Consider the following 57,671-nt stretch of genomic DNA (forward strand, 5'->3'; position numbering starts at 1 on the left):
TTATCGTGGCTCCGGGCCTGGTAGATCTGCTGGACGAACTGCGCAGCAAACTCGGTGGCGCCCTGGCCCTTATCAGTGGTCGGGCCATCGCCAATCTGGACTATCTGTTCGGCCGCCCCGACTGGGCAGCGGCGGGCCAGCATGGACTGGAGCGCCGCGGCAGCTATGGCGCGCTGACCGTCGAGGCCGTGGACCCCGTGGAACTGGCCAATCTGCGCGACGCCGCTTATGTGCTGGCGGCGTCGTTGCCCGGCGTACGCGTGGAAGACAAGGGATTCTCCATTGCCCTGCACTGCCGCGAACGGCCAGAGCACGAGCAGGCACTGGCCCATCTCGCGCCTGCCATCGCAGGCCGCTTTAAAGGATTCGAGCTGCAACCGGGCAGCTATGTCTTCGAGTTCAAGCCACGAGGCATGGACAAGGGCAAAGCCGTCGCTGCCCTGATGAGCGTGGAACCCTTCACTGACCGCGTGCCGGTTTACCTGGGCGACGACCTCACCGACGAACACGCATTTGCGGCCGTCAACGCCCTGGGCGGCAGCAGCGTCCGGGTAGGTACAAGGGAGCCCACGGTCGCGGGCTTCACATTATCTAGCCCGGCCGATGTTCATGCTTGGCTGTATCAAGTGAATGCCATGCTTACATAAAAGGAGATGAAGTCGATGCGCCATCGGGAGACACTCGCGCCGTGAGCCGCCTCGTCGTCATTTCCAATCGCGTGGCGCTGCCGCGGCAAACGCAGACCGGCGGCCTCGCCTCGGCCATGAATGCCGCCCTTCAGGAACGCGGCGGCCTGTGGTTCGGATGGAGCGGCAACATCGCCGCCGAAAGCGGCAAGGAAGTGCACGAGATTTCCGAGCGCAACATCAGCTACGCCACCATTGACCTGTCCAAAGCCGACCACGACGACTATTACAGCGGCTTCGCCAATCGAGCCCTGTGGCCGTTGTTTCATTACCGTGGCGACCTGGTGGATTACCGGCGCGATCACCTGGAAGGCTATCTGCGCGTCAATCGCACGTTTGCGCGCACCGTCGCCAAGCTGATCGACAAAGACGACATCATCTGGGTGCACGATTACCACCTGATTCCGCTGGCGGCGATGCTCCGCGAACTGGGCGTGGAAAACAAGATCGGCTTCTTCCTGCACACGCCCCTGCCTGCCGCCGGACTGCTCATCACGCTGCCGCGTCATCGCGAGTTGCTGGAGCCGCTGGCGTCCTACGACCTGGTCGGCCTGCACACCCAGCGCGATCTGCGTGCGCTGGAAGACTATTTCCTGCATGAACTGGGCGCCGCGATGCGCACCGGCGGCCGCATCCGCGCCGCCAACGGACGCATTTTCCGTGCCGGCGTTTTCCCCATCAGCATTGATACAGCCGAAGCGGTGGAACTGGCGCATCGCGCCGAAGACAGCGGTGCGGTGTCTCGTCTGCGCGCCAGCCTGGATGATCGCGCCCTCATCATTGGCGTGGATCGTCTGGACTACTCCAAGGGCCTGCCGGAACGCTTTGAAGGGTTCGCCCGGCTGCTTCGCGACCATAAAGACATGCGCGGCCACGTGTCGCTGCTGCAAATTGCCCCGCCCTCGCGCTCAGACGTGCCCGAATACCGGCAACTGCGCCGCGAACTCGAACGCAGCGCCGGCCACATCAACGGCCAATACGCCGAACCGGACTGGGCGCCCATCCGCTACGTCAACAAGTCGTTCGCGCACAAAGTGCTGGCGGGCTATTTCCGCGTGGCCAAAGTGGGCCTGGTCACTCCCTTGCGTGACGGCATGAATCTGGTCGCCAAGGAATACGTGGCCTGCCAGGACCCGCAAGACCCCGGCGTACTGGTGCTGTCCCGCTTTGCGGGCGCCGCGCAGGAACTGGATGCCGCCCTGCTGGTGAACCCGTCCGATCTGGACGAGGTGTCCGATGCACTGGCTCGCGCATTGAAAATGCCACTGAAAGAACGGCGCATGCGCTGGCAGTCGATGATGGACGTGCTGGAACGCAACGACATCACGGTGTGGCGCAACGCATTCCTGCAAGCGCTGTCCGAACCGCCCAAAGTCAAACCGGACATCTACGTGCAGACGCCCGTCATCTCTCCTTAGGAAACGCTGATTTTGCCCCTCGGTCGAAACGAAGCTCCCACCGACAGAGTGTAGAAGATGTCCGACCAGCTGACGTTAGCCACCCAGGCAGACCGTGGTTTCGAAGCGCATCGCAAGCCGACGCGGTGGGACGTGTTCCTGGCCGAGATGGACAAGGTGGTCCCGTGGTCGGCGCTGTGCGCGGCGATCGAACCGTTCTATCCCAAGGCGCGTGCTGAAGGTGGCCGTCGCCCGGTGGTCTGGAGCGCATGCTGCGCATCCACTTTTTGCAGCAGTGGTATGCGTTGAGCGATCCGGCCGTGGAAGAAGCCCTGTATGACTCGGTATCGATGCCGCGATTCGTGGGTGATGTTTACGTTGTTTGCGCTGAGCAATCTGTGGATGGTGCGCAAGCATCTGCTGGCGCAGACATCGCAGCGGCATCCCGCAGCAAAATGGGGTGCGAAATCGCCTCGTGACGAAGCAAATATCCGTCGGTGATCGTCAAGCGAGAGCGGGCACGGTCACTGTCGTCAAAAAAACGGGATGATCAGATCATCCCTAAGACACCCTTTTTTCGGGTAACCGTGTGGTGTGCCCGCTTTTCCCTCAAGGTCGGCGGTGGGCCACCGTGCTCCTCCGGTAGCGCGATGGGGACCCGCCGTAGCATGCTGCCGTCCACCGAAACTGTGCACCGGTGACCATGCCGCCGATGGTTCCCTTCGTTAAGATGAACCTGCGGCCGCGCCGATGCGGTCAAACCCAGGAGCCACGGAAGATGCCCCGATGATGCGCGCCACTGCCGTGCTCGCCAACCTGTCCACCACCTTGCTGCTGGCCTGCGCTTCGCCGGCCCAAGAAACACCTCCCTCCCCCGCTGCCGGCGCTCACGCAGTCCCCGCAAGCCCTTCTACCGATAAGGACCATCCCATGACCGTTGCCGCTGCGTCATCGCTGCTGCCGGGGGCGAGCGATGCCGGCGCCCGCGTGCTGGCGTTCCTCTCCGACATTTCATCCACGGCCGCCTTTACCCCGACCGGCATTGGCCAGGCGATGGGTGTCACGCTGGGGCCAGACCCCAACAACGACCCCGGATGGGCCGTCTACCATAGCCATGACCTGGGGCACGGCTGGACCTACTGGGTCCAGTTCGCGGCAGGTGAGGCGACCTTGAAGCCCGGATTTCGCTTTTGGTTCGACCATCCCGACCGCTCGGCCGATGCCGCGCCGGTGTGCGCGTTGCCCCTAGACCGGCTTCGCAGCACGCTGACCGCCCACGGCTGGGTCGAGCGAACGGTGCCCTCGGAAATAGGCAGCGTCTTGGCCGTTCAGTTCACCAAGGCCGACATGGTGCTGACGTTGACGCCGCGCGATGGTGCGCAAGTGGACGGCATCGCCTGCGTGCTGTCCCTGCAAACCGCCGACGCCCGCTGACTGCAAAGGATTGCCCATGGCCAAGCCAGATCCTCACCCCCATCCCTATCCCGCTCTTGATGAAGCGGTCCATCAATTTGCCGAGCAAAATGGCGTCACGCCGGCTCAGGTGTCGGCGCTACGCGCCGCCTTGGCCGCCGACCCCAATGTGAGTCAGCGACTGGATGACCAAGTTCGCATTGGTGCTCTGCACGGCTTTGCGCCGGCCGCAGCGGGTGCGCCCGACCATCCGGTGGGCGACTACGAACGGGGTGCGGGCACCGTGACTTTGCCCGCGTCCGCCTTCCCCGCTTCGGGGGCTCACGCGGACCTGGCCGCGGTGCTGCGCGTGCAGGCCATGGTGGTGGAGTTTGGCGGCAAGCACTACACGGATGCCGCCGGCACGAGCCAACCGGTTACCCCGGACATGCTGAGCAATCTACAAGGCACCCTCAACGGCTCGCCGGTGTTGGCCGACGACATCAAGCGCGCGGCCACGACGGCAGACCCCTTACAGCCTCACCACCGCATCCTGGAATCGTTCGCGTTCACCGCACCGGGTGCCGGAGTGGGGGGCAGCTTCAGCGCGCCCAACCACGCCATGAATCTGGTCAGCGAGTCGTTGATGACGACCACGCCGCCGGGTGGCTCGGGCCAATACGACCCGTATGATTTGACCTTCGTCATCGGCCATGAAGTCCAGCACGGGTTTAATGCCCAAGCAGCGGCACAAGCGCGCTCGGCCTTTGTGGCCGATGTGCGCACCTTGGCCGCGACGCCAGGCCCGGTGCACGATTACACCGCGTTGGTGGAGCGGCGCATCCAAGCCGGGCGTGAGGATGAGGCCAGCGCCCACATCTCGGGATGGAACGCGCTGCGCAGCCGGGTCGAGCACGAGCGTGGCGCCGTGAGCCTGGCGGCCATCGACCGTGCGGACCACTCGCGCGCCGCCGATTTCCTTGAGGTGCAGAACGGCGCGTTGGTGCCGCGCGCCAACGTGCAGCTCAACGCCGACCTCTCGATGGCCCACTCACACGCGAACATCGCGGGAATGGGGCACAACTACTTTGACCGGCCGGTGCATCCGGCGCCTGGCGATAACCGCCAGGCCATGCATTTGGGGCATGGGGGCGTCGAGGATTACCCGAACTATTACGCTGGGTGGGCTGTGGCGGTCATCGGCGCGGAAGAGCGCGCCACGGCACACGGCAAGGGTCCGGCTCCGCAAATTCAAATCAACATGACGCACGCCGGCCTCAGCGAGGCAATGATGGAACAGGCGGGCCTTAACCTCGCGCCGTCCAAGCAGTCCATCCCGTATTTGGACAACAGCACGCAACCCGCCACGCTCCATCGCTTTGACCATACGAGCGACGGCCCGCACCAGTATCAATCGGTTCCCGTGGCCCCCGTTCGCCTGGACGACCCGACCCACGCGGACCACGCCTTGTTTCGGCAAGCCCGGGGACATGTGGCGGCACTGGACCAAAGCTTGGGCCGAACACCGGACCAACACACCGACCAAATCGCCTCGTCGCTTGTGGTGCAAGCGCGGGCCGATGGCCTGCAACGCATCGACCAAGTGGCGCTGTCCACAGATGGGGAGCGGCTATGGGCGGTGCAAACCCCTCCCGGCCGCACCGACCACCTATTTGACCTGCGCACCAGCGTGCCGACGGCCGAGGCGGTGACATCGATGGAGCAAAGCGGCGCCAAGTGGCCGCAGGCCATGCAGCAGTTCGAACAGACGCAGGCACAGCAGCAAGCCCAAAGCCAACAAGTCACCCAAAACCAGACGCAAGGCCCGGTTATGGGCCATGGCGGGCATTGAATCATGAAGCACTTATAAACTCCGGGCGGCGATACTGACGATGATCCGTCGAGTTCGAGTTTGGACCGCCAGACCCGGCCATCCGTCCATTCGGGGTGCCACGATGAATCAGCGCACGGCTCAGCTTCTGTCCGAGGTTCCTCAGAACATCATTCCACGCATGGCAACTAAGGGTGAGTTATGACGTCGGAGAATGCCAAAAGCGCAACACTCGACGTCCTCATCGAGGAATCTCATGTCCTCCATGCTGAGCTTTGGGAGGCGCTGGACGAATGTCACCCTACCGGGACCCCTCGCGGCAAGATTGCAACCATCTTTCTCGAACTCGCCCAACAGCATGCTTTGGCGTTTCGCTGTCTCATGGCTGGTGGGCTTACCCATTCCGCCATCCCTCTCCTCCGTCTCCAGTTTGAGGCGACAGTCAAAGGGTTCTGGGTGAACTACGCCGCCACCGACGACTGGATTGGAAAGGCCTCGACGGTCGTGCTGAAAAACAACCGGCCTGTTGAGCCACCCGGCAGGACCATCAATGAGATGCTCACGGCACTCCAGCAGACAGCTCATCCCCTTGTCGGTGTCCAGTTGCGGGAATTCGAGACAAGCAACCTCAAGCCGTTGAACTCCTTCATCCACAGTGGCATCTCTGCGCTGTCGACGCTTCACCGGGGACTGCCAGAGTCGTTTCTTTGCCAGATTGTCCGCATCTCGAATGGCCTTGCCGGTCTATGCGCCACCCTTCTGGCCGAGATGAGCAACAGTGCGGAAGCGAATCATGCGCTGTTTGAGGTGCAGGCTGCCCATATGGCCTGCATGCCAAACATCCGTGCTGCCGGGATATTGATACCCTGACCGAGGGCGCTATCGAGGCAAGCCGGGACGGCTGAGGGCAAACGGGGTGTGCCGGCGCTGCGAATGTCACGCCGCCTCGGCGACATCCTTGACCTCCGGCTCGAAATCGTCACCCATCATCATGCGGTAATGGTCGCCCTGCTGTAGGTTGTCGAAAATTCGCCTAAAGACCTTCAGGTACAGCGCGTCCTGGTCTTCGTTCGGGACCATGTAGAGATCCTCATGGACCGCATGCGACCCGTCGTTCGCCCACGAAAGCAATGAGTGCGCAGCAATCTTCTCGTCGCCAACGAGGTTGCCACAGGCCTTGTCGATATCGAGGCCTCCAAGCAGCTTGAAGTAGCTGTCGAAAATCCTGCGCATGGTGTTGGGAAGCGTGAGTGAATGGCCTGCTGGCTTTCGGACGTCCTGCCAAAGGAGCTGGTAGCTGCTCTTGACGGGATTGTTGTTTTGAAAGGCAACAAGGTTACTGACGCCACCCTTCTTCCTGCACACCCAGAACGCGGATTTAGAAAGGCCGCCGGTTCCTTTTGCAAACGTGACTTCCTTATGGAAGTAGACGTTGTGCGTGAGCACAAGAACCTGCTTGATGGGCCCCTTGCCACCGCGTGCCATCTCGGCCATCTCTCGCACCAGGGAAGACACGACAAAGAGGATGTCGCTGTCGAGGCTTGAGACGGGGTCATCGAGAACGATGACGCGGTCTTCTTCGATGGCGGTGGTGGAATTGGAGGCGCGGGCCAAGTGGTAGAAGTAGAGGAAGGTAATAAATGTCTTCTCGCCCTCACTCAGGTTGTGATGCGCGGGCTGTCCATTTGCCCTGACCAGCACATATGTATGGGCTTCCTCTGCTTGTTTTAGATGAAAGTTGGTGAAGTGGAAGGCTCTTAGCGTCTGGTTTATTTTCTCAACGGTCGGCTGCGTGCTGGTGGTCCTCTCCTCCAGCCCGTTTAGCTCCTTTTTCCATTTTGCCTGCACATCCTTTGCGTTCTGGATTTTTTCCTTCAAGCCTGTGATGGCTTTGCCGGTGGTGTTGCAGGCCTGGTCCCACGCCCCCAGGGCATCCTTAAGCTCTACATCAATGAGATAGCGCCAAAAGTCGGCTGTAAGTGCCGTCTTTTCAGAGGCCGCGTTGGCAACCATCCTGTTGTGTTCCGTAATTTTCAGGTTTGCTTCAGAGACCAGTGTATTGACGGCTTCAAGTGCAGCCACAAGGCCGGTGAGCTTTATCTCCGAACTTGGTGACTGGAGCTTCCGTTGTATCCTAAGGAGAGCCGCCGGGAGACGTTCATCGAACACGTCAATGAGGCGACCAAGCTCCACCCTGTCGTGATAGTCCGTAGACATCTCACGCAACCGTTCCATCGATGCACTGATGTTCGTGGTTGTCTCGGCATAACTGTCGGCCGCCGTTCTGAGTGCTGCCGTCTTGGCAGCAAATGCTTCATCGAAGAAGTCAGCCAGGTCACGTTCCAGGTCTGGCGGAATCTCCTGCTGGCAAAACGGACACTGCGGTTTGCTTTCCGCAAGGAACTTCACACCTTGGGCAACCCAGTCGGAATTCTGCAGGTGGGAAATGAGTCCGGCGATGTCGACATCCTCCTTTCCCACGATAGCCTTTCCGAAAATCGGTGCATTTTCCAGCATGGTGAGGCGCGTGAGGTCAGTAATCGGCAACAGTGGTACCGTCGACGGGTCAGCTGTAAACACCGTGCGGGCCCTTGCCTGCAAATCCTCGAATGTGCAGGTCTTCCCGTTGTTGGTGTTCCGCCGTTCCAAAAGCCGGGCCCGGAAGACGTCGCTGTCACCCATGACTCCGGTGAGCGCAACCTTGAACTCTTCCTTGTGTTTTCTGGTTTGGGCGAGGCATGCATCCTTCAATGCTTTGACGGCTGTTGCCATCTCCCCCAGTTTTCCTCCGTTGCCGTCACTGCCTTGCAGGTTGTGCGTAAAGCCCTGCTCTTCCTTCAGTGAGGCAGCGATATCCTCCGACCGCGCCTTGATGCGCCCCTGGATGGCCTTGTCTTCTTCCCCGAGGGTGAAGACACCTTTGGCCTTGCCGTCTTCTCCGAAAACCGATTGGACAAAGTCGCGGTTATAGACGTCTGTCCGGAGAGCCCGGTTGTCCTGCCACGACACCACACATCCTCCAAAGGATTCGGCCTCCTGCCCGGACAGGAATTTCGACAGCGTCGTCTTGCCTGCCCCATTCGGGCCATAGATGAAGTTGCAAACGTTCAGCGGCCCCATCAGCACGCCGGCAACCGGATACGTGGCCACGTTCGCTAAGGTGAGTGCGGTAATCATTGGTGGTTCCCCCTTTCCCTGTTTTCCACTATCGGCCTGACTTCATCCGGCCTCAACCGGATTGCTGCCCGGTCGCTATGCGTTTCCGGCAACCGCCCCGACCACGGCCCGCAGATTCGGATGTCCGGACTTTTCCAGCAACGCCCGCACTTGGCTCCTGACCGTGCTGATTTTGACCACGCGTTGGGTTGGGACGGCCGGTAACCGGCGTCCGGCTGAGGGGGCGACGTCCCCGTGGGCGGAGCTGTGCGCGGTGATCGAACCGTTCTATCCCAAGGCGCGTGCTGAAGGTGGCCGTCGCCCGGTGGGTCTGGAGCGCATGTTGCGCATCCACTTCCTGCAGCAATGGTATGCGTTGAGCGACCCGGCCGTGGAAGAAGCCCTGTATGACTCGGTATCGATGCGCCGATTCGTGAATATCGCCTTGGGCCGCGAGCCGGTGCCGGACGAAACGACTGTGGGTAAATTCCGGCATCTGCTGGAAAAGCACGGTCTGGCCGAGCAGCTGTTAAAGGCGGTGAACCAGCACCTGCACGATCACGGGCTGAAGCTGTCGCAGGGCACGATTGTGGATGCGACGATCCTGGGCGCGGCCTCGTCGACGAAGAACTAAGGATGGTCTGATCATCCCTTAGAATTGGGTGGACATTACGTCCAGATCAGCGAAGCGAACCGGCCGCTTTTTCCGGCATCGCGCCGGTAAGAGTAAAAGCGCGGATCGGTCAATGTATCGAATCCGCCGCCATGGATGCTGCGCACACCAGCCTGCTCCAGGCGTTGCCGGGCAAGCGCGTAGAGGTCACACAGCCAATGCCCCGGCCGCGTGGGGTGGAAAGCCACAGCTGCCGACGCGTCCCGGGCCACAAAGGCAACCCGGACCTCATCGCCCACTTCAAATGACGCCGGCCCGATGCACGGCCCGAGCCAGGCCATGACGTCGCCGCCCATCGCCTGCACAGTGTTTTCCAGCACGCCGGCCAGCAATCCGCGCCAGCCCGCATGCGCGGCCCCGATGCGCGAGGCGTCCGGGGAGCAGAAGAGCACCGGCAGGCAATCGGCCGTGAGGATGGCCAGCGCCGTGCCAGAACCTTCCGCCACCGCAGCATCGGCCTCGGGCTCCGGACCATCGGAACTGGCGCTCGCCACTGTCGTGCCATGCACCTGCCTCAGCCAGTACGGGGCCCCTGGCAATCCGAGCGCCGCAACAAGCCCCTCGCGATTGGCCGCCACCGCGACCGGATCATCCCCGCAGCGCGAACCGAGGTTCAGCCGGTCAAACGGCTCGACCGACACCCCCGGACCCTGCCGCGTGGTAACCACGGCGCGCACCTGCGGTGGCGCCGGCCATTCGGGAATGATCCAGGGATCGCTCATGCTCAGTCGTCCGGATGCGCCTGGGTGTCCACACGAAGCGCCGAAATCAGCGCCTCCTGATCGGCTGGACGGGGCGACGTGAAGTCCAGCGCCTCGCCCGTGATCGGGTGCTCGAAGGCCAGACGTTCGGCGTGCAGGGCCTGACGACGGAACCCGCGCAGCGTGTCGATCAGCGACTGATCCGCACCACGGGGCAGGCGCAGGCCGTTGCCGTAAAGCGGATCACCGATCAGCGCGTGCCCGATATGGGCCAGATGCACGCGAATCTGATGCGTGCGGCCCGTCTCCAGATTGCACTGAAGCACCATGTGGGCGCGGAAGCGCTCGCGGATGCGGTAGTGGGTGATGGCTTCCTTGCCGCCATCTTCCACCTCACGGACGCCCTGCTTAAGGCGATCATGCTGGTGGCGGCCAATGGCCTGGTCCACCGTGCCGCCGGCCACCATCGTGCCCGTGACCACCGCCTCGTACTGGCGATGGACATCGTGCCGGGACAGCATGGCCACCAGCGCGGTATGGGCAGCAATGGACTTGGCCACCACCATCAGGCCGGCCGTGTCCTTGTCCAGACGATGGACGATGCCCCCCCGGGGCAATTCGGCCAGCTTCGGGCTATGGTGCAGCAAGGCGTTCAGCAGGGTGCCGGCCGAGTTGCCCGCACCCGGATGGACGACCAGGCCGGGCGGCTTGTCCAGCACCAGAAGGTCATCGTCCTCGAAGCGGATATCGAGGTCCATGGCCTCCGGGGCCGCCTCCACTTCCGTCTCAAGTTCCGCTTCCAGAACAACTTTTTCCCCACCGTGCAGCAGTTGGCGGGGGGGCGCCTTCTTACCATCCAGGAGGACCAGACCCGCCTTGATCCAGCCCGAAAGGCGGGAGCGGGAGTATTGCGGGAACATCTCGGCCAAAGCCTGGTCGAAACGACGTCCCGCGGCCACCAATGGCACCGTGGCCTCATGCCGGAGCACAGTCACGAGCGTGCCCCCGGAGACCGGCCGGTTTCGGCTATCATGCAAATTCGCTTAAGCATCCGAACTCTCTCAATGCGCGCTACCAAGCTGATAATTCTGCTCGCTCTCGCCCTCGCGACAAGCGCCTGCTCGATGTTCCGTCATAAGGGCGAAACCATCGACACCATGCCGGTGGACAAGCTTTATGCCAATGCCCACGACTCGCTGGAGAACTCTGATTTCGCAGCGGCGGAGAAGGCGTACCAACGCCTCATCGCCCGTTTCCCGTCTGGTGACATCAACGAACAGGCGCAGATCGAGCTGGCTTACGCGCAGTACAAAGACAACAAGCCGGAAGACGCGTACTCGACGATTAACCGCTTCATCAAGACGTTTCCGACCCACAAGCATGCAGATTATGCCTATTACCTGCGCGGTCTGATCAATTTTGATCGAACCGGCGGTCTGATCGAGCGCTACCTGGGGCGTGAAAGCGCCACCACGCGCCGCGATCAGGGCTACAACCTGCAGTCTTTCGACGACTTCAGCCAGCTGACGCGCCGCTATCCCAACAGCGCCTACGCCACGGACGCCCGCCAGCGCATGATCTTCCTGCGCAACCAGCTGGCCCAGTTCGAGGTCAACGTCGCCGAGTACTACGTCCGGGTGAAGGCTTATATCGCCGCTGCCAACCGTTCGCAGTACGTGATCGAGCATTACCAGCAGTCGCCGGAAACCGCCGATGCCCTGGCGCTGCTCACCCGCAGCTACATTGGCCTGGACCGCCCGGCCCTGGCCGACCAGACCCGCAAGGTGCTGGCCCTGAACTACCCGAACCACCCTTACCTGACCGATGACAAGTGGCCCCACGCCCCTTCCATCTGGCGCAAGGCGATCCCGTTCTCGGGTCACCACTAAGGGAAAAAGAAAAACCGGCGAAAGCCGGTTTTTCTTTGTGGACACCTCCGCAGAGGGGGCTCAGCGCCAGCCCGATGTGATGGGGTAGCGACGCTCGCGCCCAAACGCCTTCGTGGTCACCCGCGGCCCGGGCGCCGCCTGGCGGCGCTTGAACTCGTTGATGAACACCATCCGGATCACCCGGCGCACGGTCGCATCGTCGAAACCGGCCGCGATGATGTCCTCGGCCGACTGCTCGCCCTCGATGAAGCGGGCCAGGATCGCGTCCAGTTCGTCGTACGGCGGCAGGGAATCCTGATCGGTCTGCTCATGGCGAAGCTCGGCCGACGGCGGACGCTCGATCACTGCCAGCGGGATCGCGCCATCGACGTTCGCGCGCCAGCGCGAGATGTCGTAGACCACCGTCTTGTACAGGTCCTTCAGCGGCGCGTAGGCGCCGCACATGTCGCCGTACAGCGTGGCGTAACCCACCGCCATCTCGCTCTTGTTGCCGGTGGACAGCAGCAGCCGGCCCGTCTTGTTCGACATGGCCATCAGCAGCACGCCACGCGAGCGCGACTGGAGGTTTTCCTCCGTGATGTCCGGCGCCCGGCCCTCGAACACCGGTGCCAGCGTTCCCACGAAGGCTTCGTAAATGCCCTCGATCGGAAGGATGTGGTATTCCACGCCCAGATGCTCAGCCTGCGCCTTTGCCTCGCGCAACGAGAGGTCCGAGGTGTAACGGGTGGGCATCATCACCGCCGTGACCCGGTCAGCACCCAGCGCATCCACTGCAATGGCCAGGGTCAGTGCCGAGTCGATACCGCCGGAAAGGCCCAGCAGCACGCCTGAAAAGTGGTTCTTGCCGACGTAGTCGCGCACGCCCCGCACCAGCCCCGCATACATGGTGGCTTCCGGACCCCGGTCGTCCTGCTCCGGCCAGTCGATGGGACGCAGGGAACGAGATGCCGCATCGAACTCCACCAGAAGCAGCATTTCCTCGAACGAAGGCGCCCGTGCCACGACATGGCCGTCGCGCTGCACCAGCAGCGAACCACCGTCGAACAGCAGATCGTCCTGACCACCGACAAGATTCACATAGGCAATGGGGATGTCGTTTTCCGTGGCACGACGGCGCAGCAGCTCTTCGCGCGTGGCCGCCTGGCGGCTGTCATACGGAGAGGCATTGATGACCAGCAGCATCTCGGCGCCAGCCGCCGCGGCATGCGCAGCGGGCTCGGCTTCCCAGATGTCTTCGCAGATCAGCATGCCCACCCGCACACCTTCCATCATGAAGGTGCGGCTGGCTTCACCGGCGCGGAAGTAGCGCTTTTCGTCGAACACCGTGTAATTGGGCAGCGCCTGCTTGTGATACGTCCATTCACGCTTGCCCTCGCGAAGAAGGCTGGCGGCATTGAACACTTCACCGCGCGTGTCCGGATGCCCCACGACCGCTGCGATGCCTTCCAGCCGCGAAGCCAGCCCGACCATTTCCTGCTCGCAGGCTTCAAGGAAACTGGGCCGTTGCAGCAGGTCTTCCGGCGGGTAGCCACTGATTGTCAGCTCGGGGAATGCAATGAGCGAGGCCTGGTGCTGGTCCCGTGCCTTTGCGGCAAGTTCCCGGACCCGGGCGGCGTTGGCGCTGGCCGCGCCCACGGGAAAATCGAACTGGGCCAGAGCGAAGCGAAAAGAAGTCATGGGGACAATCGTTATCGTGCGGGCGAAGTGCCGATGATAACGCCGTCGCGGCCCGCCCACCCGGCGAGCCGCGACAGACGCCCTCGTTCAGAAGTCGTACGACACACTGAAACGCCCGTAACGCGGGGCCTGGCGCTGGGTAATCACGCCATAGGCGGCCTCGGAAATGCCCGGGCCCGACTCCGATACCGCCGACCGCTGCAACGCCCGCTGCTCGTTCAGCAGATTGAAGATGCTGGCGCTGAAGGCGAGCTTCTGCGAGGCAAAGGCAGGCCGGTAGGTCAGGCCCAGATCAATCTGACGAATCCACGGCAGCCGGCCCTGCTTGCCCGGCGGCGACGGTTGCCCGTCGCAGAAGTGGTAGTACGGCGCGTATCCCACCGGGTCCTCGTGATGGGGACCGTAGTAACCGAGGCAGTGACGCGGCGCGCCGGAAATCGCACTGATGTTGGCCGAAGCCAGCCACTCCGGCGCAATCTGGTAATACCCGAACAGCTTGAGCTGATGCGTGTGGTCGTTGTTCTGCGGACCATTCGTGTTCACCATGATCGCGCTGTTGTCCCAGTCCTCACTGGTCGAGGTAGCCGTCTGGCTGAGGTCCGAACGCAACTGGCCTTCCGTGTTGCCGTAGCTGCGCGAGAACGTATATCCCGCCTTCGCATACCAGCGACCGTCGAAGGGATGCTCCAGCAACAGTTCGAGGGCGTAGTAAGAGCGCTTCAGGCCATCGAATCCCAGCTCCTTGTTGCTGACCGGAATGGCAACGTAGCGGCCGGACGTGTCGATGAGGTTGAACGTGTTCGCCTGCCCGGGATTGAACAGATAGCAGCTGTTCGCCTGATGCTTGTTCACGTCGTAGCCCAGCGACTGGCCTTTGCTGATGATCGCGTCGATGTCGCAGAAGTCGTCGATGGCATTGCGCAGCTTGCGGTACGTGACCTTGGCGCCATACACCCAGTGGTCGCCGGCAAGCTTCGTGAATCCCAGGATATATTCGTCCTGGTTTTCCGCCTTCATGTTTTTCGCAGCTACCGTCTTCGGATCAGGCAACACGCCAAACGCATTGTTTGACGATACCGGCACACCCGGCGCAATCGCCGTCAGCCCCGTGGGCGTACCATCACCGGCGATGCCGGTATAGGTGAAGTACTGGCTGGTGCTGAGATAACCGCCCGCCGCATTCAACGCCGGATTAAGCGGCAAACCCAGGTAATAACGGCCAGCGTTGCCGTACACCTTGAAGCTCGCATCGCCATACACGTCCCAACTGAACCCGAGACGAGGCGCCCATTGCGGCTTTGTCTGCCGGATGAAGGCTTCGCTGTGGGCGTTGTAGTTGGTGAACTGGTCGTTGCGCAGACCCACCGTGACCAGCCAGCGATCCGTCACCTGCCACTTGTCTTCGATGTACTGCGCCCGCTGATCCGAGCGGACAGTCGCACGACTCGATGCCACGCCGCGCACCACGTAGTAACCGTTCTCGCCCCCGGGATAGCCACCCGGCGCCGCCACACCCAAACCGGTGGAGATCGGCAGATCCGGCTGCCCCTGCGCATAGGTCCACGTGTAGCCCGGGCCTGAGCTTGCACTACCCTGATTGCGGGCACGCGCAGTCTGGTTGTCGATACCGGCGGTAAGCGTGTGATCGCCCAGCACGTAGCTCAGGTCGATGCGCGTATTGGTCGTTGCATTGCCCCGCCCGGGATCGGTCAGTGACGCGACGGTCTGGCTGCTGCCGCGCGACGAGCCGCCCGTCACTGCCGGGTTCTGATAAACCAGCCCGGCGATGTAGGTTGCCGAAGGATCGTAGCCTGGCGGGCTCAGGTAACTGGCCGTATCCATCTTTCCGTATTGCGCGGTGAGCGTGAGGTTCTCGGTGATGTAACCGGTGTATTTGGCCGTATAAACGTCGCCGCCATATTTCTCGTCGCTGGCTCCGGCGATGTAGTCGCCCCGTTGACGATCCTGATAATCGTAGTCGTAGATCGTGCCGTTCTTCTTGCTCTTGTCCGACGCGCCGGTCACTTCCAGGATGTTGTTCTCGTCGATGTTCCAATCCAGCTTGGCGTACCAGCGCGGATTGGTGTACCGGTAGGCCGTGTCGGGCGCCTGTGTTTTGGTCACGTCGCTTACGGTGTTGCCTGTCTGTCGCTCCACTTCAGCGGCCGCAAACAGGAACAGCTTGTCCTTGATGAGCGGGCCACCGGCATACGCGCTGACCGTCGTGGAGGTGTTGTTGTCCGCGCGGTTGGGCGCATACAGCGCACCGGCTTTGGGCTGCGGCGGCAGGCCGTTGGTGTAGTAGGTGTCGATGCTTTGCGCCCGCGCGCGATTCGGTTCCCACAGCACCTGGGCACCCGCGTGCCATTGATTCGTACCGCGCTTGCCCACCACACTGATGACGCCGCCATCGGAGCGGCCGTACTGCGCGCTGTAGCCACCTGTATAGACTTCCTGCTGCTCGATGGCGCCATAGGGCAGCGAAAGGCCACCAAAGCCACGCAGCGGATCGGTCGTGTTGAATCCGTTGATGTAGTACGCGTTCTCGCTGGCCGCCGAACCGCCGAAGGTCACCAGCGAATTGCCCGTCGCGCTCTTGTAGCCACCGGTGTTGTCGACCACCCCCGGTGCCAGCAATGCGATGGCTTCTGATGAACGGGCCAGCGGCAGGCGTGCCAGCTGATCTGCCGTGACCACGGTGCGCGAGTCCACCGAGGTCACGTCGATGGACGGCGCGACGCGGCCGGACACGGTCACACCACCGAGCTCCTGCACCTCGTTGTCACCGAACGACACGTCCACGCCGGAACCCACGCGAAGGGCAACGTTGTCGCGGCTCTGGATCACTGTGCCCGCATGCGACACCGACACGCTGTAAGTACCCAGCGGCAACTGCGACACGGTGTACCGGCCGCGTGCGTCCACGGATGTCTCGCGCACGATGCCCGACCCGTTGTCCACGCGAACCACATCACCCTCACTCGCCTTGACCTGCCCATAAATTGACCCGCTGGTTGACTGGGCCACGACCCCGTCGACCAGCGCAACCAGCATCGCCGTGCCCAGCGCGGTTTTCTTCCATAGCGGCATTGCCATCGTTTCGTTCCACCCCTTCCCCATGAATGGCCAGCCTCCACCGCGCCACGATCCAGAAGGACGGTGGCGGGAAGGTTCGCTGAGACTGGCCGGATCGACGGCCAAAGCCGCCCGTAACGCCTGCGAGAGCGCTGGTTGATACTGATGAACGGCGAGGAAGCGAGCGCGGACTGGCCGCGGGCCGTCAAGCCCGGGAGCGGAACGCGCTCTGGCTACAACATCGCGGCACGCCAGGCGCGCGGCGATGAATGAGGCGATATGCCTGATATGGAAAATGCACGGACAGCCCCTTGAGTCTGCTGCTGCGCACCATTTGTAGCACACCGCAAGTTCGTGTCAACCGTTTGGACGTCTAACCATCCTTTATGTGAACTACGTTCTGTCAGCGCACGGGGACGTCGTAGATGACACCCGGGTCGACGGCGGAAGGCAGCGAGTAATGCCACCATTCCTGCGGGTAGTTGACGAAGCCCGCACCTTCCATCGCCTTCTTCAGAAGCAGACGGTTCGTCTTCTGTGTGGGGCTGATGGTCGCCGCGTCGGTGTGGGCCATCGGATCGAAGAAATCGAAATCAGTTCCCATATCCAACGGAACACAGGACTTGCCCGCGTGACACTGCATCAATGTGAGATCGACTGTCGCACCTTTGCTGTGTCCCGATACGGGAGCGATGTACTCCCCGAGTAGCGCGCTCTTGTCGATGTTCGGATAGTGCACGGCCTTTGTGCCTGTATCGCTCAGGTCGTGCGCCCAGCGCACAAAAACCGCGACAGCACGCGCCGGGCGATAGCAGTCCCACAGTTTCAGGCGCATGCCGCTCTGACGCAGCGTGTGCTCCACACGCGCCAATGCCGTTGCCGCACCCTTGCGCAGATAACAGCGGGGAGCATCGTAGCCATCCACCACGGTGCCGGTGAAATTGTCGCTTCCGGCATAGCGCATGTCTTCAGCCAGATCAGGCACCAGCGTGCGAACGTCGATCATGCCCGCAGCGGCCGGCGTGGTGGCGGGTGACACGGTGGCGGGCGGCTCGGCCAGAACGGGTAAGGCAACGACCATCCCGGCGAGGATCAGGCTGAGGCGACAACGCATGATTTCAGACTCCGCTTAATGAATCCCCACAGACCATAGCAGCATGTGACCGTGGTCCCCGCAGCCAGGCCGGTCGTGCGATATCCTCGACCTCACGTCACCTCGCGATGAACGAGACTACCGCATGACCTTTCTGCGACTCGCCCTGCTGAGTGCCGCTCTTGCCCTGTGTACGGCGGCCTCGCATGCCGTGGTACAGACTCAGGCCAGCGCCACGCTTCCCGGCGTGGCCGACGCCCAGCTTGACCCGACCTTCTGGGTAGCCCGGCTGGACACGCCCGACGCGATCATCCTTGCTCCCGATGCCATCGCCGCACTCAACCGGAAGATCGCAAGGCTCGATCCATCCATGTACGACATCCGCCACCTGCCTGCGACGCTGCCGCGCAATCAGGTGCTGGCCTGGGTAAACAAGGCGTCGCCGATGCCAACCCGGCCGCTGTACACCGACAACGGACTGCGCATCGATCAGTCCGCTTTGAACACCGTCATGAACCATGCCGGCATCGACACCATTCCCGAGAGCACAACGCCCCGCTACGGCATGGCGGTCACGCGTACTTCGCTGCGCAGTTATCCGACTGGTATGCGAGCCTTCAGCCAGCCGGGCGATACCGATATCGACCGCTTCCAGGAAAGCGCGCTTTATCCGGGCGACCCTGTCGCCATCGTGCACACCACACGTGACGGCCGCTGGTTCTTTGTGGTCAGCGAACGCTACGCCGCGTGGGTGGCCGCCAGCGATATCGCGCAGGGAAGCGCGAAGCAGGTATTCGCCCAGGTCGACGCCACACCCTTTCGCGTCATCACGGGTGCCAAGCCGCGCACGGTGTACACACCCGAATCTGTCGCCGTGTCGGAACGGCAACTCGACATGGGCACGCGCGTGCCGCTCGCTACACAAACAGGTGTCGTAAACGGGCAGAATGCTTCCACCTCGTACGTGCTGCGACTTCCTGTTCGCACGACAGACGGCCATCTCGCGTTCCAGCCGGCCCTCCTGCAACGCAATGGCGAGTCATCCGCGGGATACCTGCCGCTCACCCAGGCCAACATCATCCGCCAGGCCTTTCGTTTCCTCGGTGAGCGTTACGGCTGGGGCAACGCATACAACGGCCGGGATTGCAGCGGCTTCGTTGCAGACGTGTATCGCAGCATGGGCGTCGTCCTGCCGCGCAACACCGGCGACCAGAGCACGAGCCCGGGACTCGACCATCAGGCGTTCACCGATGCAGATGGCCACGACGCGCGCGCGTCCGCTGTCGAATCACTTCAACCCGGCGACCTGATCTACATCCCCGGCCACGTCATGATGATGATCGGCCGCATCGACGGCCAGCCGTACGTCATCCACGATGTCACTGGCATCAATGTGCGCAACAAGCAGGGCGCGCTGATCCGCACGGTCATCAACGAAGTGGCTGTCACGCCTCTGCTACCACTGATGTATGACGAGAAACACAGCTTTGTGGACCGCATGACCAGCATCGTGCGCATTCGCCCCTGAGCATCAACCGGCCACCACGACGAGGACACCCCATGTTCACCCTGCGACGCGGTTCGTGTGTTCTTCTTGGCGCGATGGTTCTGGCGGGCGCAGCGGCGGCGCCCGCACGGACCAGCCATCCACTGCCCTGGAATGGTGCACAGCAGATGGTCGTTGTGGTGATCGACGCATGGGACGCGAATCGCGGCACATTGCACACCTTCAATCGCGTGGCGTCCGGCTGGAAAGATCAGGGAACGACCACGCCTGTCACCATCGGTCGAACGGGCGCGGCATGGGGCATGGGCATCAGCCCACCCCAGCAAACAGGGCCTCAGAAAATCGAAGGCGATGGCCGCAGTCCCGCAGGCGTCTTTCGCATTGGCACGGCGTTCGGATATGCCGAGGACTATCCCACCGCGCTGCCATGGCGCGGGCTCACCGCATCAGACTACTGCGTGGACGTCAGCGGCTCGCCGTACTACAACCAACTGGTCGATACGAAAAACGTTGGCGCGAAAGCTGTCGAGGGGTCTACGGAGGCGATGCGCCGCGATCTGCATTTCCATGGCGACCAGGCGTATCGCGTCGGCTTCGTCATCGAACACAACGCCAAAGGTGCGACGGGCAAAGGCAGCTGCATCTTCGCGCATGTATGGAAGTCGCCCACTTCCCCCACCGCAGGATGCACTGCCATGCCTGACACGATGATGGAACATCTGCTGGCGTGGCTCGATCCGAAGAAGAAGCCGGTTTTCGTCCTGCTGCCCAAGGACGAGTACGCACGCCTTCGGTCCACCTGGCAGTTACCTGCGCTCTGAACCACGACAAACGCTCATAAGAAAAGGCCGCGACTTTCGTCGCGGCCTTTTCTGTATCACTGACGCCGAAGCGTTATTACTTCATCAGACCCGCAAGCGTCCGGCCGAGATCGGCAGGCGACTTCACGGTGGTGACGCCGGCCTTCTCAAGCGCTGCGAACTTCGCAGCCGCCGTGCCCTTGCCGCCGGAGATGATGGCGCCAGCATGGCCCATGCGCTTGCCCGGAGGAGCCGAAGCACCTGCGATGAACGACACGACCGGCTTCTTCACGTATTCAGCGATGAACTCGGCGGCGTCTTCTTCTGCGCTGCCACCGATTTCACCGACCATGATAATGCCTTCGGTCTGCGGATCGTCCTGGAACAGCTTCAGGCAGTCGATGAAGTTCAGGCCGTTGATCGGATCGCCACCGATACCGATGCAGGTGGACTGGCCGAGACCTTCATTCGTGGTCTGGAACACTGCTTCATAGGTCAGGGTGCCCGAACGCGACACGATACCGACCTTGCCCGGCTTGTGAATGTGACCGGGCATGATGCCGATCTTGCATTCGCCCGGGGTGATGATGCCGGGGCAGTTCGGGCCGATCAGCACGGTGTCCGGATGCGACTTCAGCACGTTCTTCACGCGCAGCATGTCGAGGACCGGGATGCCTTCGGTGATGGTGACGATGACCTTGATGCCCGCGTCGATGGCTTCGAGGATCGAGTCGGCCGCAAACGGAGGCGGCACGAAGATCACGGAAGCATCGGCCTGGGTCTGGTCGACGGCGTCACGCACGCTGTTGAACACGGGAAGACCGATGTGCTCGGAACCGCCCTTGCCCGGGGTCACGCCACCGACAATCTTGGTGCCGTAATCAATCGCCTGCTCGGCGTGGAAGGTACCCTGCTGGCCGGTGAAGCCCTGCACGAGCACCTTGGTGTTCTTGTTAACGAGAACGCTCATGAATGCTCTCCTCAGCCCTTGGCCGCAGCCACGGCTTTGTGCGCCGCGTCGTTGAGATCGTCGGCCGGCGTGATCGCCAGACCGGAGTTGGCCAGCAGTTCGCGGCCCTTCTCGACATTCGTGCCCTGGAGGCGCACGACGACGGGGATCTTGAGGCCCACTTCCTTCACTGCGGCGATGATGCCTTCCGCGATGAGGTCGCAGCGCACGATGCCGCCGAAGATGTTGACCAGGATGGCCTTGACCTTGTCGGACGACAGGATGAGCTTGAACGCTTCCGTGACGCGTTCCTTGGTGGCGCCGCCACCCACGTCGAGGAAGTTGGCCGGCTCGCCGCCTGCCAGCTGGATCACGTCCATCGTTGCCATGGCCAGACCTGCGCCGTTGACCATGCAACCGATCGTGCCGTCCATCGTCACGTAGTTGAGGTTGTGCGTGATGGCAGCCGCTTCAGCCGCGTCTTCCTGAGTCAGGTCGCGCATGGCGGCCAGGTCAGCGTGACGGAATTCAGCGTTGTCGTCGGAGTTGACCTTGCCGTCGAGGGCGGCGAGGTTGCCGTCCGCGAGGATGGCGAGCGGGTTCAGCTCGACCAGGGCCAGGTCCTTCTCGTTGAACAGCTTGTACAGGCCAAGCATGATCTTCGTCAGCTGACCGACCTGCTTCGGATTCAGGTCCATCTTGAACCCGAGATCGCGGCAGTGGTACGGCTGGAGACCTTCCACGAAGTCAACCACGATGGTGTGGATGTCTTCCGGCGTCTCTTTGGCGACCTGCTCGATGTCCACGCCGCCGTGCTTGGAGGCGATGAACGAGATCGACTTGGTGTCGCGGTCGGTCAGGATCGACAGGTACAGTTCCTTCGCGATATCAGTCGCGTCGGTGACCAGCACAAGGTTGACGGGCAGCGCGCGGCCGGCCGACTGGTAGGTTTCCATGTTGGTGCCGAGCATGCCCTTGGCAGCAGCGCGGACGTCGTCCAGGCTGCGGCAGAACTTGACGCCACCGGCCTTGCCGCGACCGCCGGCATGAATCTGGGCCTTGACCATCCACTGCGAACCACCAAGGTGCTTGGCGGCGTCGACAGCGGCATCGGGAGAGTTGGCAACCTTGCCCGGCGGTACGGCGATGCCGTATTTCGCGAAGAGCTCTTTAGCCTGGTACTCGTGGAAATTCATTCGATACCTCGAGCGAACGGAAGAAAACGTACGAATGCGTACGAGCCAGCTCGCGGCTCGTACGGGCATGGGGATGGTGCGCGCGGGGGAGCGCGGCGCCGGGATGTAAGTGGGTGAACCCGACAGCTCACTGTCGACTTTTCACACAGTACGGCCGGGTATTTTCCCGGAAGGGCGCCCAGATGGAAAGGGGCGCGACGTAAAACTGGCCGTCCGGCCACTACCCATCCCCCGCACCCCGCCTATACTGGCCCCTTGAGTCCTTGAGCCGCCGGACACCCCAGGGAGCCCCCATCCGTGTCAACTGTCGCGTCGAACCTCGCCCCGAGGGTCCCCGGGGGAAATCAGAGCACGGCGCGCCACGAGCTCTTCTTTTTCAATTACTTCCGTCTGGGACAGGCCGCCATCTACGCCGCGCTGGCCTTCCGGCCGGAACACCTGGCGTGGCCCACCCTCCCCGATCCCCTACTGGCCCGGGTTCTCGCCCTGGCCTACCTGCTGGTGGCGCTCGTGCTGGTCGCGCGTACCCGCCAGGCCATGCACCATCCCATTCTCACCGTGTCTGGCGGCCTGGTGGCCGACGTGCTGGCGGCCGCCGCCGCATTGATCCTGATGCACGACGTCCGCATGGGCGTGGCCATGATGCTGGTGGTCAACATCGCCACCGGGGCCCTGCTGCTGCCTCTGCGGCTATCCATGTTCTTCGCCGCTATCGCCTCGCTGGCCATGCTGGGGCACACCTTTTTCGAGGCCAGCCCGAGCGACGGCGGCGACCGGGAGATGCTGGAGTACGCCCTTTTCGGGCTGGCCTACTTCGCTGCGGCGTCGCTGTGCTATCTGCTTGGTCGAAATATCCGGGCGTCCGAGGCACTGGCTGAGCAGCGCGGCATCGACCTGGCCAACCTTTCCCAGGTCAACGAACTCATCATCCGCCGCATGAAAACCGGCGTTTTGCTGGTCGATGAAGGCAACCGCATCCACCAGCTCAATGAGTCGGCGTGGATGCTGATGGGCAACCCGTCTGCCGACCAGCGCGACCTGGGCACGCTGGCACCGGAGCTGTCGCGCCGGCTTTATCACTGGCGCACGGCAGGCAAGCTCGACGAAACCGCCACCGCGCTGGCCGACGGCGTACCGGAAGTCGTACCGCGATTCTCCCGCCTGGCTCCCAACGACGACTCCCACGTCCTCATCTTCCTGGACGACACCTCGCTACTGTCGCGTCGTGCGGAAGAGTTGACCCTCAGCTCGCTGGGCCGCCTGTCTGCGTCCATCGCCCATGAGATTCGCAATCCGCTGGCTGCCATTCACTACTCCGCGCAGTTGCTGGCTGAGTCCACCGACATGAATGACACCGACCTGCGCATGGTCGAGATCATCAACAACCACTGCTCGCGCCTCAACGAGATCATCGAGAACATTCTCCAGTTGTCCCGTCGCGAGCGTTCCCGCCCGGAAACGCTGGACCTCAGCCAGTGGGTGCATCACTTCGTGGCCGAGTACCGCCAGGGCAATGACCTGGGCGCCGACATCCTGCGCGCCGTCGCCCCCGGCGAGCCCGTGGCCGCCGTCGCCGATCCTCAGCACCTCCAGCAGGTGGCCTGGAATCTGGTGCAGAACGCCCTCCGCTACGGCCGCATGCCCGACGAGCCGGCCCGCGTGATGATCGTGGCCCGCAATTCGGACACGGGCACGCCCATCCTCGAAGTGATTGATCGCGGCCCCGGCATTCCGCCAAAGGTGGCGGCGCAAATCTTTGAACCCTTCTTTACAACGCATGAGTATGGAACCGGCCTTGGCCTGTATCTCGCGCGCCAGATGAGCGAAGCCAATCAGGCGGCACTGGAATACGTGCGTGTGGCGGGGGGCGGCAGCTGCTTCCGCATCAGCCTGACGCCACCGGCGCGAACGGCCTCCGCCGCACCCGTTGCCGCCCGTGCGTGATTTGGCGCTTTGCGTAACGCTCCGTCAGGGTTAACCTTTCAAGATTAGGGATATCGACCGGAACTCATGAGCAAACAGACCGTACTGGTCATCGACGACGAGCGAGACATCCGTGAGTTGCTGACCATCACACTCGGTCGAATGGAACTCGACGTCGACGCAGTGGGAACTGTCGGCGAAGCGCGGAGCGCACTGGCCGGTCGTCGTTACGACCTCTGTTTCACCGACATGCGTCTTCCCGACGGCAGCGGCCAGGAACTGATCGAACTGATCGCCGAGACCTATCCTGAAACGCCTGTCGCCATGATTACGGCGTACGGCAACGTGGACGCAGCCGTCAATGCACTGAAGGCCGGTGCCTTCGACTTCGTGTCCAAGCCCGTGGACATTCAGCTGCTGCGCCGACTCGTGCGCACGGCACTGAAGCTGTCCGAAGAACGCAAGGGCGAAGCCGCTGGCGGCAAGGGCAATGTCTCTTCCGACCGCCTCATCGGCACGTCGCCTGCCATGCAGCAGGTACGCGGCACGATCACCAAACTTGCCCGCAATCAGGCACCGGTCTACATCGGCGGTGAATCGGGCGTGGGCAAGGAACTGGTCGCACGCCTCATCCACGAGATGGGCCCCCGCGCACCGGGCGCCTTCGTACCCGTGAACTGCGGCGCCATTCCGTCCGAGCTGATGGAAAGCGAATTCTTCGGTCACCGCAAGGGCAGCTTCACCGGCGCCCACGCCGACAAGGAAGGTCTCTTCCAGGCAGCGCAGGGCGGCACCCTCTTCCTTGATGAGGTAGCCGAGCTGCCTCTGCACATGCAGGTCAAACTGCTGCGCGCCATCCAGGAAAAGGCCGTACGTCCCATCGGCGGTCGTGACGAAGTACCCGTGGACGTACGTATCCTGTCCGCCACCCACAAGGATCTGGCCGCGCTGGTCGAACAGGGCCTGTTCCGCCAGGATCTTTTCTACCGCATCAACGTCATCGAACTGCGTGTTCCGCCCCTGCGCGAACGTCGCGGCGATGTGCCGGCACTGGCCGACTTCATCCTGCGCCAGCTCGCCGCCGAATCGGGCCTTCCCGCCGGCCGCCTGAAACCGGATGCCCTCGCCGCGCTGGAGTCCTACTCCTTCCCGGGCAACGTGCGCGAACTGGAAAACATCCTCGAACGCGCCATGGCGATGGCCGAAGGCGACGTGATCGAAGCGGGCGACCTGATGCTGCCGCAACGTGGCAACCCCATCGACGCCGGCGCAGGCATGGCCGCCGCTGGATCACAGTCTCCCGCCGCACGCGGTGGGGCACACAGCGATGTGCCGCTGGAAGACTACATCTCCAATATCGAACGCGACACCATCGTCAAAGCGCTGGAAGAGTCCCGCTACAACAAGACCGCCACCGCCAGAAAGCTGGGCATCACCTTCCGTGCCCTGCGCTACAAACTGAAAAAACTCGGCATCGACTAAGCCCCAACGCGCTCCCCGGATCTCCATGCTCTGCGGGAGCGCGCTTGCGCGCGATACACCACGCCCGAAAGCCGCAGCCCTCTCCCGGCGCCGACAAAAACCGTCAGCACACCCCGACAGCCACACTCCGCACACCTTCACATACTTCCTGCTCCAGCCCGCAAGGAAGCCCCATGAACGTCGCGAAGTCGCTCACCGCCCTGCTCTGCCTCACCGGTTGCCCGCTCGCATTCGCGCAGGCCGTGGAACACTGCCCGCGCCCGGAGAACATCTCCCGGTACGGCGGCGTGTACATCGCCAAGACCCACGCTCAAGACCACGAATGGCTGGGCATTGCCTCCAACGGCAATAACGGCCGCGTCATGCGCTTCAACGAGGCCACGTTCTACCCCGACACCGCCGAAAGCACGCAAGGCGAAATCGCCGGCTGCACCTACAAGCTGGAAAACGGCAGCATCAACATCGCATTCGTCGGCAAAACCAGCGAGCGCCCCAAGGTCATCCTCAGCCGGGGCAACGCATGGACCCGCGAAAGTGGCCCCTTCGGCATTCCATACGACAGCTGCGCGGGCGACGATGCCGCGCGCTGCGCATTCCAGATAGTGCAGAAGTAATACGCCGACAGACAGGCGCACCGAAGAAAAAAACGCCCGACTGACCGTGGACATGGGGTGCGGAAGCGTTACCCGGCTCCGCACACTATGGCACCCCTATTTCCCTCGTCGGACGTCTGCGGGGCTCATGCCGCAAGGGATGATTCCGTCCCCTGACCGCAAGGCTGCCCGGGACAATCAGGCCGCGTTACCGTCACTCGCGGTCAGGGCTTCCCGAACTGTTCTCAGCAATGCCCTCGCCTGCACGGGCTTGTCCAGCACGTAGAGGTGCTCCAGGGCGGGCATCTCTTCAAGGTTGGGCGGGGACTCGGGACGGGCCAGCAGCAGCACGGCACGTTTGTAACCATGTTCCATCAGTGCGGCCAGCGTGCGAACGCCGGTGAAGAGGTTCATGTCGGCATCCATCACAACCAGATCGGGCACGCCGTGTGCTTCGATCCATTGCAGGGCTGCCGTACCGCTCTGGCTTGCACCGGCCTGGTAACCGTAGGCGTCAAGCGTGTCGACCAGCAGCGACAGCTGCATGGCCTCTTCAACCACCACCAGTACACGCTCGGCTTCGCCAAGCAGACCGGTTTCGGCGCGCATCGCCTCACCGAAGGTGTCCTCGTCGTGCGCCAGCGGAAGGTACAGATGGAATTGCGTGCCTTCGCCGGGCACGCTGCTCACACGCATCAGGCCGCCGTGGCTCGCCACGATACGTTTGCACGAGAGCAAACCAAGGCCGGTGCCGGTTTCCTTCGTGGTGAAGAATGGTTCAAACAGACGCTGCAACACTTCCGGCGACATGCCCACGCCGGAGTCGATCACACTGAGGCGAAGATAGCGACCGGCCGCTTTGCTCTCGCCGTCGGCAAAGAAGTCTTCTGCCAGATTCACCGGCGCGGTTTCCACGCGCAGCTGGCCGCCCTCAGGCATAGCCTGGATCGCATTGAGACAAAGGTTCAGCAGGCACTGCTGCAACTCGGTGTGATTGCCCTCGAACGACACGTCTGCATCGAAGACATCCACGTCCATCTGAATGTTGCGGGGCACACTGCCCTGCATCAGGAGGTTCAGTGCGTCCAGCAGCGCACCCAGGCGCACCTGCTCGGCACGACGCGCACCGCGCGCGAACGAAAGCATGGACGAAACCATTTCCAGGCCGCGGCGACCGCAATCACGAACCAGCGTGCCGAGGCGCGCCAGACGCGGATCATCGGCATAGTCCTGCAAGGTATCGCCGGCCAGAAGCAGCGGTTGCAGCAGATTGCGCAGGTCGTGACTCAGGCCACCGGCAAGAAGCGCCAGACTCTCGAAACGCTGTGCGCGAATCAGTTCCAGCTCGGCGCGGGCGCGGGCCCGCTGCTCTTCCGCTTCGCGAAGCGCACGACGAACCGCCGACGCGAGGCGCGCGGTGTTCTGCTTGAGGATGTAATCGGTCGCGCCATTGCGCAAAGCCTCGATTGCCGCCTCTTCACCCAGCGTGGCCGAGATGAAGATGAAGGGAATCTCGGTGCTCCGCTCGCGCAGCACTTCCAGCGCGCGCTGCCCGCTGAAGACGGGCATGCTCAGGTCGGAAAGCACGATATCGGGCTGGAACTCGATCAGCGCCTGAGTGAACGCAGCCTCGTCCTCAACCAGTTGCACCTCGTATTCAAGGCCATCCTGATCGAGTTCGGAAAGCACCAGCTCCGCGTCGAGGGGACTGTCCTCGACTTGCAGAATCCTGACTTTGGTAGCGCGCTGACTCATGGGACGTGGATCTCGTTCGCTGGCCGCAACAGTCGGTATCAGATGGAATCAGGACGCTGGTTAAGCACGGCCCAGAAGTGGCCCAGCGTCTGCACCGCAGTGAAGAACTGCTGCACGTCAACGGGCTTCAACACGTAGGCATTCACACCAAGATCCCAGCTGCGCGCCAGGTCGCTCTCTTCGCGCGACGACGACAGGATCACCACCGGAAGACGCTGACGCTTCGGATCGTCACGGAGGCGCTTGAGCACTTCCAGGCCGTCCATGCGCGGCATCTTGATGTCCAGAAGGATCACCGCCGGGTCGCCTTCATGCGGATCGCGGTCGGCGAAACGGCCGGTGCGGTAGATGTAGTCGATGCAGTCGACACCGTCTTCCACGTGCACTACTGGGTTGGCCAGCTTCGCCTCGCGCAGCGCGTCGATGGCCATTTCGGCATCGGCGCTGGAGTCTTCAACAAGGAGGATGGTTTTAAGGTCGCGTTGATTCATGTGTCGCCCATGCGTGAGCCCGGCACATCGGAGGCCGGCAGTGAAAAGTGGAACGTCGCGCCGCGGTCAATTTCGCCTTCGGCCCAGGTGCGGCCGCCATGACGGGCGATGATGCGACGGACATTGGCAAGGCCGATGCCATTGCCGGGGAATTCAGAAGCGCGGTGCAGTCTCTGGAACACGCCAAACAGCTTGCCCGCGTATTGCATGTCGAAGCCGGCGCCGTTGTCCGAAACTGCAAATTCGTAGTCACCCGAACTGGTACGGTCGAGTCTGACCTCGATCCGCGTATGCTCGCGGTTGGCTGTGTATTTCACCGCGTTGCCCAGCAGGTTCTGCCAGACCGTACGCAGCATGTTTTCGTCGCCCACCACGATGGGCAGCGGCGCAATGCGCCAGTCGATGCGGCGACCCTGCGCCTCGGTTTCCACCAGCGCCTGCGCCTCCTCCACCAGCGACTGCATGTCGACCGGCTGCAGACGAAGCGCGCCACGACCGAGTCGCGAGAACACCAGAAGGTCGTCGATCAGCTGCGCCATGCGGCGCGACGAGGAACTGATCACGTCGATGTAATGACGTGTGCGGTCATCGGCCTTGTCGCCAAGCTGGGTTTCCAGCTTGCCCGCAAATCCGGAGATGTGCCGCAACGGCGCGCGCAGATCGTGCGACACCGAGTAACTGAAGGCTTCCAGCTCGCGGTTGACGTCGGAAATCTGCTCCACCTTGCCCTCAAGCTGACGATTCAGCTCATTGACTTTCTGCTCCACCAGCGCGCGCGCGGTGATGTCGCTGACGGTAAGCAGAAGTGCCGGTGCCTTGCTGTCCGGCTGCTCGATGCGGCGGGCATTGATGACTACGTAGCGATCGATGCCATCGACCGTGCGCTGGGTCATTTCGTAATCCCACAGCTCGCGATCACGGGCGATCACATCGCTCAGACGCTGCAAGAGCGCACCATCGTTCCACGCGCCATTGCCCACATCTTTCAGGGGCAGATTGCGATCACGATCAGAGTTCATGCCATAAAGCTCACCGAACGCCGTATTGACCAGCAGCGTACACAGATCGCCGTCCAGCATGGCGATGGGTTCGCGCACGGCCTGCACGATGAGCAGCGAGCGCTGCACGGCTTCCTGCATGCGCGATTCGGCACTCAGGCGAATGGCGATCTGGCGCTCGGACACCACAACGACAATGCCCAGCAGGGCGATCTGCGCAAGCGCGGCGATCAGCAGAACGATGCGGTTGTTGGCTGCCAGTTCCTGCGCATGCACGCGACGCGCTTCAAGCAGGCCGCTCTCTTCGTTCACGACCTGCACCACAAGATCGCGGAACGCGAACAGCTTGCGTGCGTCTTCCATGGATGTGAACGCGCCCGCGCGATCACCGCCATGCAGGCGCTTGACGGCTTGATCCATCAACACCAGCCGGCCATTGGCCACGGCTTCCAGCGCACCCAGCCGCGTCATCTGCGCCGGGTTGTCGCGCATCATTTCGCGCAGGTTGGTCAGAATGCCCGGGATGATCTTGCGCGCGCCGATGGCGCGCTCGTTCAACACGGCATCGCCGTTAACACCCGGTACGAGCATCGTGTAGATGGACGCTTCGCTGTCGCGAAGAGCAGCCTCAAGGCGGTAGACGCTGGCCTTGATTTCGGCGGTATGGGTCACCCAGTCGCGCGACTCCAGTGCGTCTTCGGCGCTGGAGCGGGTAACGATATAAGGAAGCGCAACGATGACCACCACAGCCACCAGCAAGCCAGCCACGCGCCAGCGCAGTCCGATACGTTGGATCATGCAGCCTCTATCCTCACAGCCCTTCCTGCACAGGAACAATGCCCATTTTGGCACGCTTGCAGCGTGTCTTGCATGTTCGGAACGGACATAAGCGCCTGAAGAGGAACGCGACGAACGCACCGAGCGATGCACCAGCGCCTCCGTATAAACGAAAGACGGCCAGGTGCAACGAACGATGCGCCAGTGTCACTGGAGGGCTGCTTGATGCCGCAGGCCGCGTGAAACAGATGTGACGACGGTCGGCCAGGCTTGGGCCCGGGCTCGCGCAAGATGCTCTTGCGCATGGTTTTTTGCCCGGAATCATCAGAAAAAAACATCGCAGTCAGTCCCCCTCTCACACCCCAGGGCGGAAGGGAGATTGGCTGCGATGGGCAGGCGATCAATCAGCCGTTTTACTCATCGACGTGGGCCGCGCAGCCTCGCCCGTACCCCACGTCGTGTTTGGCCTGGCCTGCATCACGAACTTGAGTTCGCCGCCCGCCGCGATCTCTTCGTGACGCACGTAGGTGCGCTCCAGCGGCTTGCCGTTGAGCGTGACTGAACCGACGTACGGATGCGAGGCATCCAGATGCTCGGCAATGACGGTGAATTTCCTGCCGCCGGCAAGGTTCAGCGTGGCCTTGTTCACGAACGGCCTGCCGATCACGTATTCATTGCTGGCCGGTGTTACCGGATAGAAGCCCAGCGACGTGAAGACATACCAGGCGGACATCTGCCCCAGGTCATCATTGCCGACCAGGCCGGTGGGCGTGGGCGTGTACTGGGTGTCCATCACCGTTTTCAGGCGCTCCTGGGTCTTCCACGGCTGGCCCGCGAAATCGTACAGGTAGGCCATATGGTGGCTGGGTTCGTTGCCATGCGCATACCAGCCGATCAGGCCGGTGATGTCTTCCACGTGCGCGAAGGCTTTCGGATCAACCTTTGCATCGAACACTTCATCCAGGCGCTTCACGAAATGGGCGTCGCCGCCCAGCTCACCGATCAGGCCTGCCACATCCTGCGGCACGAACCAGGAATACTGGTATGCGTTGCCCTCGGTGAAGTCGCTGCCGTAGCCGGCCTGCCCCGGATCGAACGGCTCGCGGAAGCTGCCATCCGACTTGCGGGCACGCACGAAGCCGGTCTTCGCATCGAAGCTGTTGCGCCAGTAACCGGCACGTTTGGTGAACTCAGCCGCGACGTCGTTCTTGCCCATGGCTTTCGCCATCTGCGCCAGCGTCCAGTCGTCGTACGCGTATTCAACCGTCTTGGAGGCTGCTTCCGGCTGACGGTCGATGGGCACATAGCCCAACTTCATATAGTCGTCCAGACCGCCATATGGGCCGTAGCTCGCACTGGACACCATGGCTTTCAGCGCCGCGTCGGCATCGTAGCCGCGGATGCCCTTCATATAGGCATCGGCAATCACGGGAACCGCGTGGTAGCCGATCATGCACCAGGTTTCCATGCCCTGATACGCCCACACGGGCAGGATGCCGAACGGACTGGCCTGCTGCGAGGCGATCAGTGAACTGACGAAATCGTTGCTTCGCTCGGGCTCAAGAAGCGTCATCAGCGGCTGCTGCGCACGGAACACATCCCACAGCGACCAGGTCGAGTAGAACGTGAAGCCTTTTGCGGTGTGCACTTCGTTGTCCGGCCCGCGATACTGGCCGTTCACATCCATCGACAGGCCAGGCGCGATCATGGAGTGATACAGCGCGGTATAGAAGGTCTGCCGCGTTTTGGCGGGCGCTTCCACATCCACGGTAGCCAGCGCTTTTTCCCATGCATTGCGCGCATCAGCGCGGCGAGCATCGAAGTCGAAACCGGCACCGTCCTTGTCGAGGTTTGCGATGGCGTTCTCTTCGCTGACCGAGGAAACGGCCACTTTCACGATCAGCGGCTTGTCCAGGCTACCGAAGTCGAACACGCCTTCCAACGCGCGACCGGCCTGCGCATCCCCATCTTCAGCGTGATTGCCCGGGCCTGCGAAGCCGCGATAGGTGATGTTTGCTTCGCGGTTGTACAGCGTGCGCGATGTCATCGGCTGGTTGAAGCGCATGGCAAAGTACAGCTGGCGGCCTGCCGCCCAGCCGCGTGTGATGCGGCCGCCGGTCACGGTGCCATCGGCGCGAACGCGCAGCGAAGACCAGAGCACCTTGCCGTCGTAGTCGTAAATGCCGGGGCGCAGGTCCATCAGCAGATGGGCGGGCTTGCCCTTCGGGAATGCGTAGCGGTGCCAGCCCACGCGCGCGCCTGCGGTCAGCTCGGCACGGATGCCATAGTCGGCCAGCGTCACGGCGTAGTACCCTGCTTCGGCCTTTTCGGTCTTGTGATCAAAGCGCGACCGATAGCCGCTGCCGGGCTGCTCCGGAGTACCCGGGTCCAGCCGTACGTCGCCCGCGACAGGCATGACCAGCACATCGCCAAGATCCGAATGTCCGCTGCCGGAGAAATGGGTATGCGAAAAGCCGAGGATGCTGCCATCGCCGTACTGGTAGCCGGCTGCCCATTTATAAGCGTGCTTGAAGTCCGGCATCGCCGTGTCCGGGCTCAGCTGCACCATGCCGAAGGGCACCGTCGCACCGGGGAAGGTGTGACCGTCGCCACCCGTACCGATCATGGGGTCCACGACCGACCAGGCGCTGCTGCCCTTGTCCGTGGCGGCGCCTGCCGCCAGCGGGATGGAAAGGGCCGCGGCCAGCAGGCTCCGGCGCAGGCGGGTGTACTTCGGCATCTGGCTTCCCCTCGATCGGATCGGTACAAAGGATTTGGATCGTGATAAACGAGCCGAAGCTAACAAACTTCCCTGCCCGATGCATGCTGCAGTGCGTGATGCACTGTTTGCCATCCCGAGCGATGATCGCCCGAATTTAGATCGTTTGAAGGAACAGCCGATGCCCAAGCCTCCCCCGCAGCGCCGCAAGGTCACCCTCGCCGATATCGCGTTGGGGTGTGACGTATCGCGGGCCACCGTGTCACTGGTGCTGCGCGGCAGTCCGCTGGTCAATTCGGCCACGCGGGCCCGGGTCGAGGCCGAGCTGAAGCGGCAGGGTTACGTCTATAACCGGGCTGCGGCCAATCTGCGCCGACGCACCTCGTCGAGCATCGGTCTGGTGGTCAATGACCTGGGCAACCCGTTCTTCGCGGAATTTGCCGCCGGGGCCGACGAAGCCCTGGCCAGCGCGGGTTTTGTCACCCTGCTGGGCAACACCGGCGAATCACCAGAGCGTCAGCAGGCCGTGCTCAATTCGCTGGTTGAACATGGTCCGGCCGGCATCATCCTCTCGCCGGCTGAAGGCAGCGAGGGCGAACGCGTTCTGTCCGCCGTGGGCGTGCACACGCCCCTGCTCGTATTCAACCGCGAACTACCCGACGCCCAGGGCGAGCATCGCTGGGACACGCTGGAAATGGACAACGAGCGAGGCGCCCGCCTCGCCACCGAACACCTGATCTCGCTGGGACATCAGCGCATCGCATTCTTTGGCGGTCATCGCGATTCCAGTTCCGTGGAGCAGCGCCGTCGCGGTTACAGCGGTGCGATGCGCGACGCGGGTCTGCCGATCGACCCTTCGTGGCTGATCGAGAGCGCACCCACCCGACTGGAAGCTGCACGGCAGACCGGCGCCCTCTTCCTTCGCGATCCCACACCCACGGCGGCCGTCTGCTACAACGACGCGGTCGCGCTGGGCCTGATGCTCGGCCTCACTCGTCGTGGACGTCGTCCCGGCGAGGATTTTGCACTGACCGGCTTCGACGACGTTGCCGAAGCTTCGGTCAGCGTGCCGCCTCTGACGACGATTGCGGTGGACCCACGCGGTCGCGGCAGGCAGGCCGCAGAACTCATCCTGAGCAGACTATCCAATCCGGATGCCGCGCCAGGTCATACCATTGCGCCCGTGCAGCTTGTAGTACGCGAAAGCAGCTGCCCGCCTCATTCATCCTGACCCCAACGGAGCGCCTCATGGCTACCGCTTCTGCGCCAACTCCTCCGGTATCCACCGGTCACGCCGGTGATACCCGCTACACCTACTTCCCGCTCGCGCTGGGTGTAATGACCACGATTTTCTTCATGTGGGGCTTCCTGACCTGCCTGAATGACATCCTGATCCCGCATCTGAAGGCCTCGTTCGAGCTGAGCTACAAGAGCGTGATGCTCATCCAGTCCACCTTCTTCGGCACGTACTTCCTCATGTCGCTGCCAGGCGGATGGCTGGTGGCGCGCGTTGGCTACAAGAAGGGCATCGTCGCCGGCCTGGCTATCGCAGGCATCGGCGCACTGGGCTTCTGGCCTGCCGCCGCACTGCATAACTACCCGTCCTTCCTCGGCGCACTGTTCGTGCTGGCCGCCGGCATCACCGTGCTTCAGGTTGCCGCCAACCCGTACGTCGCCCTGCTGGGTCCCGAGCGCACCAGCTCCAGCCGGCTCACGCTGGCCCAGGCGCTGAACTCGGCCGGCACCGCGGTCGCCCCGCTGGTCGGCGGTTTCCTGATCCTGGCCAACACGGTCAAGACGGGTGACGAAATCAAACAGCTCTCGGCTGCCGAGCAGGTGGCCTACCGCGCACAGGAAGCCAGCTCGGTGCAGGGCCCGTATCTCGGCCTTGCCGTCGTGCTGTTCCTGCTTGCCATCTTCGTGTGGCTGTTCCGCCTTCCCGCGCTGGAAGAAACCACCGAGAAGGCAGACACGTCCAGGCATACACTGCTGGATGCCCTGCGCTACCCCCACGTGAAATTCGGCGTGCTGGCGATCTTCTTCTACGTGGGCTCGGAAGTCTCGATCGGCAGCTTCATGGTGAACTACCTGCATCTCCCGGAGATCGGCAACTTCTCCGAGAAGCAGGCGACCCACTACGTGTCCGCGTACTGGACGCTGGCCATGATCGGCCGCTTCATCGGTTCGGCGCTGCTGGTCAAGGTGTCGCCGCGCCTGCTGCTGAGCCTGTTCGCCATGATCAACATCCTGCTGCTCATCACGACGATGTCGACCTCTGGCATGGTCGCGGTTTATAGCCTGGTGGCCATCGGCCTGTTCAATTCGATCATGTTCCCGACGATCTTCTCGCTGGCCATCGAACATCTGGGGCCCCTGACCGGCAAGGCGACCAGCCTGCTCGTCATGGCCATCGTGGGCGGCGCGCTGTTCCCGCCCATCCAGGGTGCGTTTGCCGATTACATCGGCGTGCAGCCCGCGTTCTTTATCCCGCTGATCGGTTACGCGTACATCGTGTTCTACGGTTTCAGCGGCTCGAAGGTGCGCTCGGCTCCCGTCACGCACTGACCGCTCGCCTGCCGGCGGCCGGAGCATTCCGGCCGCCGCGCATTGTTATCGCCGCAGGACAGGCTTCCATCGCATGGCTTCCATTCTCTGCTTCGGCGAAGCGCTGATCGACTTTCACGCGCAGCGCCAAGCCGGCGGCAACCAGCCGCCCGCCTTCATTCCTTTTGCCGGCGGCGCTCCCGCCAATGTCGCGGTTGCCGTAGCACGTCTTGGTGCCACCTCGCGTTTCGCGGGCATGCTCAGCCGCGACATGTTTGGTGATTTTCTTCTGACCAGCCTGCGCGACCTGGGCGTGGGCACCGACGACGTCGTTCGCACTGACGAGGCCAATACCGCTCTGGCCTTTGTCGCCCTGGACGAAAAGGGCGAGCGCAGCTTCAGCTTTTATCGGCCGCCTGCCGCCGACCTCCTGTTCCGCCCGCATCATTTCCGCGTCGATACGTTCGACGGCCTGGCGGTGTTCCACGTCTGCTCCAACAGCCTCACCGAAGCGGCCATTGCCGACACCACCATTGAAGGCATGCGCCGTGCGCGCGTGGCCGGTGCGCTGGTCAGCTTCGACATGAACCTGCGTCCGGCCCTCTGGCCGCGTGATGAAGCCCCGCTGCCGCGTCTGTGGAATGCGCTCAACGAAGCGGACATCATCAAGCTCAGCGCCGAGGAATTCGCCTTCGTGCATGCGGATGGCCAATCCGATGACGACGTGCTTGAACGCCTGTGGCGCGGCGAAGCCAAAGTGCTTCTGGTCACCGACGGCGGCGAGCCCATGCGCTGGTTTACCCGCAACGCCAGGGGTTCGCTCCCTGGCTGGCATGTGGAAACCGTGGATACCACGGCCGCAGGCGATGCCTTCGTTGGCGGTCTGCTCAGCCAGCTCGCCAGCCAGTCGGTAACGCGCGCCAACCTTTCCGCCCTGCTTGCCGACACCCCGCGTTTCCACGACCTGCTGCGTTTCGCCGCTGCGTGCGGCGCAATCACGGTCACCCGCAAGGGCTCGTTCACGGCCATCCCCGATGAGGCCGAAGTGCGCGCCTTCATGGAGCATCACACATGACCCACGTACCGCTTCCCCAATTCCGTTCCGTCGACGTGCTGGCCGCTCATGTCGCAAAGACCATGGCGTTTTACCGGCCCAACGAGGTCGATCCCGCCGGCGGCTTCTTCCAGTATTTCAAGGACGACGGCAGCGTCTACGACCGTGACCACCGTCACCTGGTCAGCAGCACGCGCTTCGTGTTCAACCACGCCATGGCCGCCATCGAGTTTGGCAAGGACGAAGACGTGGAGCGCGCCCGCCACGGGCTGAATTACCTGCGCGAGGTTCATCGCAACCCGCAGACCGGCGGTTACGCGTGGACCATTGCCGCAGGCAAGCCGGACGACGAGACCTACCATTGCTACGGCGTGGCCTTCGTCCTGCTGGCCTATTCGTGCGGCGTGAAAGCCGGCATCGCTGAAGCACGTGCATGGATGGACGAAACCTGGGATCTGCTGGAAAGCCGTTACTGGGACGCTGAATTCGGCCTCTACAAGGACGAGGCGAACAAGCACTGGGAGTTCTCCGGCTATCGCGGACAGAACGCCAACATGCACACCTGCGAGGCCATGATTGCGGCGTTTGAGGCCACCGGCAACGAACGCTACCTGGATCGCGCACTGCTGCTGGCCGACAACATGACCCAGCGTCAGGCGAAGCTTGGCAATGGCCTGATCTGGGAACACTACGACGCGCAGTGGAATGTCGACTGGGAATACAACCTGGACAATCCCAAGCATCTGTTCCGTCCGTGGGGCTTCCAGCCGGGCCACCAGACGGAGTGGGCGAAGCTCTTGCTGATGCTCGACCGTTACACGCACAAACGCGGCCAGTCGGTGCCCTGGCTGGTGCCGACGGCGCAGCACTTCTTCGACACCGCACTCGCCCGCGCGTGGGACGATACCTATGGCGGCATCGCCTATGGCTTCTCACCGGAAGGCGACGTATGCGACGACGACAAGTATTTCTGGGTGCAGGCCGAATCGCTGGCAGCGGCAGCGCTGCTGCATGAGCGAACCGGCGAAGCACGCTATGGCCAGTGGTACGACCGCATCTGGGCGTACTCGTGGGAGCACATGGTCGACCACCAGTATGGCGCCTGGTATCGCATCCTCACCCGCGACAACCGCAAGTACGACAACGACAAATCACCCGCTGGCAAGACCGACTATCACACGATGGGCGCGTGCTATGAGGTGATGGCGATGATCCGGCGGAAGGGGTCGTTCTGAGTCTGGCCATGGCCCTTCTGGGCTGACGGCCATCCCCATCGCGAGCCTGGCTCGCGATGGGCGTACCGACATGCCGCCTACCCCGCCTTCCGGCGCGCAGCCGTTTTCTTTGCAGGCTTCTTCTTCGCCGCGACCTTCGCCACCTTCTTCGCAGCAGTCTTCTTCGTCACCGCCTTTTTCACCACGGCCTTCTTCGCCGCCGGCGTGCGCTGCCTGGTGTCCAGGCTCTTGCGTAACAACGCCATGAAGTCGACCACATTGGTCGTTGCATTCTCCGGCGTGCGCTCGTCCGTGTCATCGACGGCGGCGGTCACGCCCTTGCTCTTCAGCCGCTTCTCGATGACCTTGCGCAGCTTGTCGCGAAATTCGTCGCGATAGTCCGCCGGCTGCCATTTGCCTGACATCGACTGGATGAGGTCCTGCGCCATTTGCAGTTCCTTCGGAGCGATGCGATATTCCGCGACGCCCTTCTCAGGCAGCGCGTACTCATTCACGTCGACCATCTCGGCCTGGTAGCGAAGAATGATGAGCATCAGTGCCGCCTCCTGCGGAATCACGGCCGCCAGATATTCCCGCGTGCGGATCACGACGCGAGCAATGCCGGCCTTGCCGGTCTTCTTCAGTGTTTCGCGCAGCAGCACGTAGCCTTTTTCGGCCTTCTTCGCTGGCACCAGTACATAGGGTTTCTCGTAATACGCCGGAAGAATCTGATCGGCGTCCACGAAGGTGTCTATTTCCACGGTTTCGTGGGAATCGCTGGCAGCGCTCTTGATGTCGCCCTCTTCCAGCACGACGTAGTTGCCCTTCTGATATTCGAAGGCTTTGACAATGTCCTTCCACGGTACCTCATCGCCCGTGTCCGCGTTCACCCGCTCATAGCGGATGGGCGTGTTGCTGCGCTGGTCCAGCATGCGGAAGTGCAGGTCGGTGCGGCGTTCCGCGGACATCAGCCGGATGGGGATATTCAGCAATCCGAACGACAGCGTACCTGTCCAGATGGGGCGAGCCATGGGGGCAACTCCGGGCTGATGACCAGCCCGGAGTGTTACGCCTCACGACGTGGATGAAACGTTACTTCGTCACCGGAAGCTCGATGAAGCTGGCTTTGCCCGGGGTGTGCCAGACCTGCTGGGTGGCCTTCACATAGTCGCCCGGCTGGGCAAAGAAGATGTTCGGCACAAACGTCTGCGGATTGCGGTCGTACAGCGGGAACCAGGACGACTGAATCTGCACCATCACGCGATGCCCCGGCTTGAACACGTGATTGGTCGTCGGCAGGCCGAAGCGATAGAGCAGCGCTTCGTTGGGCACGAGTGCCTTCGGCGTTTCAAAGCTTTCGCGATAACGGCCGCGGAAAATGTCCATGGACACCGAAAGCTCGTAGCCACCCATCGCCGGGTTGGAGGCCATGGTGTCCGGGTACACGTCGATCAGCTTCACCACCCAGTCGCTGTCCGTGCCACTGGTGGCGGCATACAGGTTGACCTGCGGCGCGCCGGAAATCCTCAACGGCGCGGTCAGCGGTTCGGTGACGTAAGTCAGCACGTCCGGACGTCCATCCACGAAACGCTGATCCTGCACCAACCAGGTGGTCCACGATGTGCGGTCGCCAAAGCGCACCGGACGCGGCACGTACGGCACCGGCTTGGCCGGATCAGATACGTAGTCGTCGTGTTCGGGCTGACCGGCAGCCGGGGCCGTGAAAGACAACCCGCCCTGCGCGGTCAGATACAGCGGCTGCGATCGCGACGGGCAGCCCTTTTCACAACTGAGCGGCCACGACTTGAAGCGGTCCCAGTGATTTTCGCCCGTGTTGTAGATGAGCACGGGCGGTGTGTCTGCCTTGGGCGCACCGTCTTTGAGGTACTGATCGAAGAAAGGACGCAACACATCCCGACGGAATTGCAGGGCCGTGTCGCCATCGAACTGCAACGCGCCCAGCGATGAGGCGTCGTAATTCACCTGGCTGTGCCGCCACGGTCCCATCACCAGATAGTTGAGGTTGTTGTTCCTGTCCTTCGGCTCCATGGCCTCGTAACTGTGGATGGCGCCCCACATGTCTTCCTGATCCCACAGGCCCTGAAGCCACATGGTCGGCACCTTCAGCGGCTGCTGAGCCATGATCCGGTCCAGCGCCTGACCCTGCCAGTACGCATCGTAAGCCGGGTGCTCGCTGACCTTGTGCCAGTACGGCAGCTGGTCCATGCCAGCGGCGCGCGCGTAATCGCCCGCCGAGCCCGCGGACAGGAAGTTGGAGTAGTCGTCATAACCCTTGCGCACGATGGTGGCGCCTTTGCCACGCATGGCGTTCTGCCCGGCGAAGTAATCGAAATTGGTCTGGCGGAAGGCGCCGTAATGGAACCAGTCGTCGCCCATCCAGCCGTCGACCATGGGGCTTTCAGGCACGGCTACCTTGAGCGCCGGATGCGGATTGACCAGCGCCATCACCACGGTGAAGCCCTCGTAGGACGAGCCGATCATGCCGACCTTCCCGTTCGACTCAGGCAGGTTCTTCACCAGCCAGTCGATGGTGTCGTAGGCATCGGTGGAGTGATCCACCTCGCTGGAGTTGAGCGGCCCGCGCAACGGCCGGGTCATCACGTAGTCGCCTTCGGAGCCGTACTTGCCGCGGATGTCCTGGAACACGCGGATGTAGCCGCCGTCGACAAACACCTCATCCCCCTGCGGAAGCACGTCGCGCACGGTGGATGCCTCGGCGCGCGCTGCGCGGCCACTGGCGTTGTAAGGCGTGCGGGTCAGCACGATGGGCGCGTGCACGGCACCCCGGGGAATGACGATGACGGTATGCAGTTTCACGCCGTCGCGCATCGGAATCATCACTTCACGCTTGATGAAGTCGAAGCCTGCGGTAGGAGTGTCGAATGACGCCGGAATGTCTGGCGTCATGGGCGAGGTCTGCGCGCCAGCGAAGGAGGCAGCGAGCGCGGCGGACAGCGCGAGAAGGGGCAGCAGGGTGCGGCGGACAGTCATGGAATCTCCTGTGACAGGAAAGGTGCATGCGGCTCCTGCCGCATGCACCGGAAAATCATTCGATGCGTCCCTGCGATTTTTCTGCGAAAACTCAGCGCGCGATGCGGATCGACACCGGGCAGTGATCCGAGGGGTGCTGGTCTTCGGGCACGCCATAGGTGAACTCGTTGAACGAGCCGGGTACAAAGCGCTCACTGGCGGCGCGGTTCATGACCAGATGGTCGATGAAGTCCGGATACTTCGCTTCGCACGTGGCGCTGTGGCCAGCAGTGGCATCCACAAGGTTCACGCCCGGGGCGCTCTTGCCCAGATCCAGCCATACGCGGTCACCCGGCAGGTCCAGCCGTCGATTCCAGTCGCCCAGAATGACGAATGCGGTGTTTTCCTTTTCGCGTGCAGCGATCCACTGCTGCAACACCGGCACCTGCTCCAGCAGCACGGGGCACGCGCCACCCTGGTCACCCTTGAAGCAGCCGCTCTTCAGATGCACGCCCAGAAGACGCACGGGACGGGGCACGTCGATAGTGACGTCCACGCCCCAGCGCAGGTCGGGATTGCCCACACCCAGCTCGCGCACATCCGGGTGGCGGGTGAACGGCACACCCTTGCGGATGGCGAATCCGACGTCCTGCTTGCGAATGGTCAGGCCTTCGCGCGAACCACCACACGAACCATGACGGCCGCTGTCCGGGCGCTCGGAAAACACCACCGTGTACTTGTCGGGAGTGAACACGCGTTCGGCAGCTTTTGCCGTTTCCACTTCCTCGAAGGCGACGACGTCGGCATCCAGCTGGCTCGCGTAATGGCGCATGGCCGCGTAATCGGCATCGGTGCGCGGCCGGCAACCCAGATCATTGGCCTCGGCCAGATGCTCCATGTTCCAGGTGACGATCTTCAGAGGAGGCAGCTCGGCCTGGTGGGGGGTCGTGGAACAACCCGCGGCGAGCGCAAGCAAACCGGCCAGAAGTGGCAGGCGGAAACGGGACATGGACTTTTACCCTGACAGTGAAGTTCAGGATCGTGCCTCAAGTCGCCGTTGGCGGGAACCGGCCGGAAGTACCGGCCGGTCCCTGAGTACAGCAAGAACCCACGCGACGCCGAAGCGCCAGCGGGCTCAGGTCTTACTGAGCGGCAGTCGAAGCGGCAGCCGGAGCAGCCGTCGAAGCAGCAGCCGGTGCGGTCGAAGCAGCAGCCGGAGCAGCCGTCGAAGCGGCAGCCGGAGCGGCAGCCGTCGAAGCTTCAGCCGGGGCAGCGGTCGAAGCAGCGGCCGGAGCGGTCGACGCCGGAGCGGCGTCTTCGGACTTGTTGCAACCGGCCAGAAGCGCGGCCACAACCAGGGCCAGGGCGAAGGTCGAAAGTTTCTGCATGATCGTGGCTCCTCAAAATATTTCAAATGGACAAGCGCGGCGTGTGTACACACGCCGCTGGCGCGTATTCCACGGCTAATCACCGCGGCTGCCTATATACCATGAGAGGGGGGGTAAACTCCCGAAATATCCGTCTGTTGGGGGTCATTTGAGGTTAAAAACCTTCTCCGGACCTCCGGCTCTTCACCTGGCGCATGACGGATTTGCTGGTATAGGTACATGTTCTGACCGTGCCGGGAAGCCATGCCGTGCTCATTAACCGTCAGTTGCGATTGAAAAAACGTCCCGAGGGACTGGTGCAACGCGAAGATTTCGACCTCGTCGAAAGCAGCGTTCCCGCACTCAGTGACGGCCAGGCGCTGATCCAGGTCCTTTATCTGTCCATGGACCCCACCAACCGGGTGTGGATGACCGATAAACCCCAGTACATGCCTCCGGTTGCCATCGGGGAGACGATGCGCGGCCTCGGGCTCGGCCGGGTGGTTGCCTCCCGCTCGAAGAAATACGCCGAAGGCGACCTCGTGCAGGGCCTGGTGGGCTGGCAGAACTACGTCATCGCCTCCGATGAGGGCACGCCCTTCACCCGACTGCCCGCGCAGTCGGGCATTCCGCTACCCACGCTGCTGGGCGCATGCGGCTTCAGTGGCATGACTGCTTATTACGGACTGACCGACATTGCCCCGGTGCAGCCCGGCGAAACGCTGGTGGTGTCGGCTGCCGCGGGATCGGTTGGCTCCGTTGCCGGGCAAATCGGCAAGATCCGCGGCGCCCGCGTGGTCGGCATTGCCGGTGGTCCGGAAAAATGCCGATACCTCATCGACGAACTGGGCTTCGATGCCGCCGTCGACTACAAGGCAGACGACTGGAAAAACGAACTGGCCAAAGCCACGCCTGACGGCGTCCACGTCAATTTCGAGAACGTGGGTGGCCCGGTGATGCGTGCGGTGCTTCAGCGCATGGTGCTTGGCGGACGGGTGGCGCTGTGCGGCCTGATCGCCGGCTACAACAGCGCTGAAAAGCCTGCCGACGACTACAGCATCATCATCGTCAAACGCCTGATCGTGCGCGGCTTCCTGGCCTTCGACTATGCCGAGCCCGAGCGCGCCGCACGCGACCTGGCCAACTGGGTGCGCGAGGGGCGCATCAAGGCCGAAGAGACCGTGGAGGATGGGCTGGAAAACGCGCCAGTGGTGCTTAACCGCCTGTTCGATGGCAGCCACCGGGGCAAGCTCCTGCTGCGGGTAGGCGTCGAAGAAGGATGACCCTGCAGGTGGCCTTCGCCTCCTTCAACCAAACCCTTCGCAATCCAAAGGTGACAACCTTCGCCACGCATCGCCATTAAATAGTGATTTTTTTCAGACTAGTCGTATTCGTCAACGGGAAGTGGCGCTTTAGCTTGCAGCGCACTTCACACAGGGACGAATCATGCGACGCATCTATCCGCACTACCGGACACTGGCCCGAGCCATTGTGCTTTCACTGGCACCCCTACCCTGCTTCGCCAGCGAGCCGCCCATCAACGAAGAACCGCTGGTCATTGATGGCAAACGCCATGCTCCGCTTGAAGGCACGTGGGTCCATGGCAACGGCAACCACGCCGTCCACGTTCTGAACGGAGGAGGCATCCGGGCAGGCACGCTCGTGTTTGAAAGCCACGGCGTGCAGGCCAATGCGCTGCGTGTTGAGCATGCAGGCAGCCACGCGATACTGCGCGGCACCTCGCTCATCACGCATGGCACCTCGGCACACGGCGTTGTCGCCGGATCGCTCTTTGGCGACAACGCCCCCGTGCGGGTGGAGCTGGCCGCTACGCACATCGAGACGTGGGCCGACTACTCCTCAGGGATCATGAGCGCCGCCGGCGCCAGCACCGACATGCGCGGCGGCAGCATCTACACCCAGGGCAAGAGCTCCCACGGCTTTGCCCTGACTGCCGGGTCGCAGGGCTACGCCCAACAGGTCAGCATCCAGACCGACGGCAATCAGGCGTATGGCGCAGACATCACGGGCAGCGGCTCGCACCTCACCTTGAGGCAAAGCAGCATCAGCACGACAGGCGAGGCTGCCGAAGGCATCTATCTGTTGAATGGGGCATCCGCTGATCTGGACTCCACCACCATCCACACAACCGGTGCCTATGCCTACGGCATCAACGCCAACGACGGTTTCGCGTCACTGGCACTGGAACGAACCTCGGTCGAGACGAACGGCAACGGGGCCACAGGCCTGTGGCTGTACGACACCGGCACGGTTGCCGTCCGTTCGTCGTCCATCCTCACCACAGGCAATACCGCCCCGGGCATCCTTGCCTCGTCCGCCAGCGTCATCGACGTGCAGGGCACCGAGGTGCAGACGCGCGGAGAACGCTCGTGGGGAGTGGCCATCGGACGCGACGGCTCACTGGACCTTCGCGACAGCACCGTGCAAAGCGAGCGCTACGGCGCGCTCGTGGCCACTTCGGCAAACAGCATCCGCGCCTCCGGCAGCCTGATCTCTGGCGGAAACGGCGTGCTGCTGGCAGTGAGTGGACACGCTGACACAGCCCTCCCCGTCCACTTCGACAACACCTCCGCCATCGGCGACATCATTGCGCGCAATCCCCTGCCCGCTGCCGAAAGGGTCAACCTCACGCTGGACGCCACTTCCCACTGGACCGGCACCAGCACGATCCTCGGTAACACCGCCCTCGGCGGAGGCAGCCGGTGGAGCATGACGGGCGACGCGCAGGTGGATCGACTGCACGTCGACCATGCCGCCATCGCGTTCGCCAGCCCGGAGGCCGGTCAGCCACATACCCTGACCGTGCGCGGCAACTACACGGCCAACGCTGCACTTATATATATGCATGCCGAACTCGGGGGCGACGAATCCCGAACCAACGTCCTGCACATCGAAGGCGACACGGCCGGCGAGACCGGCGTACTGGTGCAGGCAAGTTCGGGCCAGGGCGGGCAAACCACCCATGGCATCCGGGTCATCGACGTGGATGGTCAGTCGGGCGGCAACTTCACCCTCGCCCGTCGCGTGGTAGCAGGACCGTACGAGTACTTCCTATCCCGTGGCGCGGATGGCTCGGCATGGGAGGGCGACTGGTACCTCCACTCCGCAGCCCCCACGATCAAGCCGCTTCCTGACGAAAGCGACAACGACAACGACGAAGAAAACCCGCCGCCCCCGCCGCCTCCCGTGCTGCGTCCGGAGGCCGGCGCATACCACGCAAACCAGCGCGCGCTCACCAGCCTGTTTCACACCACGCTGCGGGACCGGCGCGGCGAAGTGGAAGTCAATGGCGCGTGGGGACGCGTGGAGCACGACCATGCCACCTACGACACGCACGGCCAGCTGCGTGCCGCCAGCAACACCTGGTCGCTGCGGCTGGGTCAGGACCTCTGGCGATTCGACACCGGCCTCGGCTACGCGGGCGTGATGGCCTCGACGGGACAGGCACATACCTCCAGTGTCTCGCGGGTCACAGGCTATGCCGCACGCGGCAAGGTCCGTGGCGCCGCGTTTGGCGCATACACCACATGGTTCGCCGATCCTGCCGGTGTGCAGGGCTTCCATGTCGACGCGTGGTCGCAATACGCGCACTTCAATGCCAGCGTGGAAGGATCGGGTCTGCCGCGTGAACGCTATAGCGCCGGCACGTGGGACAACTCGGTGGAAGTGGGTTATGCGTTGCCGGTGGCGCACGGCAAGTCTGTCCAGGTATTTCTGGAACCCCAGGCACAGGTCGTGCACACGCAAGTGGATGGCCGCAGGCATACCGAAACGGGCGGGACGCGCGTCGATTTCCGTGATGCGGCGGGCATCTCCCAACGCCTTGGCCTGCGCCTGCACGCGGAGGCAACGACAGCAACGGGGACCACCCTGCGTCCCTACGTGGGATGGAACTGGCTCTACCGCCAGCGTTCGCTGGACCGCCTCGCGTTCAACGGCGAACGCATTGCCGTCAACGCACCCCAGCACACGCACGCCGTTACGCTGGGACTCGAAGCACGCAACCAATCCCGCTGGACCGTGTGGCTGGCCATCGAATCGGTGATGGGCAAGCAGCGTTATCGCTCGCTGGGCGGCACGCTGGGCGCGCGCTACCACTGGTAACCGGCGCAATCGAGCGGCCGGTGTAGCATCCTTGCACGCAAGAATCGCACCGGCCTGCTCATGACCCGACCTGACCAAGGAAACATCCCCGGCCGGCTCCGCCGTCGCACAAGCCGGATCGGGGCGTTTCTGACGAAACTGCTCCTGCTGCTCATCGCACTTCCCGTCATATATCTGCTGGGCGCGCTGATTCTTGGCGTCGTGCCCGTGCACCCTGCGTGGCGCGATGCGCCCGAAGGCGTGACCGTCTGGCTGACCACCAACGGCGTGCACGCGGGTCTCACCATGCCATCGCGCAACGACGTGGCCGACTGGACCGTGCTCTATCCGCCGCGCCCTGGCGTGGCGAACGACACGGTAACGGTCGGCTGGGGCGACCGCACGTTTTTCCTCAACGTGCCCACGTGGGCCGACCTCAAGGCATCCACGGCGATCTACGCCCTGAGCGGACTGGACGGCAGCGTGATGCACGTGGAATACGACACCGCTCCCCTATCCGGCCCGGACGCCATCGCGCTGACGCTCACCCCGGAAGCCTATGCCGCGCTGGTGAGCTTTATCCGGCAAAGCACTGCGCTGGACGTCAACGGGCGCGCCATCCCGGTCACCGGCCGCAGCTATGCCAGCAACGACACGTTCTATGAGGCGCACGGCCGTTACAGCCTCTTTCGCACCTGCAATCAATGGACCCGGGACGCACTTGCGGCGGCCGGAGTCCGGGCGCCCGCATGGTCGCCATTCGACAAGGCCTTGTTCTGGCAACTTCGGGGCGGCCATTCCGGCGATAATGGAGCGCCCGCCCTTCCGAGTAGCCCGCCATGAACTCCTACGACGACGATTACGACATTGATCCGGAACTGGTCGGCGACGAGGAAAACGGCGACACCACAGAGGCCTGCGTCTGGCAGCTGCTGCTGCTCATCAATCCCGGCGACGAAGACATGGCCGAGCAGCAATTCCATCAGTGGCGCGACTTCATGGCCACGGCGGACGCGGACGAAGCTCAGCCCATGGAAGCGGTGACCCGGGTCATCGACTGGCGCTCCGGCTTCCGGATCGAAGCGGACGACACGGTCGCGCTGGTCGAGGCCATCAACGAACTGGCCATGCGCTGGGACATCCACATCGACTGGAACGGCGATGCCAGCGATGACGAGTTCCACGAAAACACCGATGCTCCCGAGCTGTTTGCCGTGGCCTATGACTACCTCGCGCAGCACGGCTACACCCTGTGGGCTTATGAAACCGACGACGGCATGTATGCGGGCTTCATCTCGCAGACGCGCGACGCCGAGCCCATGCGGGAGCTGGCCACTGCACTCGGGATCAACATGCGCCTGGGCAGCGACGTCAGCTGAAGTGGCGGCGCACCATGGAAGCGAGTACGAAATTCACCGTACCGCTTTCTCTTTTTTCATGTGCGCGATGGCAAGCGCGGCCCTGTCAGCAATAATCATTCGCTCAAGCGCGGGAAGTTCTCCGCCATAGCGAAGGGGACAGGAATGGGTCGCAGGAACGAAACGATGGCACGTCGTGCCATCGCCACACTGGTGCTGGGCCTCGCAGCGTGCGCTGCCTCAGCGGCGCCGCAGGTCATGCTGGATCGCAACGGAAGCCATGTTTCGATCGAAACGTACGCCCCCAACGTTGTGCGCGTGACGATCAGCCCGGATGCAAAGCTGGCCGCTGCGCCCGCCGGCTATGGCTTCATCGGCAAACCCGACGACAAAGGCTGGACGCACGACAGCAGCGCATCGGGCGATACCTTCCGCTCCGCCAGGCTCGTGCTGGAAGTTGCCGCGCAGCCGAAGCCCGGCCCGATGGACACCATGGCTCGCTACTTCGCGCCGACCCTGCCTCCCGTAACGCTGAAGGTGCGCAAGCCAGACGGCACCCTGCTGCTGGACATGACGGGCTGGGAAATGTCGCCGCACAAAGTCAGCGGCGAAGAGACGTTCCGCGTGGGCGCCAGCTTCAACGCACCCGCTGACGAGCACTACTACGGCCTGGGGCAGAACCAGGAAGGCATTCTCGACTACCGCGGACGCACGGTCGACTGCCGCCATGATTACGATGCACCCGCTGGCGAAACCGTCTGCGTGCCCTTCATGGTCAGCAGCAAGGGCTATGGCATCGTCTGGGACAACCCCTCTGTCACACGCATCACCGCGGGCGTCAACGGCCGCACGATGTGGCAGTCCAACGTGGGCGAACGCGTATCGTTCTTCATCATCACCGGCGATCACACCGATGATATCTACGCGGGTTACCGCACCATCTCCGGCGTAACGCCCCTGCCGCCGAAGGCGGCTTTTGGCTTCATCCAGAGCAAGGCACGCTATGCGTCGCAGAAGGAACTGCTGGACGCGGCGGCGGGTTATCGCAAGCGCGGCTATCCGCTGGACGTGATGGTGCTGGACTGGTTCTACTGGACCAAAATGGGGCAACTGGATATTGATCCGGAATACTTCCCCGACCCGGCCGCCATGAACCGCACGCTGCACGAGCAGGGCATGCAGAGCATCATCAGTGTATGGCCGCGCTTCGAGCGTTCATCGCGTTACTTCGACACACTGGCCGCAAAGGGCTGGCTGCTCAAGAACGACAAGGGCGAACCTCAGGATGGCCTTCCCTTCCGCAGCGACCGCGCAGGTGCGTTGATCGACAGCACCAACCCGCAGGCGCGCGACTGGTTCTGGGGCAAGATCCGCGACAACATCGCCTCGCAAGGCTTCGATTGGTTCTGGCTGGACGAAACCGAACCCGATCTCGTGCCCGATGGCTATTTCTACAGCATCGGCTCGGGCGACCGATATCACAACGTGTTTCCGCTGCTGCACACCCAGGGTGTGGCGGAGGGCTCACGCCGCGACCGCCCCAACAAGCGCAACCTGATTCTTTCCCGTGCCGCGTACACCGGCACCCAGCGCAACGGCGCGCTCTTCTGGTCATCGGACATCCAGCCGACGTGGGAAGTGTTGAAGCGCCAGGTGCCCACAGGACTGAACTTCACGGCTTCAGGCATGGCTTACTGGGGCAACGACATAGGTGGCTGGCAGACGCTGCCCGCGCAGCACACGCCCGAGCGCAAGCCGCTGCTTGATCCGTCAGCCGCGCGCGACGTGGTGGGCCAGTACGACGACTATCCGGAACTGCTCGCCCGCTGGTTCCAGTACGGCGCATTCACGCCCACCCTGCGCGTGCACGGTCTGCGCAAGCAGGTGGAAGTGTGGTCCTACGGCGAAGGGGCCGAGGGCGTGATGGTGAAATACCTGAAGCTTCGCTACACGCTGATGCCCTATCTGTACGCCATGGGCAAGCACACGTATGACACGGGTGCGCCGTTCATGCGTGCGCTGTACATGGACTTCCCGAACGATCCGCAGGTCAGCAATCTTGGCGATGAGTACATGTTCGGCCCCGCGTTCCTGGTGGCCCCGGTCACGGAGCAGGGTGTGGAGCACCGCGACGTATACCTTCCCCAGGGCAGCGACTGGATCAACTACTGGACTGGCGAGAAATTCACGGGCGGTCGCCATGTGACCGTGGCGGCTCCCATCGACATCATCCCGCTGTTCGTCCGCGCCGGATCCATCATTCCGATGGGCGTCGATATTCCCAGCACGGCGACGAAACAGCCACTGGCAAGCATCCGCGTCTACCCGGGCAAGGATGCCGACTTCACACTGTACGACGACGATGGCGTGACCAACGATTACGAAAAGGGTGCCGGCAAGAGCATCCGTCTGCATTGGGATGACAAGGCCCGCAAGCTCACCGCCAGCGACGGCAGCGACCTGAGTCGTCTCGTGCAGGTGATCAGTCCGCAGTAATCTTCAGTCGCGCGCGAGGCCCCTCGCGCGCAGCCTGTTGTGTCGCCAGCAAAGCAGCGGCGTCGTGGTCATTCCGTGGACCACGACGCTCGCAACCACCACAGTGACCACTACGTTGATGAACTCGTCGGCCACGCTGCCGGGAAGGCCATGCGTCAGCGCATAAGCCAGGTAGTTAAGGCTGCCGATGCCGCGAATACCCAGCCATCCCTGCAAGACACGCCGCGCGCGCGGCGTATCCGTGCCCACCGTGGCGAGATAAACCGCCAGCGGCCGCACCACCACAAACAGCACAAGCGCCAGGAGCAGTCCCTGCCTGGACAGATGAGGGACACAAGTGATGCCCAGCACCATCACCATGCCGGCAGCGATCAGGCGCTCCAGCGTGTCACCGAACGACAAGGCATCGGACACCATCCAGCCCACCGAGCGGGCCGGGTTGTCGGCGTTATCAGACTTGCGTTCGTTGGGATTGACCGTCTTCTCGGCGGGAAGATGGCGCGTTTCGTCGCCGCCATGCTTGCCCACGACGTAAACCTCGGCGCGCCGCAAACCGATGCCTGCCGCGAACACCGCCAGGAACGCGGACGCATGCAACGCCTCGGCGGCGGCGTAAGTCAGTGCCATCAACGCCAGCGCGAGCATGTCGCTGGGCGCCACGTCCGAGGAAGCTGCCTTCAGCCGCGCGCCGAGCAAGCCGATACCCCAACCGAACGCAAAACCCAGAAGCACGCCCGCCGGCAGCGACCAGGCCACATCCATCAGCATCCACGAACCCACGATGGACGATGGCGCCTGGCCGTCCGTCGCCGTCATCAGGGCCAGACCCAGCAACAGGAACGGCAGTGCGGACGCATCGTTCATGCCCGCCTCGCCGGACAACGCGACACGAAGCGCATCGTCGTCTGTGGCGCTGTCCACGGATACCAGGCTGGCCAGCACCGGATCAGTGGGTGAAAGCGTCGCGGCCAGCCCGAGGCAAACGGGCCACGGCCACGCCGTGAACACATGTGCCACGACCGTCATGCCCACCACGGTCAACAGCATCGCCGGCCACGCCAGCCGGGCCGCGATGTGCCAGCCGGAATCGGAAAACGGCAGGCGCAGCTTCAGTCCCGTGATGAACAGCGACACGACCATACCGGCCTCGGTCGCCTCCCGCAGCCAGCCGGCACCCTGGCGCAGATCCACATCCAGCAACGCCAGGCAGGACGGCCCCACCACGGCCCCTGCAATCAGGTAGATGGTGAAAGGCGTGATCGGCCCGCGTTGAATCCAGCCAGAGGCCAGGGAGGTGGCGAGCAGAAGCACGCCGACCAGGGCGATCCAGCCAGCCTCGCTCATGGGCACATTTCCACTGAAGAAGTGTCACCCATCATCCCCAGCGTCGAATGAAAATGGCGGCAATGGCTTGGGTAGCGGCGCCCGCAGCACCCTACGGCGGCGAATGTTGTCGATGCCTATTACAATGCCCGGTCTCGACGCTCAGGGCCTCTCCGTGATCATTCATCCCAAAGTACGTGGCTTTATCTGCATCACCGCGCATCCGACAGGCTGCGAAAAGAACGTGCTCGACCAGATCGCCACCACACGCGCCAGCGGCGCGACCGGCGAAGGTCCCAAGCGCGTGCTCGTGGTGGGCGCGTCCACCGGCTATGGCCTGGCTTCGCGCATCACGGCCGCCTTCGGCTACGGTGCCGCCACACTGGGTGTCTTCTTCGAGAAGCCCTCCAGCGACACCAAGACCGGTACGGCCGGCTGGTACAACTCGGCTGCCTTCGACAAGGCTGCCAAGGCCGAAGGCCTGTACAGCCGCTCGATCAACGGCGATGCGTTCTCCAACGAGACCCGCGCCCGCGCCATCGAAATGATCAGGGAAGAAATGGGCGGCCCGATCGACCTGGTCGTCTATTCGCTCGCCTCGCCCGTGCGCAAGCTGCCGACCACGGGCGAACTGGTGCGCTCGTCGCTGAAGACCATCGGCGAAACCTTCACCGCCTCCTCGGTGGACACCAACCGTGACACCGTGGTGCAGGTCTCCGTCGAGCCCGCCACTGAGCAGGAAATCGCCGATACCGTCACCGTCATGGGTGGCGAAGACTGGGCGCTGTGGATCGACGCACTGAACGATGCCGGCGTCCTCGCCGACAACGCGCGCACCGTGGCATACAGCTACGTGGGCACCGAGATCACCTGGCCGATCTACTGGCACGGCACGCTTGGCCGCGCCAAGCAGCATCTGGACAACACCGCCGCCGACCTGCGCTCGCGCTTCGCGGCCAAGGGGCTGGACGCGCACGTGGGCGTGATGAAGTCGGTGGTCACTCAGGCCAGCGCTGCCATCCCCGTGATTCCGCTCTACGTGTCGATGGCCTTCCGCATCATGAAGGAAAAGGGCATCCACGAAGGCACCATCGAACAGATCAACCGTCTGTTCCGCGACTCGCTCTACCGCAAGGACGGCGCCGTGGCCGCCACCGACGACGAGCACCGCCTGCGTCTGGACGACTGGGAGCTTCGTGACGACGTGCAGGACGCCTGCAAGGCCATGTGGCCCACCGTCAACACGGAAAACCTGTCTGAGCTGACCGACTATGCCGGCTACAAGAGCGACTTCCTGCGCCTGTTCGGCTTCGGCCGCACCGACGTGGATTACGACGCCGATGTATCGCCGCAGGTTCAGTTCGACGTGATCGAGCTGTAATTGCGCACGCACCGCTGAACGAAAAAGGCCGCCCGGTGGGCGGCCTTCTTTTGTGCACGATGAGCCTCAGGCCGCCTGCGCCACGTCGTCTTCGTCGTCAAAACTGAAATGAGCGACGCGCCCGGCCAGACCGGATGCCTGCTCCTCAAGCACCACGCAGGCCATGCGGATGCGATCCACCAGGTCACCGTTGCGCGACGTGATGACGTTGAGCTGGTCGAACGCGTCACCCATCTGCGACAACGCCTGGGCCTGATCGCCACTGGCCTGCGCGATGGTGGAGATGTGCGCCGCGATGCGCCCGAAGCCGCGCGCAATGTCCTCGAATGCCTGCCCGGACTCCTGCGCCAGCGCCGATCCTGCGAGCACACGCTCGTCGTTTTCCGACACCACCGCCTTGATGTCGCGCACGGACAACGAACACCGCTGCGACAGGTTGCGCACCTCCTGCGCCACCACCGCAAAGCCCCGGCCATGCTCTCCGGCCCGGGCAGCTTCAACGGCCGCGTTCAATGCCAGCAGGTTGGTCTGGAAGGCGATGCTTTCGATCACGCCGACGATGTCACGGATCTGGGAACTGCCCGCGCGAATGTCCGACATGGCCAGGATCGTCCTTTCAAGCACGTCCTTGCCCTGTTGCGTGCTGACAGCGACCGACGCCACTTCGTCATCGACAGAGCGACTGAGTGACGCGTGATGCCGCACGGCGCCGGAGAGGCCTGCCAGTTGCGCGGATGACTGCTGCAATGCCACCGACTGACTCTGCGTGCGCTCGGCAAGCTCGCGGCTGCCATCGCTGAGCTGCGTCGATGCAGACTGCACCGTGGACGCACTGGCGCCCATCTCGTGCACGATGTGGGTCAGGCTCGTATCCATGTCGCCCAACGACAACGACAGCATGCCCAGTTCGTCCTGCACGGCATTCACAGGCCGATGACCCAGACGTCCGGCCGTGATGGCACGTGCCACCTCGGACGCACGTGCCAGCCCATTCAGTACGCGCCGAAGCACCATGACATCCAGGGCGAGGGCCAGCAGGAAGCCCGTCACCAGCGTGGCCAGAAGATCGCGACGCGCATGGGCCAGTGCCGTGGCTGATACGTCAAACTGCACTGCGCCTTCATCGGCAAGTTTGTTGAGGATATTGCCCGCGTCCGTTTGCAGCGTGGTGAAAACCGGCAGCAGAAGATCGTCACGAAGCTGGGCGGCGTCCTCGTACTTCTCCTGCGCGAGCTGCGGCGTGATCCGGTCCAGGTACTTGTCCAGCGCTTCCTTGTGCGACGCGAATTCCTTCATCTCGTCCGTGTCGGGAAGACCGCCGCTCACCGAGAGATACGCCTCCCACATGCGACTGGCCAGCTTCTGATTCGTGCCGATGTTGGCAGCCGCCGTCTCCGAACGGGACGGAAGCTTCATGTCCAGCGACTCGGCAAGCTCCTGGGCGCTGGAGCGATAGTCCTCCATGAGCCGACCCACCACACTCGCGGTGGCCAGCTGCTTGGTATAGAGGATGCGCAGCGAATCATCAGCGCGGCTCATGGCACGCATGCCGATGACCGCAGCCACCACCATCACCACCACAAAACAGCCGATGCGAAGAGCAAACGCGAGACGCAGACCCTGGAGGCGAAGGCGCGCGAGACGTATCGAAATCATGATGGACAGCCGTGCAGGAGGAAAGAATTTCTGCTAGCCAGTCTGGCGCCGCGTAATGAAAACCTCACTGCACCCACGTTACCGAAATGACACACAAGCCGCACACGGGCGGATGGTCAGGCCCGCTCTTCGTCATGCCAGCGAACGATGAGGTACAAAGGCACGTCGGCGACGCGGGTGGGCAGATGGCGCGCGAAGCGCACCGTGACCGAGGATGCTGACCGTATGCCCGACTCATCGCGCGCCTCGACACGGATGGTCACGGCATTGACACCGTCAGCACCACCCACCGCCACACCGGACGGCAACGGCGGTGGTGGTGTGCCGGGCGGAGCTGCGTCGCGCTGCTGGATGTATTTCTTCGCCGACGCCAGGTCCATGCCGGGCAACGCGGCCAGCGCCAGCGCCGGTGCAAACTCAGGCTCGGGACTGGCACGCTGCGACCAGATGGTGATGGCGGGCTCAACACGCGCATATAGCGGCAGATCCATGCCCAGCACCGCCTGCAGTTCCTCAAGCACGGGCATCTGTCCGCGTCGCGGGCCATAGGACAGGCCCGCCTGCGTATAGGCACTGCGCGCAGTGGCCGCACCCGGCAGATCCGGGGTTCGCCACTCGACAATTCGCCGGGCAAGAAGCGTCGCGCGATCCGCTGTCGCTCCGGCCGCCAGGAAAAGCGCGCGGAGCACAGCTTCGTCTGCGGTGTTCAGATCAACCTTGCCTGCTTCGTTGGTGACAGTGACCGTCACGTGAACCCGATCAAAGTCAAACCCGAACGGACGTCCGTCCCCGATCCAGCGCGCTGGCGGCCCGGGGACAACGGGTGCCTGCTCGTCGTCGCCTTCCGGCGCAGCCTTGTGTCCCCAGACTTCATAGATGGCCCGCATCACACCCGCCTGCGCTGCATAGCGAACACGCAGCTGGGCCGACTGGTAACGTGTCTGTTCCCCCTCGATGCGTGCTGCGGCGGCGTAACCACCCACCAGAATGGCCAGCAACGTGCAGGCCCAGAGCACGACCAGCAGCGCCACGCCTCGCTGTTGCGTGTGCCTCATGGCGCGTGATCCGGCATCAGGGTGCGACCCGCGCTACGTACGTTCACGCCACCGGCGCTCTGTCGCGGCGCTACCACCAGGGCAGGCCATGCCGCTTCACCATCTTCCGGAATCACGGTGATGCGCACCGCAGCAGGAAGCGCAACTGTGTTGTCCCAATGGTCCGCCCAGCCTTCGCCCGCCCTGGCCGATGCAAACTCGAAGCGAACCGACTTCACCCGTTCGAGCAACACTTCCGGCGCACCCGGTCGCAACGCCTGCGGACTGAGGGGTACAGGTGCGAACAGCACCTCAAGACGATGCCCACCGTCGTGATTGTCCACCACGCGGATAATCTGCACCTGCGGGGCAAGCTTGTTGAGATACCCGGGGAGAGGCGCTACGAATCGGATTTCCGTATCGCTGCCGGTGAATACGACAGGAACTTGCCGGTCGTCCAGCTTCCATGGCAACGCCTGCGCCGCTGCCAGCTCGCGGCGGAGAAACTCCCGTGCGCCGCGCACGGCATCCAGCCGCTCGATCGCCGTCTGCCCGCGCTGCACGCTGAGTGTGGCCGAGCGGATGCCTGCATAAACACCAAGCAGGAGAATGGCCAGCAACGCCAGTGCAGCGAGCACTTCCAGAAGACTGAACCCTGCCTGCCGCTTCATGCGGGGGGAACCGGTGCCGGCGGACGCGGCTCATCCTGCACACGCAGCGTCGTGTAATTCGCCTTGCCAGCGCGCCAGATCACTTCCAGGTCGATGCGGTACAAATGCAGATCCGATGGTTTGATCCCGCCATCCGTTACGGGTGTCACGACCATGCGCCAGCGATACGTCGCATCGAAACGGCCCTCGGTCGTACCGGCAACAAGCGGCGCCGTGTGGCCTGCCGATTCCATTGCCGAGTCAGCCCACATCGCAGCGCGGTTGATCGCGGTCGATTGCGCGGTGAGATGCATGGATGCCGCAGCGATATGCATGACTGCGCCAAAGGCGATCGACAGGAGAAGGATCGCCGATATCACTTCAAGCAGACTGAAGCCTCCCTGCCCCCGACGAGGCATATCGAACCATTCCGTTGTCGTATGAATCCCCATGAAAGAAGGCTGACACGCATTTGTGTCAGGACGTCGAATGAGGCGCCGGGTTTCGGCATGGCGCGAGCAAGCGCGCTTCCGCACGGGGCTGAATGACAGACGAAAAGCGATTCTTCGCAGATTGCGTTGGAGCATTTTCGTGGTGCGGGGAACAGAACAGATCCACTGGTGAGTCCACCCGTGAAGCCCATCACTTTCCACTCGTGATGTGTGCCCATCGACTCGGCGCCCTTCGCGAAGCTATGCCATGATCCGCCGACACGGATGTCCCCTGTTCTTGAGGAAGTGGCATGAAGCCCTGGTTAAAAGCCCTGTGCGCCGCAATGCTGGCGTTGGGTATCGTGGTTGCCGCCGCGTATGTGTCCGGCGTGCTGGTGTTGTGGTCGCTGGGTCTTTCGTTAGCGCAGCTGCGTATTGATCTGATCTATAACACCCTGTGGGTGCTGGATCGTCCTGATCTGCAACCGGTGGCCACGCGCATTCGCGTCTGGACGCTGATCGGCGTGGCCGTGCCGGTGGTGCTGGGCGGTGGCCTGGGTGCATGGTGTCGTCGCTGGCAGCGCACGAACTGGCCCACACCCGTGCCTCCGTTTGCGCGGCTGGGCGACGGCGCGCGATGGTGGTCGTATCGTCGCGGACGCGGTATTGCGCTGGCATCCCGTTGGGGACGCAGCACCAGTGCGCCGGACGCCTCGGTGCTGGTGGTAGGCCACCGTGCCCCCGCCTCGCTGGTGACCACGCTGCGGCATGTGCAGGGACCGGTGCTGGTCATCGACCCGGGCGGGCACCTGTATGCGGAGACCGCCGGCTGGCGGGCGAAGGACGGGCATCCGGTGCTGCAGATCACGCTCTTTGGTGGCTGTCATGGCTGGAATCCGTTGCAGCCGGCGTGGACGCAGGATGGCTGGTCGGACCCGGCGCTCCGTGCCATCGCGGCGTGCTGGTATCCGCGCCAAGCGCAACGCAACGCGCTGCTGGCCAGTCAGGTGCAGCATGCATTTGTCGCGCTGGTGCACGTCGTGCACGATGTGCTTCACGCCGCTGGCGAGGGGGAGACCCGGGTTTCTCCCGTGGACCTGTTCCGGCTGTGCCGGTGGCACGCCAACCACCGGTCGCTGGCGGCGCTGGCCAGCCACCCGGCGTTGTGTTCGGCCACCCGTATCGCGCTGGACGAGTGGCGCGGGCTGGATCAGGCCACCATCGCGCGAATCTGGCAGGAGCTGCGTGGCCCGCTGGAGCCCTTCGCCTCGTGGAACCCCGACCGGGACGCCATCGCCCGCCATGGGG

Annotated in this window: 43 protein-coding genes and 2 pseudogenes (2 of these 45 running past the window's edge); 24 read left to right on the top strand and 21 right to left on the bottom strand. The window is 63.2% G+C overall.

The features are described 5' to 3' along the window. From otsB to FHW69_RS10850, 6 genes and pseudogenes are all read left to right on the top strand, one after another. On the top strand, window positions 1–647 hold the 3' portion of the coding sequence (gene otsB / locus FHW69_RS10825; protein ID WP_343204008.1) for a trehalose-phosphatase. It extends 124 nt beyond the left edge of the window; 647 of the gene's 771 nt are visible here — the last part of the coding sequence; its start codon lies beyond the left edge, outside the window; it ends in the stop codon at window positions 645–647. 41 nt (window positions 648–688) lie between these two features. Further along, window positions 689–2,104, top strand: coding sequence for an alpha,alpha-trehalose-phosphate synthase (UDP-forming) (gene otsA / locus FHW69_RS10830; protein WP_183423066.1), 1,416 nt, complete (start codon window positions 689–691; stop codon window positions 2,102–2,104). A 57-nt stretch (window positions 2,105–2,161) separates the two neighbouring features. Then, window positions 2,162–2,445, top strand: a pseudogene (locus tag FHW69_RS10835) (transposase); the annotation flags it as partial. A gap of 568 nt (window positions 2,446–3,013) precedes the next feature. Continuing rightward, window positions 3,014–3,517, top strand: coding sequence for a hypothetical protein (locus tag FHW69_RS10840; protein ID WP_183423067.1), 504 nt, complete (start codon window positions 3,014–3,016; stop codon window positions 3,515–3,517). Between the two features lie 16 nt (window positions 3,518–3,533). Beyond that, window positions 3,534–5,327 (top strand): XVIPCD domain-containing protein, encoded by a 1,794-nt coding sequence (locus FHW69_RS10845; RefSeq protein ID WP_183423068.1) that lies wholly within the window; start codon window positions 3,534–3,536, stop codon window positions 5,325–5,327. 180 nt (window positions 5,328–5,507) lie between these two features. After that, window positions 5,508–6,176, top strand: a complete 669-nt coding sequence (locus FHW69_RS10850; protein ID WP_183423069.1) for a hypothetical protein — start codon at window positions 5,508–5,510, stop codon at window positions 6,174–6,176. A 66-nt stretch (window positions 6,177–6,242) separates the two neighbouring features. On the opposite strand, the gene FHW69_RS10855 is transcribed toward FHW69_RS10850, so the two are convergent. Continuing rightward, window positions 6,243–8,483 carry an AAA family ATPase gene (locus FHW69_RS10855; protein ID WP_183423070.1) on the bottom strand — a complete coding sequence of 747 codons (2,241 nt, stop codon included), beginning with the start codon at window positions 8,481–8,483 and terminating at the stop codon, window positions 6,243–6,245. A 232-nt stretch (window positions 8,484–8,715) separates the two neighbouring features. Between FHW69_RS10855 and FHW69_RS10860 the strand changes: the two are divergent. Continuing rightward, window positions 8,716–9,093 (top strand): annotated as a pseudogene (locus FHW69_RS10860) (IS5 family transposase); the annotation flags it as partial. A gap of 38 nt (window positions 9,094–9,131) precedes the next feature. Here FHW69_RS10860 and pgeF read toward each other — a convergent pair. Beyond that, on the bottom strand, window positions 9,132–9,857 hold the full coding sequence (pgeF, locus tag FHW69_RS10865; protein ID WP_183423071.1) for a peptidoglycan editing factor PgeF: 726 nt from the start codon (window positions 9,855–9,857) through the stop codon (window positions 9,132–9,134). Between the two features lie 2 nt (window positions 9,858–9,859). Continuing rightward, window positions 9,860–10,831 carry a 23S rRNA pseudouridine(1911/1915/1917) synthase RluD gene (gene rluD, locus FHW69_RS10870; RefSeq protein WP_183423072.1) on the bottom strand — a complete coding sequence of 324 codons (972 nt, stop codon included), beginning with the start codon at window positions 10,829–10,831 and terminating at the stop codon, window positions 9,860–9,862. Between the two features lie 69 nt (window positions 10,832–10,900). On the opposite strand from rluD, the gene FHW69_RS10875 reads away from it, so the two are divergent. Continuing rightward, complete coding sequence (locus tag FHW69_RS10875) at window positions 10,901–11,725, top strand: outer membrane protein assembly factor BamD (protein ID WP_183423073.1); 825 nt, start codon at window positions 10,901–10,903, stop codon at window positions 11,723–11,725. A 60-nt stretch (window positions 11,726–11,785) separates the two neighbouring features. Here FHW69_RS10875 and FHW69_RS10880 read toward each other — a convergent pair whose 3' ends face one another. The 3 genes from FHW69_RS10880 to FHW69_RS10890 form a co-directional block, all read right to left on the bottom strand. After that, a complete protein-coding gene (locus FHW69_RS10880; RefSeq protein WP_183423074.1) occupies window positions 11,786–13,402 on the bottom strand; it encodes an NAD+ synthase in 1,617 nt (538 codons plus the stop codon). A gap of 87 nt (window positions 13,403–13,489) precedes the next feature. Then, complete coding sequence (locus FHW69_RS10885) at window positions 13,490–16,498, bottom strand: TonB-dependent receptor (protein ID WP_255494750.1); 3,009 nt, start codon at window positions 16,496–16,498, stop codon at window positions 13,490–13,492. Between the two features lie 382 nt (window positions 16,499–16,880). Continuing rightward, the gene (locus FHW69_RS10890) at window positions 16,881–17,591 is read right to left on the bottom strand and encodes a M15 family metallopeptidase (protein ID WP_183423075.1); all 711 of its coding nucleotides are present in this window, start codon (window positions 17,589–17,591) and stop codon (window positions 16,881–16,883) included. Between the two features lie 124 nt (window positions 17,592–17,715). On the opposite strand from FHW69_RS10890, the gene FHW69_RS10895 reads away from it, so the two are divergent. Both FHW69_RS10895 and FHW69_RS10900 read left to right on the top strand, forming a co-directional pair. Beyond that, the gene (locus tag FHW69_RS10895; RefSeq protein ID WP_255494751.1) at window positions 17,716–19,098 is read left to right on the top strand and encodes an SH3 domain-containing protein; all 1,383 of its coding nucleotides are present in this window, start codon (window positions 17,716–17,718) and stop codon (window positions 19,096–19,098) included. Between the two features lie 32 nt (window positions 19,099–19,130). Beyond that, on the top strand, window positions 19,131–19,898 hold the full coding sequence (locus FHW69_RS10900; protein WP_183423076.1) for a L,D-transpeptidase family protein: 768 nt from the start codon (window positions 19,131–19,133) through the stop codon (window positions 19,896–19,898). A gap of 76 nt (window positions 19,899–19,974) precedes the next feature. Here the strand turns inward: FHW69_RS10900 and sucD are convergent, their stop codons facing one another. Together sucD and sucC are read right to left on the bottom strand one after the other, a co-directional pair. After that, window positions 19,975–20,847, bottom strand: coding sequence for a succinate--CoA ligase subunit alpha (sucD, locus tag FHW69_RS10905; RefSeq protein WP_183423077.1), 873 nt, complete (start codon window positions 20,845–20,847; stop codon window positions 19,975–19,977). An 11-nt stretch (window positions 20,848–20,858) separates the two neighbouring features. After that, entirely contained in the window at window positions 20,859–22,091 is a 1,233-nt protein-coding gene (sucC, locus tag FHW69_RS10910; protein ID WP_255494752.1) for an ADP-forming succinate--CoA ligase subunit beta, read from the bottom strand. A gap of 228 nt (window positions 22,092–22,319) precedes the next feature. Here sucC and FHW69_RS10915 point away from each other — a divergent pair, with 228 nt between their 5' ends. From FHW69_RS10915 to FHW69_RS10925, 3 genes are all read left to right on the top strand, one after another. After that, window positions 22,320–23,966 (top strand): ATP-binding protein, encoded by a 1,647-nt coding sequence (locus FHW69_RS10915; RefSeq protein ID WP_183423079.1) that lies wholly within the window; start codon window positions 22,320–22,322, stop codon window positions 23,964–23,966. A gap of 66 nt (window positions 23,967–24,032) precedes the next feature. Further along, window positions 24,033–25,427: a sigma-54 dependent transcriptional regulator gene (locus FHW69_RS10920; RefSeq protein ID WP_183423080.1), complete on the top strand. Its 1,395-nt coding sequence runs from the start codon at window positions 24,033–24,035 to the stop codon at window positions 25,425–25,427. A gap of 173 nt (window positions 25,428–25,600) precedes the next feature. Further along, the gene (locus FHW69_RS10925; RefSeq protein ID WP_183423081.1) at window positions 25,601–26,041 is read left to right on the top strand and encodes a DUF3757 domain-containing protein; all 441 of its coding nucleotides are present in this window, start codon (window positions 25,601–25,603) and stop codon (window positions 26,039–26,041) included. A 177-nt stretch (window positions 26,042–26,218) separates the two neighbouring features. Here the strand turns inward: FHW69_RS10925 and FHW69_RS10930 are convergent, their stop codons facing one another. The 4 genes from FHW69_RS10930 to FHW69_RS10945 form a co-directional block, all read right to left on the bottom strand. Beyond that, a complete protein-coding gene (locus tag FHW69_RS10930; protein WP_183423082.1) occupies window positions 26,219–27,775 on the bottom strand; it encodes a response regulator in 1,557 nt (518 codons plus the stop codon). 38 nt (window positions 27,776–27,813) lie between these two features. Then, window positions 27,814–28,266 carry a response regulator gene (locus FHW69_RS10935; RefSeq protein WP_183423083.1) on the bottom strand — a complete coding sequence of 151 codons (453 nt, stop codon included), beginning with the start codon at window positions 28,264–28,266 and terminating at the stop codon, window positions 27,814–27,816. Next, window positions 28,263–30,062, bottom strand: a complete 1,800-nt coding sequence (locus FHW69_RS10940) for an ATP-binding protein (protein ID WP_183423084.1) — start codon at window positions 30,060–30,062, stop codon at window positions 28,263–28,265. The genes FHW69_RS10935 and FHW69_RS10940 overlap by 4 nt, the downstream gene beginning before the upstream one ends. A 379-nt stretch (window positions 30,063–30,441) precedes the next feature. Continuing rightward, on the bottom strand, window positions 30,442–32,781 hold the full coding sequence (locus tag FHW69_RS10945; protein ID WP_183423085.1) for a GH92 family glycosyl hydrolase: 2,340 nt from the start codon (window positions 32,779–32,781) through the stop codon (window positions 30,442–30,444). A gap of 160 nt (window positions 32,782–32,941) precedes the next feature. Here FHW69_RS10945 and FHW69_RS10950 point away from each other — a divergent pair, with 160 nt between their 5' ends. From FHW69_RS10950 to FHW69_RS10965, 4 genes are all read left to right on the top strand, one after another. Continuing rightward, window positions 32,942–33,991, top strand: a complete 1,050-nt coding sequence (locus FHW69_RS10950; RefSeq protein WP_183423086.1) for a LacI family DNA-binding transcriptional regulator — start codon at window positions 32,942–32,944, stop codon at window positions 33,989–33,991. A gap of 107 nt (window positions 33,992–34,098) precedes the next feature. After that, on the top strand, window positions 34,099–35,325 hold the full coding sequence (gene fucP, locus FHW69_RS10955; protein WP_255494767.1) for an L-fucose:H+ symporter permease: 1,227 nt from the start codon (window positions 34,099–34,101) through the stop codon (window positions 35,323–35,325). A gap of 73 nt (window positions 35,326–35,398) precedes the next feature. Continuing rightward, window positions 35,399–36,379 carry a carbohydrate kinase gene (locus FHW69_RS10960; protein WP_183423088.1) on the top strand — a complete coding sequence of 327 codons (981 nt, stop codon included), beginning with the start codon at window positions 35,399–35,401 and terminating at the stop codon, window positions 36,377–36,379. Continuing rightward, window positions 36,376–37,593 carry an AGE family epimerase/isomerase gene (locus FHW69_RS10965; protein WP_183423089.1) on the top strand — a complete coding sequence of 406 codons (1,218 nt, stop codon included), beginning with the start codon at window positions 36,376–36,378 and terminating at the stop codon, window positions 37,591–37,593. Before FHW69_RS10960 ends, FHW69_RS10965 begins: the two co-directional genes overlap by 4 nt. A 77-nt stretch (window positions 37,594–37,670) precedes the next feature. Here FHW69_RS10965 and FHW69_RS10970 read toward each other — a convergent pair whose 3' ends face one another. The 4 genes from FHW69_RS10970 to FHW69_RS10985 all read right to left on the bottom strand — a co-directional run bounded on the left by FHW69_RS10970 (window position 37,671) and on the right by FHW69_RS10985 (window position 41,951). After that, entirely contained in the window at window positions 37,671–38,603 is a 933-nt protein-coding gene (locus tag FHW69_RS10970) for a Ku protein (protein WP_183423090.1), read from the bottom strand. 61 nt (window positions 38,604–38,664) lie between these two features. Further along, a complete protein-coding gene (locus FHW69_RS10975) occupies window positions 38,665–40,584 on the bottom strand; it encodes a CocE/NonD family hydrolase (RefSeq protein ID WP_183423091.1) in 1,920 nt (639 codons plus the stop codon). Between the two features lie 91 nt (window positions 40,585–40,675). Next, complete coding sequence (locus FHW69_RS10980; RefSeq protein WP_183423092.1) at window positions 40,676–41,572, bottom strand: endonuclease/exonuclease/phosphatase family protein; 897 nt, start codon at window positions 41,570–41,572, stop codon at window positions 40,676–40,678. Window positions 41,573–41,705: 133 nt separating this feature from the next. Continuing rightward, window positions 41,706–41,951 (bottom strand): hypothetical protein, encoded by a 246-nt coding sequence (locus tag FHW69_RS10985; protein ID WP_183423093.1) that lies wholly within the window; start codon window positions 41,949–41,951, stop codon window positions 41,706–41,708. A gap of 248 nt (window positions 41,952–42,199) precedes the next feature. Between FHW69_RS10985 and FHW69_RS10990 the strand changes: the two genes are divergently transcribed. The 5 genes from FHW69_RS10990 (at window position 42,200) to FHW69_RS11010 (ending at window position 49,888) form a co-directional block, all read left to right on the top strand. Continuing rightward, window positions 42,200–43,213, top strand: coding sequence for an NADP-dependent oxidoreductase (locus tag FHW69_RS10990; RefSeq protein WP_183423094.1), 1,014 nt, complete (start codon window positions 42,200–42,202; stop codon window positions 43,211–43,213). Between the two features lie 163 nt (window positions 43,214–43,376). After that, window positions 43,377–46,055, top strand: a complete 2,679-nt coding sequence (locus FHW69_RS10995) for an autotransporter outer membrane beta-barrel domain-containing protein (RefSeq protein WP_183423095.1) — start codon at window positions 43,377–43,379, stop codon at window positions 46,053–46,055. A 60-nt stretch (window positions 46,056–46,115) separates the two neighbouring features. Next, entirely contained in the window at window positions 46,116–46,877 is a 762-nt protein-coding gene (locus FHW69_RS11000) for a TIGR02117 family protein (RefSeq protein WP_183423096.1), read from the top strand. Beyond that, window positions 46,874–47,413 (top strand): hypothetical protein, encoded by a 540-nt coding sequence (locus tag FHW69_RS11005; protein ID WP_183423097.1) that lies wholly within the window; start codon window positions 46,874–46,876, stop codon window positions 47,411–47,413. The genes FHW69_RS11000 and FHW69_RS11005 overlap by 4 nt, the downstream gene beginning before the upstream one ends. A gap of 165 nt (window positions 47,414–47,578) precedes the next feature. Then, window positions 47,579–49,888, top strand: a complete 2,310-nt coding sequence (locus FHW69_RS11010) for a glycoside hydrolase family 31 protein (protein WP_221195497.1) — start codon at window positions 47,579–47,581, stop codon at window positions 49,886–49,888. Window positions 49,889–49,891: 3 nt separating this feature from the next. Here FHW69_RS11010 and FHW69_RS11015 read toward each other — a convergent pair whose 3' ends face one another. After that, window positions 49,892–51,232, bottom strand: a complete 1,341-nt coding sequence (locus FHW69_RS11015) for a cation:proton antiporter (RefSeq protein ID WP_183423099.1) — start codon at window positions 51,230–51,232, stop codon at window positions 49,892–49,894. Window positions 51,233–51,386: 154 nt separating this feature from the next. On the opposite strand from FHW69_RS11015, the gene fabV reads away from it, so the two are divergent. Beyond that, on the top strand, window positions 51,387–52,592 hold the full coding sequence (gene fabV, locus FHW69_RS11020; protein ID WP_183423250.1) for an enoyl-ACP reductase FabV: 1,206 nt from the start codon (window positions 51,387–51,389) through the stop codon (window positions 52,590–52,592). A 66-nt stretch (window positions 52,593–52,658) separates the two neighbouring features. On the opposite strand, the gene FHW69_RS11025 is transcribed toward fabV, so the two are convergent. The 4 genes from FHW69_RS11025 to FHW69_RS11040 form a co-directional block, all read right to left on the bottom strand. Continuing rightward, window positions 52,659–54,248 (bottom strand): methyl-accepting chemotaxis protein, encoded by a 1,590-nt coding sequence (locus FHW69_RS11025; RefSeq protein ID WP_183423100.1) that lies wholly within the window; start codon window positions 54,246–54,248, stop codon window positions 52,659–52,661. Between the two features lie 116 nt (window positions 54,249–54,364). Next, entirely contained in the window at window positions 54,365–55,303 is a 939-nt protein-coding gene (locus FHW69_RS11030; protein WP_183423101.1) for a type II secretion system protein GspK, read from the bottom strand. Continuing rightward, a complete protein-coding gene (locus FHW69_RS11035) occupies window positions 55,300–55,953 on the bottom strand; it encodes a prepilin-type N-terminal cleavage/methylation domain-containing protein (RefSeq protein ID WP_183423102.1) in 654 nt (217 codons plus the stop codon). The genes FHW69_RS11030 and FHW69_RS11035 overlap by 4 nt, the downstream gene beginning before the upstream one ends. Beyond that, entirely contained in the window at window positions 55,950–56,351 is a 402-nt protein-coding gene (locus FHW69_RS11040) for a type II secretion system protein (protein ID WP_183423103.1), read from the bottom strand. The genes FHW69_RS11035 and FHW69_RS11040 overlap by 4 nt, the downstream gene beginning before the upstream one ends. A 323-nt stretch (window positions 56,352–56,674) precedes the next feature. On the opposite strand from FHW69_RS11040, the gene FHW69_RS11045 reads away from it, so the two are divergent. Then, window positions 56,675–57,671, top strand: the start of a protein-coding gene (locus FHW69_RS11045) for a hypothetical protein (protein WP_183423104.1). It continues 1,391 nt past the right edge of the window; 997 of the gene's 2,388 nt are visible here — the first part of the coding sequence; it begins with the start codon at window positions 56,675–56,677; its stop codon lies off the right edge, out of view.

Origin of the sequence: Luteibacter sp. Sphag1AF (assembly GCF_014192715.1) — a bacterium.
Taxonomy (GTDB): domain Bacteria; phylum Pseudomonadota; class Gammaproteobacteria; order Xanthomonadales; family Rhodanobacteraceae; genus Luteibacter.

Coding starts and splice junctions, on each gene's coding strand:
- FHW69_RS10845 (WP_183423068.1), top strand. CDS start 3,534: ATGGCCAAGCCAGATCCTCACCCCCATCCCTATCCCGCTCTTGATGAA.
- FHW69_RS10925 (WP_183423081.1), top strand. CDS start 25,601: ATGAACGTCGCGAAGTCGCTCACCGCCCTGCTCTGCCTCACCGGTTGC.
- FHW69_RS10935 (WP_183423083.1), bottom strand. CDS start 28,266: ATGAATCAACGCGACCTTAAAACCATCCTCCTTGTTGAAGACTCCAGC.
- pgeF (WP_183423071.1), bottom strand. CDS start 9,857: ATGAGCGATCCCTGGATCATTCCCGAATGGCCGGCGCCACCGCAGGTG.
- FHW69_RS10920 (WP_183423080.1), top strand. CDS start 24,033: ATGAGCAAACAGACCGTACTGGTCATCGACGACGAGCGAGACATCCGT.
- sucD (WP_183423077.1), bottom strand. CDS start 20,847: ATGAGCGTTCTCGTTAACAAGAACACCAAGGTGCTCGTGCAGGGCTTC.
- FHW69_RS10975 (WP_183423091.1), bottom strand. CDS start 40,584: ATGACTGTCCGCCGCACCCTGCTGCCCCTTCTCGCGCTGTCCGCCGCG.
- FHW69_RS10950 (WP_183423086.1), top strand. CDS start 32,942: ATGCCCAAGCCTCCCCCGCAGCGCCGCAAGGTCACCCTCGCCGATATC.
- FHW69_RS10880 (WP_183423074.1), bottom strand. CDS start 13,402: ATGACTTCTTTTCGCTTCGCTCTGGCCCAGTTCGATTTTCCCGTGGGC.
- sucC (WP_255494752.1), bottom strand. CDS start 22,091: ATGCCCGTACGAGCCGCGAGCTGGCTCGTACGCATTCGTACGTTTTCT.
- FHW69_RS10900 (WP_183423076.1), top strand. CDS start 19,131: ATGTTCACCCTGCGACGCGGTTCGTGTGTTCTTCTTGGCGCGATGGTT.
- FHW69_RS10850 (WP_183423069.1), top strand. CDS start 5,508: ATGACGTCGGAGAATGCCAAAAGCGCAACACTCGACGTCCTCATCGAG.
- FHW69_RS11005 (WP_183423097.1), top strand. CDS start 46,874: ATGAACTCCTACGACGACGATTACGACATTGATCCGGAACTGGTCGGC.
- FHW69_RS11035 (WP_183423102.1), bottom strand. CDS start 55,953: ATGAAGCGGCAGGCAGGGTTCAGTCTTCTGGAAGTGCTCGCTGCACTG.
- FHW69_RS10875 (WP_183423073.1), top strand. CDS start 10,901: ATGCGCGCTACCAAGCTGATAATTCTGCTCGCTCTCGCCCTCGCGACA.
- FHW69_RS10940 (WP_183423084.1), bottom strand. CDS start 30,062: ATGATCCAACGTATCGGACTGCGCTGGCGCGTGGCTGGCTTGCTGGTG.
- FHW69_RS10840 (WP_183423067.1), top strand. CDS start 3,014: ATGACCGTTGCCGCTGCGTCATCGCTGCTGCCGGGGGCGAGCGATGCC.
- FHW69_RS11030 (WP_183423101.1), bottom strand. CDS start 55,303: ATGAGGCACACGCAACAGCGAGGCGTGGCGCTGCTGGTCGTGCTCTGG.
- FHW69_RS10995 (WP_183423095.1), top strand. CDS start 43,377: ATGCGACGCATCTATCCGCACTACCGGACACTGGCCCGAGCCATTGTG.
- FHW69_RS10930 (WP_183423082.1), bottom strand. CDS start 27,775: ATGAGTCAGCGCGCTACCAAAGTCAGGATTCTGCAAGTCGAGGACAGT.
- FHW69_RS10980 (WP_183423092.1), bottom strand. CDS start 41,572: ATGTCCCGTTTCCGCCTGCCACTTCTGGCCGGTTTGCTTGCGCTCGCC.
- FHW69_RS10960 (WP_183423088.1), top strand. CDS start 35,399: ATGGCTTCCATTCTCTGCTTCGGCGAAGCGCTGATCGACTTTCACGCG.
- FHW69_RS10855 (WP_183423070.1), bottom strand. CDS start 8,483: ATGATTACCGCACTCACCTTAGCGAACGTGGCCACGTATCCGGTTGCC.
- FHW69_RS11015 (WP_183423099.1), bottom strand. CDS start 51,232: ATGAGCGAGGCTGGCTGGATCGCCCTGGTCGGCGTGCTTCTGCTCGCC.
- fucP (WP_255494767.1), top strand. CDS start 34,099: ATGACCACGATTTTCTTCATGTGGGGCTTCCTGACCTGCCTGAATGAC.
- FHW69_RS11010 (WP_221195497.1), top strand. CDS start 47,579: ATGGCACGTCGTGCCATCGCCACACTGGTGCTGGGCCTCGCAGCGTGC.
- FHW69_RS10965 (WP_183423089.1), top strand. CDS start 36,376: ATGACCCACGTACCGCTTCCCCAATTCCGTTCCGTCGACGTGCTGGCC.
- FHW69_RS11040 (WP_183423103.1), bottom strand. CDS start 56,351: ATGCCTCGTCGGGGGCAGGGAGGCTTCAGTCTGCTTGAAGTGATATCG.
- FHW69_RS10970 (WP_183423090.1), bottom strand. CDS start 38,603: ATGGCTCGCCCCATCTGGACAGGTACGCTGTCGTTCGGATTGCTGAAT.
- FHW69_RS11000 (WP_183423096.1), top strand. CDS start 46,116: ATGACCCGACCTGACCAAGGAAACATCCCCGGCCGGCTCCGCCGTCGC.
- FHW69_RS10890 (WP_183423075.1), bottom strand. CDS start 17,591: ATGCGTTGTCGCCTCAGCCTGATCCTCGCCGGGATGGTCGTTGCCTTA.
- FHW69_RS10985 (WP_183423093.1), bottom strand. CDS start 41,951: ATGCAGAAACTTTCGACCTTCGCCCTGGCCCTGGTTGTGGCCGCGCTT.
- FHW69_RS10945 (WP_183423085.1), bottom strand. CDS start 32,781: ATGCCGAAGTACACCCGCCTGCGCCGGAGCCTGCTGGCCGCGGCCCTT.
- FHW69_RS11025 (WP_183423100.1), bottom strand. CDS start 54,248: ATGATTTCGATACGTCTCGCGCGCCTTCGCCTCCAGGGTCTGCGTCTC.
- FHW69_RS10885 (WP_255494750.1), bottom strand. CDS start 16,498: ATGGCAATGCCGCTATGGAAGAAAACCGCGCTGGGCACGGCGATGCTG.
- FHW69_RS10895 (WP_255494751.1), top strand. CDS start 17,716: ATGACCTTTCTGCGACTCGCCCTGCTGAGTGCCGCTCTTGCCCTGTGT.